This is a genomic window from uncultured Sphingomonas sp., from assembly GCF_964250165.1.
Classification (GTDB): domain Bacteria; phylum Pseudomonadota; class Alphaproteobacteria; order Sphingomonadales; family Sphingomonadaceae; genus Sphingomonas.
In genome coordinates, this window is sequence record NZ_CAXUEK010000016.1 from 1 (window position 1) to 51,794 (window position 51,794).

At 71.9% G+C, this 51,794-nt stretch carries 58 protein-coding genes; 35 read left to right on the forward strand and 23 right to left on the reverse strand.

Going from position 1 to position 51,794, the window contains the following annotated elements; genetic code table 11:
* Together ACFE64_RS05230 and ACFE64_RS05235 are read left to right on the forward strand one after the other, a co-directional pair.
* On the forward strand, positions 1–257 hold a 257-nt coding region (locus ACFE64_RS05230), incomplete at its 5' end, for an OmpA family protein (protein ID WP_375391402.1).
* Positions 258–1,079: 822 nt separating this feature from the next.
* Positions 1,080–2,111: an alpha/beta hydrolase gene (locus tag ACFE64_RS05235; RefSeq protein ID WP_375391403.1), complete on the forward strand. Its 1,032-nt coding sequence runs from the start codon at positions 1,080–1,082 to the stop codon at positions 2,109–2,111.
* Positions 2,112–2,127: 16 nt separating this feature from the next.
* Here ACFE64_RS05235 and ACFE64_RS05240 read toward each other — a convergent pair whose 3' ends face one another.
* Complete coding sequence (locus ACFE64_RS05240) at positions 2,128–2,694, reverse strand: HNH endonuclease (RefSeq protein WP_375391404.1); 567 nt, start codon at positions 2,692–2,694, stop codon at positions 2,128–2,130.
* A gap of 55 nt (positions 2,695–2,749) precedes the next feature.
* Between ACFE64_RS05240 and ACFE64_RS05245 the strand changes: the two genes are divergently transcribed.
* The 6 genes from ACFE64_RS05245 to ACFE64_RS05270 all read left to right on the forward strand — a co-directional run bounded on the left by ACFE64_RS05245 (position 2,750) and on the right by ACFE64_RS05270 (position 8,867).
* Positions 2,750–3,760 carry a glutamate--tRNA ligase family protein gene (locus tag ACFE64_RS05245; RefSeq protein WP_375391405.1) on the forward strand — a complete coding sequence of 337 codons (1,011 nt, stop codon included), beginning with the start codon at positions 2,750–2,752 and terminating at the stop codon, positions 3,758–3,760.
* A gap of 9 nt (positions 3,761–3,769) precedes the next feature.
* Positions 3,770–4,000 carry a twin transmembrane helix small protein gene (locus ACFE64_RS05250; RefSeq protein WP_375391406.1) on the forward strand — a complete coding sequence of 77 codons (231 nt, stop codon included), beginning with the start codon at positions 3,770–3,772 and terminating at the stop codon, positions 3,998–4,000.
* 4 nt (positions 4,001–4,004) lie between these two features.
* Positions 4,005–4,559: a cob(I)yrinic acid a,c-diamide adenosyltransferase gene (locus ACFE64_RS05255; RefSeq protein ID WP_375391455.1), complete on the forward strand. Its 555-nt coding sequence runs from the start codon at positions 4,005–4,007 to the stop codon at positions 4,557–4,559.
* Positions 4,560–4,596: 37 nt separating this feature from the next.
* Positions 4,597–5,850: an ergothioneine biosynthesis protein EgtB gene (egtB, locus tag ACFE64_RS05260; RefSeq protein ID WP_375391407.1), complete on the forward strand. Its 1,254-nt coding sequence runs from the start codon at positions 4,597–4,599 to the stop codon at positions 5,848–5,850.
* A 97-nt stretch (positions 5,851–5,947) separates the two neighbouring features.
* Positions 5,948–6,925 carry an L-histidine N(alpha)-methyltransferase gene (egtD, locus tag ACFE64_RS05265; RefSeq protein WP_375391408.1) on the forward strand — a complete coding sequence of 326 codons (978 nt, stop codon included), beginning with the start codon at positions 5,948–5,950 and terminating at the stop codon, positions 6,923–6,925.
* Positions 6,926–7,031: 106 nt separating this feature from the next.
* The gene (locus ACFE64_RS05270; protein ID WP_375391409.1) at positions 7,032–8,867 is read left to right on the forward strand and encodes a DUF885 family protein; all 1,836 of its coding nucleotides are present in this window, start codon (positions 7,032–7,034) and stop codon (positions 8,865–8,867) included.
* Positions 8,868–8,887: 20 nt separating this feature from the next.
* On the opposite strand, the gene ACFE64_RS05275 is transcribed toward ACFE64_RS05270, so the two are convergent.
* The 4 genes from ACFE64_RS05275 to gpmA form a co-directional block, all read right to left on the reverse strand.
* Positions 8,888–9,952, reverse strand: coding sequence for a 5-(carboxyamino)imidazole ribonucleotide synthase (locus ACFE64_RS05275; protein ID WP_375391410.1), 1,065 nt, complete (start codon positions 9,950–9,952; stop codon positions 8,888–8,890).
* 57 nt (positions 9,953–10,009) lie between these two features.
* On the reverse strand, positions 10,010–10,507 hold the full coding sequence (purE, locus tag ACFE64_RS05280; RefSeq protein ID WP_375391411.1) for a 5-(carboxyamino)imidazole ribonucleotide mutase: 498 nt from the start codon (positions 10,505–10,507) through the stop codon (positions 10,010–10,012).
* A gap of 145 nt (positions 10,508–10,652) precedes the next feature.
* Positions 10,653–10,940 (reverse strand): hypothetical protein, encoded by a 288-nt coding sequence (locus tag ACFE64_RS05285; RefSeq protein ID WP_375391412.1) that lies wholly within the window; start codon positions 10,938–10,940, stop codon positions 10,653–10,655.
* 90 nt (positions 10,941–11,030) lie between these two features.
* Positions 11,031–11,717, reverse strand: coding sequence for a 2,3-diphosphoglycerate-dependent phosphoglycerate mutase (gene gpmA, locus ACFE64_RS05290; protein ID WP_375391413.1), 687 nt, complete (start codon positions 11,715–11,717; stop codon positions 11,031–11,033).
* A 68-nt stretch (positions 11,718–11,785) separates the two neighbouring features.
* On the opposite strand from gpmA, the gene ACFE64_RS05295 reads away from it, so the two are divergent.
* The gene (locus tag ACFE64_RS05295) at positions 11,786–12,508 is read left to right on the forward strand and encodes a dienelactone hydrolase family protein (protein WP_375391414.1); all 723 of its coding nucleotides are present in this window, start codon (positions 11,786–11,788) and stop codon (positions 12,506–12,508) included.
* Between the two features lie 16 nt (positions 12,509–12,524).
* On the opposite strand, the gene ACFE64_RS05300 is transcribed toward ACFE64_RS05295, so the two are convergent.
* Positions 12,525–12,989 (reverse strand): hypothetical protein, encoded by a 465-nt coding sequence (locus ACFE64_RS05300; RefSeq protein ID WP_375391415.1) that lies wholly within the window; start codon positions 12,987–12,989, stop codon positions 12,525–12,527.
* 207 nt (positions 12,990–13,196) lie between these two features.
* The gene (locus ACFE64_RS05305) at positions 13,197–13,745 is read right to left on the reverse strand and encodes a DNA-3-methyladenine glycosylase (protein ID WP_375391416.1); all 549 of its coding nucleotides are present in this window, start codon (positions 13,743–13,745) and stop codon (positions 13,197–13,199) included.
* 110 nt (positions 13,746–13,855) lie between these two features.
* Here ACFE64_RS05305 and ACFE64_RS05310 point away from each other — a divergent pair, with 110 nt between their 5' ends.
* From ACFE64_RS05310 to ACFE64_RS05320, 3 genes are all read left to right on the forward strand, one after another.
* Positions 13,856–14,146, forward strand: a complete 291-nt coding sequence (locus tag ACFE64_RS05310) for a hypothetical protein (RefSeq protein ID WP_375391417.1) — start codon at positions 13,856–13,858, stop codon at positions 14,144–14,146.
* A gap of 120 nt (positions 14,147–14,266) precedes the next feature.
* On the forward strand, positions 14,267–15,679 hold the full coding sequence (gene dacB / locus ACFE64_RS05315) for a D-alanyl-D-alanine carboxypeptidase/D-alanyl-D-alanine-endopeptidase (protein ID WP_375391418.1): 1,413 nt from the start codon (positions 14,267–14,269) through the stop codon (positions 15,677–15,679).
* A gap of 203 nt (positions 15,680–15,882) precedes the next feature.
* Positions 15,883–16,518, forward strand: a complete 636-nt coding sequence (locus tag ACFE64_RS05320; RefSeq protein WP_375391419.1) for a DedA family protein — start codon at positions 15,883–15,885, stop codon at positions 16,516–16,518.
* Between the two features lie 122 nt (positions 16,519–16,640).
* Here ACFE64_RS05320 and ACFE64_RS05325 read toward each other — a convergent pair whose 3' ends face one another.
* Both ACFE64_RS05325 and ACFE64_RS05330 read right to left on the reverse strand, forming a co-directional pair.
* A complete protein-coding gene (locus ACFE64_RS05325) occupies positions 16,641–18,074 on the reverse strand; it encodes a glycosyltransferase family 39 protein (protein WP_375391420.1) in 1,434 nt (477 codons plus the stop codon).
* A gap of 10 nt (positions 18,075–18,084) precedes the next feature.
* Positions 18,085–19,362 (reverse strand): aspartate kinase, encoded by a 1,278-nt coding sequence (locus ACFE64_RS05330; protein WP_375391421.1) that lies wholly within the window; start codon positions 19,360–19,362, stop codon positions 18,085–18,087.
* Between the two features lie 52 nt (positions 19,363–19,414).
* Here ACFE64_RS05330 and ubiG point away from each other — a divergent pair, with 52 nt between their 5' ends.
* Both ubiG and ACFE64_RS05340 read left to right on the forward strand, forming a co-directional pair.
* Positions 19,415–20,140, forward strand: coding sequence for a bifunctional 2-polyprenyl-6-hydroxyphenol methylase/3-demethylubiquinol 3-O-methyltransferase UbiG (ubiG, locus tag ACFE64_RS05335; protein WP_375391422.1), 726 nt, complete (start codon positions 19,415–19,417; stop codon positions 20,138–20,140).
* A complete protein-coding gene (locus ACFE64_RS05340; protein ID WP_375391423.1) occupies positions 20,133–21,653 on the forward strand; it encodes an ArnT family glycosyltransferase in 1,521 nt (506 codons plus the stop codon). Before ubiG ends, ACFE64_RS05340 begins: the two co-directional genes overlap by 8 nt.
* Here the strand turns inward: ACFE64_RS05340 and ACFE64_RS05345 are convergent.
* The 3 genes from ACFE64_RS05345 to ACFE64_RS05355 are packed head-to-tail and all read right to left on the reverse strand — an operon-like array spanning position 21,650 to position 24,310.
* Positions 21,650–22,834, reverse strand: a complete 1,185-nt coding sequence (locus ACFE64_RS05345) for a glycosyltransferase (protein WP_375391424.1) — start codon at positions 22,832–22,834, stop codon at positions 21,650–21,652. The genes ACFE64_RS05340 and ACFE64_RS05345 overlap by 4 nt on opposite strands.
* A gap of 13 nt (positions 22,835–22,847) precedes the next feature.
* Positions 22,848–23,372, reverse strand: coding sequence for a DUF2141 domain-containing protein (locus ACFE64_RS05350; RefSeq protein ID WP_375391425.1), 525 nt, complete (start codon positions 23,370–23,372; stop codon positions 22,848–22,850).
* Positions 23,363–24,310: a hypothetical protein gene (locus tag ACFE64_RS05355; protein WP_375391426.1), complete on the reverse strand. Its 948-nt coding sequence runs from the start codon at positions 24,308–24,310 to the stop codon at positions 23,363–23,365. The genes ACFE64_RS05350 and ACFE64_RS05355 overlap by 10 nt, the downstream gene beginning before the upstream one ends.
* A 212-nt stretch (positions 24,311–24,522) precedes the next feature.
* Between ACFE64_RS05355 and ACFE64_RS05360 the strand changes: the two genes are divergently transcribed.
* Positions 24,523–25,581: a glycosyltransferase gene (locus ACFE64_RS05360; protein WP_375391427.1), complete on the forward strand. Its 1,059-nt coding sequence runs from the start codon at positions 24,523–24,525 to the stop codon at positions 25,579–25,581.
* Here ACFE64_RS05360 and ACFE64_RS05365 read toward each other — a convergent pair.
* The 6 genes from ACFE64_RS05365 to pyrE all read right to left on the reverse strand — a co-directional run bounded on the left by ACFE64_RS05365 (position 25,548) and on the right by pyrE (position 30,708).
* Positions 25,548–26,645 (reverse strand): AI-2E family transporter, encoded by a 1,098-nt coding sequence (locus ACFE64_RS05365; RefSeq protein ID WP_375391428.1) that lies wholly within the window; start codon positions 26,643–26,645, stop codon positions 25,548–25,550. The two genes, ACFE64_RS05360 and ACFE64_RS05365, sit on opposite strands and share 34 nt — an antisense overlap.
* Positions 26,642–27,604: a signal peptidase I gene (gene lepB / locus ACFE64_RS05370; protein ID WP_375391429.1), complete on the reverse strand. Its 963-nt coding sequence runs from the start codon at positions 27,602–27,604 to the stop codon at positions 26,642–26,644. The genes ACFE64_RS05365 and lepB overlap by 4 nt, the downstream gene beginning before the upstream one ends.
* A complete protein-coding gene (gene acpS / locus ACFE64_RS05375) occupies positions 27,604–28,014 on the reverse strand; it encodes a holo-ACP synthase (protein WP_375391456.1) in 411 nt (136 codons plus the stop codon). Before acpS ends, lepB begins: the two co-directional genes overlap by 1 nt.
* A 153-nt stretch (positions 28,015–28,167) precedes the next feature.
* Positions 28,168–28,905, reverse strand: coding sequence for a pyridoxine 5'-phosphate synthase (locus ACFE64_RS05380; protein ID WP_375391430.1), 738 nt, complete (start codon positions 28,903–28,905; stop codon positions 28,168–28,170).
* Between the two features lie 151 nt (positions 28,906–29,056).
* Complete coding sequence (locus tag ACFE64_RS05385; RefSeq protein WP_375391431.1) at positions 29,057–30,052, reverse strand: serine hydrolase domain-containing protein; 996 nt, start codon at positions 30,050–30,052, stop codon at positions 29,057–29,059.
* A 77-nt stretch (positions 30,053–30,129) separates the two neighbouring features.
* Positions 30,130–30,708: an orotate phosphoribosyltransferase gene (gene pyrE, locus ACFE64_RS05390; protein WP_375391432.1), complete on the reverse strand. Its 579-nt coding sequence runs from the start codon at positions 30,706–30,708 to the stop codon at positions 30,130–30,132.
* 171 nt (positions 30,709–30,879) lie between these two features.
* Between pyrE and coxB the strand changes: the two genes are divergently transcribed.
* From coxB to ACFE64_RS05440, 10 genes are all read left to right on the forward strand, one after another.
* Positions 30,880–32,016, forward strand: coding sequence for a cytochrome c oxidase subunit II (gene coxB, locus ACFE64_RS05395; RefSeq protein WP_375391457.1), 1,137 nt, complete (start codon positions 30,880–30,882; stop codon positions 32,014–32,016).
* Between the two features lie 4 nt (positions 32,017–32,020).
* On the forward strand, positions 32,021–33,718 hold the full coding sequence (ctaD, locus tag ACFE64_RS05400) for a cytochrome c oxidase subunit I (protein ID WP_375391433.1): 1,698 nt from the start codon (positions 32,021–32,023) through the stop codon (positions 33,716–33,718).
* A gap of 217 nt (positions 33,719–33,935) precedes the next feature.
* Positions 33,936–35,291, forward strand: coding sequence for a S41 family peptidase (locus ACFE64_RS05405; protein WP_375391434.1), 1,356 nt, complete (start codon positions 33,936–33,938; stop codon positions 35,289–35,291).
* A 92-nt stretch (positions 35,292–35,383) separates the two neighbouring features.
* Positions 35,384–35,851 carry a disulfide bond formation protein B gene (locus tag ACFE64_RS05410; protein WP_375391458.1) on the forward strand — a complete coding sequence of 156 codons (468 nt, stop codon included), beginning with the start codon at positions 35,384–35,386 and terminating at the stop codon, positions 35,849–35,851.
* Positions 35,848–36,375, forward strand: a complete 528-nt coding sequence (locus ACFE64_RS05415; protein WP_375391435.1) for a demethoxyubiquinone hydroxylase family protein — start codon at positions 35,848–35,850, stop codon at positions 36,373–36,375. Before ACFE64_RS05410 ends, ACFE64_RS05415 begins: the two co-directional genes overlap by 4 nt.
* A gap of 3 nt (positions 36,376–36,378) precedes the next feature.
* Entirely contained in the window at positions 36,379–36,849 is a 471-nt protein-coding gene (locus ACFE64_RS05420; RefSeq protein ID WP_375391436.1) for a hypothetical protein, read from the forward strand.
* A 107-nt stretch (positions 36,850–36,956) separates the two neighbouring features.
* Positions 36,957–37,937 (forward strand): aldo/keto reductase, encoded by a 981-nt coding sequence (locus ACFE64_RS05425; RefSeq protein ID WP_375391437.1) that lies wholly within the window; start codon positions 36,957–36,959, stop codon positions 37,935–37,937.
* A 106-nt stretch (positions 37,938–38,043) separates the two neighbouring features.
* Positions 38,044–39,030: an NAD(P)H-dependent flavin oxidoreductase gene (locus tag ACFE64_RS05430; RefSeq protein WP_375391459.1), complete on the forward strand. Its 987-nt coding sequence runs from the start codon at positions 38,044–38,046 to the stop codon at positions 39,028–39,030.
* Positions 39,031–39,116: 86 nt separating this feature from the next.
* On the forward strand, positions 39,117–39,794 hold the full coding sequence (locus ACFE64_RS05435) for a hypothetical protein (protein WP_375391438.1): 678 nt from the start codon (positions 39,117–39,119) through the stop codon (positions 39,792–39,794).
* Positions 39,795–39,850: 56 nt separating this feature from the next.
* Complete coding sequence (locus tag ACFE64_RS05440) at positions 39,851–40,417, forward strand: hypothetical protein (protein WP_375391439.1); 567 nt, start codon at positions 39,851–39,853, stop codon at positions 40,415–40,417.
* On the opposite strand, the gene ACFE64_RS05445 is transcribed toward ACFE64_RS05440, so the two are convergent.
* Positions 40,414–40,623: a helix-turn-helix transcriptional regulator gene (locus ACFE64_RS05445; protein WP_375391440.1), complete on the reverse strand. Its 210-nt coding sequence runs from the start codon at positions 40,621–40,623 to the stop codon at positions 40,414–40,416. The genes ACFE64_RS05440 and ACFE64_RS05445 overlap by 4 nt on opposite strands.
* Positions 40,620–41,042: a hypothetical protein gene (locus tag ACFE64_RS05450; protein ID WP_375391441.1), complete on the reverse strand. Its 423-nt coding sequence runs from the start codon at positions 41,040–41,042 to the stop codon at positions 40,620–40,622. The genes ACFE64_RS05445 and ACFE64_RS05450 overlap by 4 nt, the downstream gene beginning before the upstream one ends.
* A 93-nt stretch (positions 41,043–41,135) precedes the next feature.
* Here ACFE64_RS05450 and ACFE64_RS05455 point away from each other — a divergent pair, with 93 nt between their 5' ends.
* The 7 genes from ACFE64_RS05455 to ACFE64_RS05485 all read left to right on the forward strand — a co-directional run bounded on the left by ACFE64_RS05455 (position 41,136) and on the right by ACFE64_RS05485 (position 46,901).
* Positions 41,136–41,597, forward strand: a complete 462-nt coding sequence (locus ACFE64_RS05455) for a YbgC/FadM family acyl-CoA thioesterase (protein ID WP_375391442.1) — start codon at positions 41,136–41,138, stop codon at positions 41,595–41,597.
* Positions 41,594–42,286, forward strand: coding sequence for a protein TolQ (tolQ, locus tag ACFE64_RS05460; RefSeq protein WP_375391443.1), 693 nt, complete (start codon positions 41,594–41,596; stop codon positions 42,284–42,286). The genes ACFE64_RS05455 and tolQ overlap by 4 nt, the downstream gene beginning before the upstream one ends.
* A gap of 157 nt (positions 42,287–42,443) precedes the next feature.
* Positions 42,444–42,872 carry a protein TolR gene (tolR, locus tag ACFE64_RS05465; protein WP_375391444.1) on the forward strand — a complete coding sequence of 143 codons (429 nt, stop codon included), beginning with the start codon at positions 42,444–42,446 and terminating at the stop codon, positions 42,870–42,872.
* Positions 42,869–43,750, forward strand: a complete 882-nt coding sequence (locus ACFE64_RS05470) for a cell envelope biogenesis protein TolA (RefSeq protein ID WP_375391445.1) — start codon at positions 42,869–42,871, stop codon at positions 43,748–43,750. The genes tolR and ACFE64_RS05470 overlap by 4 nt, the downstream gene beginning before the upstream one ends.
* Before the next feature lie 136 nt (positions 43,751–43,886).
* The gene (gene tolB / locus ACFE64_RS05475) at positions 43,887–45,239 is read left to right on the forward strand and encodes a Tol-Pal system beta propeller repeat protein TolB (RefSeq protein WP_375391446.1); all 1,353 of its coding nucleotides are present in this window, start codon (positions 43,887–43,889) and stop codon (positions 45,237–45,239) included.
* Positions 45,240–45,260: 21 nt separating this feature from the next.
* Positions 45,261–45,776, forward strand: coding sequence for a peptidoglycan-associated lipoprotein Pal (pal, locus tag ACFE64_RS05480; RefSeq protein WP_375391447.1), 516 nt, complete (start codon positions 45,261–45,263; stop codon positions 45,774–45,776).
* A gap of 138 nt (positions 45,777–45,914) precedes the next feature.
* The gene (locus ACFE64_RS05485) at positions 45,915–46,901 is read left to right on the forward strand and encodes an NADP-dependent oxidoreductase (protein ID WP_375391448.1); all 987 of its coding nucleotides are present in this window, start codon (positions 45,915–45,917) and stop codon (positions 46,899–46,901) included.
* Between the two features lie 15 nt (positions 46,902–46,916).
* On the opposite strand, the gene ACFE64_RS05490 is transcribed toward ACFE64_RS05485, so the two are convergent.
* Entirely contained in the window at positions 46,917–47,579 is a 663-nt protein-coding gene (locus tag ACFE64_RS05490) for a TIGR02117 family protein (protein WP_375391449.1), read from the reverse strand.
* Between the two features lie 30 nt (positions 47,580–47,609).
* Between ACFE64_RS05490 and phhA the strand changes: the two genes are divergently transcribed.
* From phhA to ACFE64_RS05505, 3 genes are all read left to right on the forward strand, one after another.
* Positions 47,610–48,482, forward strand: a complete 873-nt coding sequence (gene phhA / locus ACFE64_RS05495) for a phenylalanine 4-monooxygenase (protein ID WP_375391450.1) — start codon at positions 47,610–47,612, stop codon at positions 48,480–48,482.
* A complete protein-coding gene (locus tag ACFE64_RS05500) occupies positions 48,479–49,321 on the forward strand; it encodes a hypothetical protein (protein WP_375391451.1) in 843 nt (280 codons plus the stop codon). Before phhA ends, ACFE64_RS05500 begins: the two co-directional genes overlap by 4 nt.
* Before the next feature lie 346 nt (positions 49,322–49,667).
* Positions 49,668–49,859 carry a hypothetical protein gene (locus ACFE64_RS05505; protein WP_375391452.1) on the forward strand — a complete coding sequence of 64 codons (192 nt, stop codon included), beginning with the start codon at positions 49,668–49,670 and terminating at the stop codon, positions 49,857–49,859.
* Positions 49,860–49,863: 4 nt separating this feature from the next.
* Here the strand turns inward: ACFE64_RS05505 and ACFE64_RS05510 are convergent, their stop codons facing one another.
* The gene (locus ACFE64_RS05510; RefSeq protein ID WP_375391453.1) at positions 49,864–50,799 is read right to left on the reverse strand and encodes a 50S ribosomal protein L11 methyltransferase; all 936 of its coding nucleotides are present in this window, start codon (positions 50,797–50,799) and stop codon (positions 49,864–49,866) included.
* Positions 50,800–50,815: 16 nt separating this feature from the next.
* On the reverse strand, positions 50,816–51,514 hold the full coding sequence (locus ACFE64_RS05515) for an SDR family NAD(P)-dependent oxidoreductase (RefSeq protein WP_375391454.1): 699 nt from the start codon (positions 51,512–51,514) through the stop codon (positions 50,816–50,818).
* Between the last annotated feature and the right edge of the window lie 280 nt (positions 51,515–51,794).

The window sequence follows — 51,794 nt, forward strand, 5'->3', positions numbered from 1 at the left end:
ATCAGAGCTGCGGCAACGCGCAGGTCATGCTGGCGGGTCACGCCGACAAGTCGGGTTCGGCGAGCTACAATGTCGGCCTGTCGCAGCGTCGCGCGGACTCGGTGAAGGCGTATCTGACCGCCCACGCCATCCCCGACGGCGTGATCACGACGCAGGCGTTCGGCGAGAGCCGCCCGCGCGTCGATACCGCCGACGGCGTCCGCGAGGTGCAGAACCGCCGCGTGGAGGTGACCTACGGTCCGGGTTCGGGCCAGTAAGGCGCACGCCTGCGGGTGAAACGAAGGGAGATCGGCGCGAGCCGGTCTCCCTTTTCGTTGGCGGACTGTGGACGGTGATGCCGCACCTTCGCCGGCAACGGGCGCCAGCGATCGGGGAGCCTGCGACGAACGACGTTCGGCCTGGCATTCGCGCCGGCCGGATCTGGATGCGGCCGGTTTAAGCACTGGCTTGCCGGTCGCCCGGCGGCCGACCCGATAGCGGACCACATCAGGGCCGTGGCTGCCGCCGGGTAGGCAATGGCGGGAACGCGCGATCGGCGTAGAGCCGCGCGGTGGCCTGATCGGCTCGCGAACGGGTGCCGAGATGATTGCCGCGGGAGAGACCGAGCGAAGCTGTCCGAGCATGTCCCCGATTCTTGTCGTGGACCGCCGGCGGCGAAGGATTTGGGGACTATCTCCGTGTCTCGCTTTCGGTCGCCGGTTCCACCAAGGCCCCGCCGCGTCGCCGGCATAGCGGAGGAGATGGAGCTGACGCCGCTCCCGCCCAAGCGCCGGACGGATGCGCCCGTGGCCACCCCGGGCGCGCGAACCCTGGATCATCGACAGACCCGGCCCGGCGCCGCGCCGATCGGCCTGTGGTGAAGAAGAGCGGCTCGATCGCGGCCGCGATCACGTCTCCGCCATGCCTTCCCGGTATCCGCCACCGCGATCGCCAGTCATCGCCCGGATGCAGGTCATGGCATGGGTGGCTCAGTTCATGTGCGCGGCGTGTTGGCGGACTTCATGTCAGCCGGTCGGACCCCTCCGTCTCGCAAGATTGAGCGCGCGCCGTCGGCGGGTTGCCGTCGGGCAGTGTCGGCCATGCGCCTGTGCCCAGCCCACCTCCACCCCGATCTGCTCGCCGAGGGTCCGGCACCGCAGGTCCGCCGTGGCGGTGCCTGGCGCGTCGAGGCCGATCGGCTTCACGGCGCGCCCCCGGATCATCCACCTGGCGACGCGATCTGGCTGCCCGCAACCCCGCTATTTACGGCGGGCGGAACGCAGGACTATTCTGCGGCAATGCGGACCGACATCTGGGATTTCGGTGCGCCGGTCGCTGGCCATGGATGGCGGCCGGACGGCGCGGTGCGCGCGACGGTGCTGCTGGCGCACGGCTTCGCCGAATATGCCGAGCGTTACGTCACGCGCTACCACCGGATGGTGCCACGGCTGGTCGAGCGCGGGTTCGCCGTGCATGCCTTCGATTATCGGGGCCATGGCGGCTCGGCGGGCGCGCGCGGGGCCGTGGACGTGGCGGCGGCGGTCGCGCAGCACCGGCAGGCGCGCGCTGCGCTGGCCGGGACGGGGCCGCTGCTCCTCTTCGGCCATTCGCTCGGTGGGCTGGTGACGGCGGCGAGCGTCGGCGCGGACGACGCGGACGTGGCGGGCGTGGTGCTGAGCGCGCCGGCGCTGCTGCTGGAGGCGTCGCCCGGGCTGAAGCTGGTCGGCCGCGTGCTGGCGCGGCTGGCGCCGGGCGTCGGGGTACGGCCCGCGCTCGACCCGGCGGGCATCTCGCGCGATCCGGCCGAAGTGGCGGCCTATCGCACCGACCCGCGCGGCTATCACGGCCGGCTGCCGGCGATCACCGGCGCGAGCGCGCTGGCCGTGGCGGACGCGCTGTGGCCACGCCTGCCCGCCTGGCGCGCGCCGGTGCTGGTGCTGCACGGGACCGCCGACAGCTTCTGCCCGATCGCCGGCAGCGAGCGGTTCGTGGCGGCGGTCGCGGCGTCGGCCAAGCGGCTGGCGCGCTTCGAGGGCGGCGCGCACGAACTGCTCAACGACTTGGAGCGGGACCGTGCGCTGACGATGATCCTGGACTGGCTGGAGGCGCGGCTGCCGTCGTCCCGGGCTTGACCGGATGCCTGCCGCGCTACGCCTCCAGCTCCACATCCCAGTACAGCCAGTCGCGCCACGTATCGTGGAGATAGTTGGGCGGAAACGATCGCCCATGCTCCTGCAGGTGCCACGAGGTCGGGCGGATCGGGTCCAGGTGGAGCGGCATCCGGGCCTGGCGGGGGGTGCGGCCGCCCTTCTTCAGGTTGCACGGCGCGCAGGCGGTGACGACGTTCTCCCAGGTCGTCCGCCCGCCCTGCGCGCGCGGGACGACATGGTCGAACGTCAGCTCGCGCCCGTGGCCGCAATATTGGCAGGCGAACCGATCGCGCAGGAACAGGTTGAAGCGCGTGAAGGCAGGGAATTGCGACGGCTTCACGAACTGCTTGAGCGCGATCACCGACGGCAGCCTCAGCGCGACGGTGGCGCTGCGCACCTCGCGCTCGTAACAGGCGACCACGTCCACCCGCTCCAGGAACATCGCCTTGACCGCGGTCTGCCAAGGCCAGAGGCTGAGCGGGTAATAGGAGAGCGGCGTATAGTCGGCGTTGAGGACGAGCGCGGGGCAGCCATCGGGATGGCGGATGAGATCGGGATGAAACACGCACGCCTCCCCACGTTGCTCGGCAGCGCCTTAGCCCAAGACGCGTGACGTCGCCATGACAGCACAGCGAGCGAATCGGGGTCAAGGGGAGGACGGGACGGTCGTCACCCGCTTCGCGCCGTCGCCGACGGGGCGGCTGCATCTGGGCCATGCCGCGTCGGCGATCGCGGCCTATGATCTTGCGCGGGCGCGCGGCGGCCGGTTCCTGCTCAGGATCGAGGACCTCGACGGCACGCGGCGCCGACCGGAGCATGTGGCCGCGATCCTGGCGGACCTCGCCTGGCTCGGGCTGGAATGGGAAGGGCCGGTGTTCCAGTCCGAGCGGCTGCCGCTCTACGCCGCGGCGCTGGCGCGGCTGCAGGCGGCGGCGCTGGTCTATCCCTGTTTCTGCACGCGTGCCGAGATCGCGGCGGCGAGCCTGCAGGCGCCGCACGGGCCGGAGCCGGCCTATCCGGGCACCTGTCGCCGGCTGGTCGCGCCCGATCTGGCGCGCGCGCATAGCTGGCGGTTGGACGTGGCGAAGGCGCTTGCGATCCTCCCCGGGACGGGGAGGGGGACCGACGCGCCTCGGCGTGGTGGGGGAGGGGGCTCCGATCCGGGCGGTCCGCCTGGCGCGGAGCGCCCTCCACCATGCCCGCTGCACGGCCGTGGTCCCCCTCCCCGTTCCGGGGAGGAGTTGTGGTGGCACGACGCGACCGTCGGCTGGATCGAGGCCGATCCCGCCGCGCACGGCGACGTGATCCTCGCGCGCAAGGATGCCCCGGCCTCCTACCATCTCGCCGTCACCGTCGACGATGCGGCGCAGGGCGTGACGGATGTGGTGCGTGGGGTCGACCTGTTCGCCGCGACCCACGTTCATCGCCTGCTCCAGGCGCTGCTCGGGCTGCCGACGCCGCGCTATCATCATCATCCGCTGCTGACCGGCCCCGACGGCGCGCGGCTCGCCAAGCGGCATGGCAGCCCGACATTGGCCGCCCGGCGCGACGCGGGCGAGGACGGAACGCAGGTTGCCGCGGCGTTGCGCGCCGGCCGGCTGCCCGTTGGTTTCGCCGCCGCGAGCGCCTAGATAGTCGCCATGAACACCTTCCTCGCCATCCTGCTCATCGCCGCGATGCTCGCGACCGTGGTCGCGCTGGTGCGCGGCGTCGTCACCTTCCTGCAGGAATCGAGCGAGCGGGTGAAATCGGGCGATGGGCCGACCACGCTGCAGATCAAGAGCAACCGCATGATGCAGCAGCGCATCTTCTTCCAGGCGGTGGCGATCCTGATCGTGGTGCTCATCCTGCTGCTCGGCCACCGGGCCTGAGCCGCTGGTCAGGCTGACCCGGATCTACACGCGCACCGGCGACGACGGCACGACCGGGCTGGTCGACGCCTCGCGGGTGAGCAAGGCGGACGCGCGGCTCCATGCGATCGGCGAGGTGGACGAGGCGAACTGCGCGATCGGGCTTGCCGTCCTGCCGGCCGACGACGTCATCGCCGAGGCGCTGCGGCGCATCCAGCACGACCTGTTCGATCTCGGCGCGGACCTGGCGACGCCGGGCCGGCAGGACGGCGCGCTGCGCATCGTGCCCGCGCAGGTCGCGCGGCTGGAGGCGGAGATCGACGCGATGAACGCGCGGCTCGACCCGCTCACCAGCTTCGTGCTGCCCGGCGGGTCGCCCGCGGCGGCGGCGCTGCACCTGGCGCGGGCGGTGACGCGCCGGGCGGAGCGCGCGGCGGTGGCGGCGGGCGGGCTCAACCCGGCGGCGCTCGCCTATCTGAACCGACTGTCCGACTGGCTGTTCGTCGCCGCGCGGCTGGCGAACGACGCCGGCGCGCTCGACGTGCTGTGGCGGCCGGGCGCGACGCGCTCGAGCGATTGACGTTGGTCGCCGGCGCGCGGGGTGGTAGGCCCACATGATGGTGCAGCCCGCGCCCGCCCGCGATCCGCTTGCGGCTCGCTTTGCCGCCGTGCGCGCACTCTCGCTGGCGCTGGCGACACCGCTATCGGACGCCGACGCGACCGCGCAGTCGATGCCGGACGCGTCGCCCGCGAAATGGCACCTGGCGCACACCAGCTGGTTCTTCGAGACCTTCGTGCTGCGCGATCACGTGCCCGGCTATCGGCTGCACGACGTGCGTTGGCCGTTCCTGTTCAACAGCTATTACGAGGCGGAAGGCGGACGGCACGCGCGCGACCGGCGCGGCATGGTGACGCGCCCGACCCTGGACGAGGTGCGCGCCTATCGCGCCCATGTCGACGCTGCGCTCGCCGCCGCGCTGCCCGGGCTCGGGCCCGACGCGCAGGCGCTGGTGGAGCTCGGCTGCCAGCACGAGCAGCAGCACCAGGAGCTGCTCGTCACCGACATCCTGCACCTGTTCGGCGAGAACCCGCTGGAGCCGGCGCTGTGGCCGCCCGCGCCCAAGGTGCCGGTGGCGATGCCGGGGCCGATCGGCTGGATCGAGCATGGCGGCGGGGTGGTCGAGATCGGTCATACCGGCCCGGGCTTCTCCTTCGATTGCGAGGGGCCGCGCCATCGCGCGCTGCTCGTCCCCCATGCGCTGGCCGACCGCACCGTCACCAACGCCGAATGGACGGCGTTCATCGCCGATGGCGGCTACCGGAACCCGGGCTGGTGGCTGGCGGACGGCTGGGCCTGGGTGAAGGCGCAGGCGATCGCCGCGCCGTCATACTGGGCGCAACGCGATGGCGGCTGGACGCGCTTCGGCCTCGATGGCCGACGGCCGATCGATCCCGCCGCGCCGGTCACGCATGTCAGCTTCTACGAGGCGGACGCCTATGCCGCCTGGGCGGGCGCGCGGCTGCCGACCGAGGCGGAGTGGGAAGCGGCGGCGGCCGGCGCGGACCCGGCGGGCGGCAACCAGCTCGACGCCGCGGGGCCGGTCGAGCCCCGGCCGATGGGGTTTCCGGGCGGCGGCTTCTATGGCGACGTGTGGGAATGGACCGGCAGCGCCTACCGACCCTATCCCGGCTTCCGCACTGCCGAAGGGGCGGTCGGCGAGTATAACGGCAAGTTCATGAGCGGCCAGTTCGTGCTTCGCGGCGGTTCCTGCGCGACGCCGCGCGGCCATCTGCGCGCGAGCTACCGCAACTTCTTCTACCCCCATCAGCGCTGGCAGTTCACGGGCGTGCGGCTGGCGCGGGATTTGTGAGCGATCACCCTCACCCTTGCGCCGCCTGCGGCGGCCGTTCCCTCTCCCAAGGGGAGAGGGAGGGAGGCGCGCGGCGCCGGAAGGGTGAGGGTGAGCGATGCTGAAGCAGGAGGCCGAGGACGGCCTGCGGTCCTTCGCCGACCCGCAGTTCCGCGCCGACGTGCTCGCCGGGCTGACGGCGCGGCCGCGCGCGATCCCCGCGCGCTGGTTCTACGACCGGCGCGGCTCGGCGCTGTTCGAGCGGATCACCGCGCTGCCCGAATACTACCCCACCCGGACCGAGATCGGCGTGCTGACCGCCTGCGCGCCCGCCGTGGCGCGGCTGACCGGCGCGGCCCGCGCGGTGGTGGAGTTCGGCTCGGGCTCGTCCGCCAAGACGCCGATCCTGCTCGCGGCGGTCGCGCCGTCGGCCTATGTGCCCATCGACATCTCGGGCGACTTCCTGCGCGACTCCGCCAGGGCGCTGGCGGCGGCCCATCCCGGGCTGCCGGTGCTGCCGGTCGAGGCCGATTTCCTGCGCCCGATCGCGCTGCCGGGCGAGGTGGCGGGCGCGCCCAAGCTCGGCTTCTTTCCCGGCTCGACGATCGGCAACATGGGCCCGCGCCAGGCGGTGGACCTGCTGCGCGCGATGCGGGCGTCGCTGGGAGAGGGCGCGCAGCTCCTGATCGGGATGGACCGGGTGAAGGACGCGAGCACGCTGATCGCCGCCTATGACGACGCCGCGGGCGTGACGGCGGCGTTCAACCTCAACCTGCTCGCCCGCATCAACCGCGAGCTGGACGGCACGATCCCGCTTGACGCCTTCCGTCATGAGGCGCGGTGGAACGATGCGGCGGCGCGGGTCGAGATGCATCTCGCCGCCACGCGCGATGCGGCGTTCACCGTCGACGGCCGCCCCTTCGCGATCGCGGCGGGCGAGACGATCCACACCGAGAACAGCCACAAATACGGGCCGCGCGACGCCCGCCTGCTACTGCGCGCCGGCGGCTGGACGCCGCTGACCGAGTGGACGGACCCGGATGGGCTGTTCGCGGTGATCCTGGCGGAGGCGCAGGGGGAGGAGACGGCGCCGTGAACATCGTCACCCCGGGCTTGTCCCGGGGCCCACCGTCGGGCAAGCCGTGGCCTCAGCAACAATGGGACGCGCCTGGATCAGGCGTGGATGCCGGCACAAGGCCGGCATGACGAAGGGGCTCACCATGCACACCGATCGCCGCCAGTTCCTCGCCGGGACCGCCGCCACCGCCGCGCTCGCGGCCGCGCCGTTGCGCGCCCAGATCGGCGCGACGCCGGCGAGCCCGCTCAAGCCGCTGTTCGACGGTCTGGTCCAGGCGCAGCTGCGCCGTTCGCCCGAAGGCGCGACGCAGCTGGGGCTCGACACCGGTGCCAACGCCGATCTGCGCGCGAAGCTTTCCGACCAGTCCGCCACCGCGCGCGCGGCGGCGAAGGCGCAGACGCTCGCGCAGCTCGGGCAGCTGGAGGCGATCGACCGTCGCGCGCTGTCGGCGGACGAACAGGTCGATCTCGACTCTGTGCTCTACACCCTGCGGTCGGCGGCGGCCGTGCAGCGTTTCGACTTCGGCGGCTCGTCCTATGGCCCCAGCCCCTATGTCGTCTCGCAGCAATCGGGCGCGTATCAGTCGATCCCCGACTTCCTCGACACCAAGCACCCGCTGAACACCAAGGCCGACGCCGACGCCTATCTCGCCCGGCTGCGGGCGTTCGCCACGCAGCTCGACGACAATAGCGAGCGGATGCGCCACGATGTCGGCGTCGGCGTCGTGCCGCCCGACTTCATCCTCGACCTGACGATCGCGCAGATGGAGAAGACCGCGCTGCCGGCCGAACAGGCGCTGGTGGTGCAGTCGCTCGCGCGTCGTGCCGCCGCCAAGGGGCTGGGCGACGATTACGGCCGACAGGCGGCGGCGATCTACACCGCCGCCGTGCTGCCCGCGCTGCAACGCCAGTTCGCCTATGTCCGCGCGGTGCGCCGCACGGCGAAGCATGATGCGGGCGTGTGGGCGCTGCCCCAGGGCGCGGCCTTCTATCCCGTCGCGCTGCGGGCGACGACGACCAGCGCGCTGTCGCCCGAGGAGGTGCACCGGTTCGGGCTCGATCAGGCCGCGAGCATCGGCGCGCGGCTCGACGCGGAGATGAAGCGGCAGGGCTACACCAAGGGCACGATCGGCGAACGGCTGGTGGCGCTCGCCGCGACGCCGGGACAGCTCTACCCGAACACCGACGCCGGCAAGGCGGAGGCGATCGCCTATTGCAACAGCCGGCTCGACGCGATCCGCGGCCGGTTGCCGACCGTGTTCGAGCGGCTGCCGTCCTACAAGTTCGAGGTCCGCCGCGTGCCGCCGCAGACCGAGGCGGGCGCGGCCGCGGCCTTCAGCCAGTCGCCCGCGATCGACGGCTCGCGGCCGGGCATCGTCTATTTCAACCTGCGCGACGCGCGCGACTGGCCGCGCTACGACCTGTCGACCACCGTCTTTCACGAGGGCCTGCCGGGTCACCAGCTGGAGGGCGGCCTGGCGCTGTCCAACACGCGGCTGCCGCTGATCCGCAAGATCGGCAGCAACTTTTCCGGCTATGCCGAAGGCTGGGCGCTCTATGCCGAGCAGCTCGCCGACGAGCTGGGGATGTACGCCGACGATCCCGCCGGCCGCATCGGCTATCTGGCCGCGCAGCTGTTCCGCGCCAATCGCTGTATCGTCGACACCGGGCTGCATCATTATCGCTGGACGCGCGAGCGGGCGGTGCAGCAGTTCCGCGACGCGGTCGGCTATACCGAGAGCCGCGCGGGTGGCGAGGTGGACCGCTATTGCGTCAATCCTGGCCAGGCCTGCTCCTACAAGCTCGGTCACTCCACTTTCGTGGCGGTGCGCGATCACGCCAAGGCGAAGCTCGGCCCGCGCTTCGACCTCAAGGCATACCACACCGCGGTGCTGCGCTACGGCCGCCTGCCGCTGGAGGTGCTCCAGCGCGTCGGCGACGCCTGGGTGGCTTCAGCCTGATCCTCCCCGTGAAGGGGGAGCTAGGTAAGCCGCACCCGGGTCACATGGCCCATCTTGCGCCCCGGCCGCGCCGCGCCCTTGCCGTAGAGGTGGACGTGCGCGCCCGGCTCGGCGAGGGCGGCGGCGAAGGGATCGTCGCCGATCAGGTTGGCCATCGTGACGCCCGCCCCCGTCAGCGCGGTCGCGCCCAGCGGCAGGCCGCAGATCGCGCGGACATGGTTCTCGAACTGCGAGCACGCCGCGCCCTCGATCGTCCAGTGGCCGGAATTGTGGACCCGAGGCGCCATCTCGTTGAACACCGGGCCTTGCGCGGTCGCGAAGAACTCGCACGCCAGCACGCCGACATAGTCGAGCCGCGCGGCGATACGCCCTGCGAGCGCCGTCGCCTCGTCGGCCTGGGCGAGCACGGCGGCGGGCGCGGGCAGCGTCGAGGTGCGCAGGATGCCGTCGCGATGCGCGTTGAGCGGCACGGGGTAGCGCGCGGTCGCGCCGTCCTGCCCGCGCGCGAGCAGGATCGAGAACTCGTGCTCGAAGGCGACGAACGCCTCCAGCACCGCCGGGCCGCCGACTGCTTCCCACGCCGCGTCGGCGTCCGCGGGCGAGGCGATCCGCGCCTGGCCCTTGCCGTCATAGCCCCAGCGCGCGGTCTTGAGCACCGCGGGGACGCCGACCGCCGCCAGCGCCGCGTCGAGCTCGGCGCGGTTCGCCACCGCCGCCCAGCGCGCGGGGCGGCCCCCTGCCGCCGCCACGAACCGCTTCTCCGCCGCCCGATCCTGCGCGACGGCGAGCGCGGCGGGCGCGGGATGGACGGGGACGCGCGCCGCCAGCCACTCGACGGGGGCGAGCGCGACATTCTCGAACTCGTAGGTCACGACGTCGCAGGCGCGCGCGAAATCGGCGAGCACCACCCGGTTGTGATAATCGGCGCGCGTCAGGCTGGATGCGGTCTGCGCCGCCACGCTCTCCCGCTCCGGCGCGAGGACGTGGGTGTGGTAGCCGAGCTGCGCGGCGGCCACCGCCAGCATCCGCCCGAGCTGGCCGCCGCCGAGGATGCCGATCGTCGAACCAGGCGGCAGCGGCTTCATCATCCCCCCGTCATCCCGCTGAGCTTCAGACCCGCAAAGAAGAAGCAGGACGCCGGGTCAAGCCCGGGGTGACGACAAAGGCGCCTCCGCGACGTCCTCCGTCTGCCGCGCCCGCCAGTCCCGTAGCCGCTCGGCCAGGGCCGCGTCGCCGGTCGCCAGGATCGCCGCCGCCAGCAGCCCGGCGTTGATCGCGCCCGCGCGGCCGATCGCCAGCGTCCCCACCGGCACGCCGCCCGGCATCTGCACGATCGAGAGCAGGCTATCCATGCCCGCCAGCGCCTTCGATTCGACGGGCACGCCCAGCACCGGCAGCCAGGTCATCGCCGCCGCCATGCCGGGCAGGTGCGCCGCGCCGCCCGCGCCGGCGACGATCACCTTCAGCCCGCGCGCCGCTGCGCCCTTCGCATAGTCGTACAGCCGCTCCGGCGTCCGGTGCGCGGAGACCACCCGCGTCTCGTGCGCCACGTCGAGCGCCGCCAGCACGTCGGCGGCATGGCGCATCGTCTCCCAGTCGGAGGTCGAGCCCATGATGATGCCGACGAGCGGGTCCGCCATGCACGGCGGAGTAGCGAGGCGCGCGCACGCGCACAACCATCGCCGCCGGCCGTCCATGCCGGGCTGGTCGATCCGCCGGTGACGTCACGGCGAAACGGCGGCCGCCCTGGATGAGACGACCGCCGTTCCGCGCGACGATCGCGCGTCAGTAGCGATAGCCGTCATTGTAGTATTGTTCGCGCCCGTGATGGCGGTGCTGCCATTCCCGGCGGCGCTGGCGCTCGATCTCCTTCCAGCGCCGGTGCTCGTCGCGGCGGGCGCGGGCGTCATAACGGCGATCGTCGCCGCGGTCGCGGTAATAGCCTTGATCGCGATCGGATGCGTAATAGCCGTTGCCGCCGCCATAGTAACCATAGCTCTGCGCCGATGCGACACCGGGCAACGCTACGCTCGCCAGCGTCGCCGCGCCGAGGATGAAAGACCTGATCGACATGAGGCATCTCCCGCGTGGGCTTTCCACGCCGGCAGGATTATGCGAGTCGCGCTGAGATCATGCTGAACGTCGTTGGCAGCGCGCGTTCATTTAACGCTCGTTCAGATAATAGCGGTCGATGGCGTTCAGCGCGCGGTCGAGCTCGTAGACGATCGGCTGCCCGGTCGGGATCTCCAGCCCGGTGATGTCCGCGTCGGCAATGTGCGACAGGTGCTTGACCAGCGCGCGCAGCGAATTGCCGTGAGCAGAGATCAGCACCCGCGCGCCGCCGGTCAGCGCCGGCGCGATCCGCTCCTCCCAATAGGGCAGCACGCGCGCGATCGTGTCCTTCAGGCTCTCGGTCGCGGGCACGGGCACGCCCGCATAGCGGCGATCGTCGGTCAGGTCGTAGGCGCCGCCGGCGTTGGCGGGAGGCGGCGGCACGTCGAAGCTGCGCCGCCAGATCTTCACCTGCGCCTCGCCGTGCCTGGCCGCGGTCTCCGCCTTGTCGAGCCCGGTCAGCCCGCCATAGTGCCGCTCGTTCAGCCGCCAGTGCTTCTCGGTCGGCAGCCATAGCCGCCCCATCGCCTCCAGCGCCAGATTGAGCGTCTTGATCGCGCGGGTCTGGAAGCTGGTGAAGGTCAGGTCGACATCGAGGCCCTTCGCCGCCAGCAGCGCGCCCGCTGCCCGTGCCTCGGCCGCACCCTGCTCGGTCAGATCGACGTCCCACCAGCCGGTGAAGCGGTTCTCCAGGTTCCAGGCGGACTGGCCGTGGCGGATCAGGACGAGGGTGGGCATCAGCGCTCCTTGCGGGGGACGGGGCCGGTGTTTAGCGCCGCGTCCCATCGGCACAAGGAGAGGCGACGATGGCGATCGTGCGGCAGACATTGGTGTATGACGGCCCGGGCGGCCCGTTCGAGGGCGTGATCGCGTATGAGGACGAGGTGGAGACGCCGCGGCCAGGCGTGCTGGTCGTCGCCAACGTGCTCGGCCAGAAGGAATCGGACAACGCCAAGGCGGAGGAGCTGGCCAAGCTCGGCTATGTCGGCTTCGCGTGCGACGTGTTCGGCCAGGGCAAGCGGGCCGAGCGCGGCCCCGACATGCGCCGCTACATGGACGAGTGTCTCGCCGACCGCGCCCTGCTGCGCGATCGGCTGGCCGCGAGCCTCGCGGTGCTCCAGGGGTTCGGCCATGTCGATGCCGCCAGATGCGCGGCGATCGGGTTCTGCTTCGGCGGACTGTGCGTGCTCGACATGGCGCGCAGCGGGCTGGACGTGCTGGGCAGCGTCTCGTTCCATGGCGTCTACGACCGCCCGGATTACGCCAACACGACGCCGATCCGCGCCAAGGTGCTGGTCTGCCACGGCTGGGACGATCCACTCGGTCCGCCCGACGCCGTCACCGCGCTCGCGGCGGAACTGACCGGGGGCGAGGCCGACTGGCAGATCCACGCTTATGGCGCGGCGGGGCACGCCTTCACCGATGCCGGCACCAAGGGCAGCGTCCAGCCCGGCTTCGGCTATGAGGAAAAGGCGGACCGGCGCAGCTGGCAGGCGTGCAAGGACTTCCTGACCGAGCTGTTCGTGTGAGCGCGCGCGCGGCCGTTCAGCCGCCGATCGCCATCGCGGCGCTGGCCTGGCGCAGCGGTGCGGCCAGCATCACGAAAGCCTCATAGGCCACGGCGACGCCGGCGGCGATCGCGGCCGACCCGAGCACCACGAACTGGAACAGGCGCGAGAGCTCGCGGTTGCGCTCCAGCCGGCGCGCGGTGGCGACGTCGCGACCGAGACGCTCCATGCCACGACGCTCCGGCCCGCGGGCTGGGGCCGACGCCGCACGCGGGTCGCGGCGTTGCGGCGCGGCCGAGAGCGCGGCGAGATCGATCGCATCCTGGGTGCGGACGCCGAAGAACCGATCCTTGCGCCACATCACCCGCCCGACGATGATGTTGGTGCCACGGCGGATCTCCAGATATGTGCCGGGTGCGGGGGCATCCTCGGCGGCGGCGAGCAGGCCGCGGGACGACACGTTGTGGATCACGGCGTCCGACCAGGCGGAGGCGACCTTCATCCGCGCCGGAAGCACGACCTTGATGCGCGGTTCGCGTTGTCGGAGCCCGTGCTGAAGAACCTTGAGCAAGCGACGCGTCCCCTACCGGAATATCGAATGCGATCCGCCTTTTAGGGATCAGTAACAGCTAAGTCGAAAGAAGGCCAAGGCTGCTGACACTTTCGCCTCAATGGGGCCGCTTCCGCCGCTTTCGCGCAGGTCCGGGAGCTACATGCGGCGGCTCAGGAACGCCGATCCGGCGAGGCCGAAGCGCCAGGGTTCGTCGGCGGCCTTGGTGATCCCGATCCGCTGGCCGGTGGCGATCGCCGGCTCCGTCCGGCGCGGCAGCAGGCAGAACGGTGGTTCGTCCAGCGGCCGTCCGTCCAGCGCGCCGGTGATCGCGAGCGCCTGCGCAAGCCGGCCCGGGCCGGCGCACAACAGGCGATCGGCGACGCCGCCCCGGCGCGCGCGCATCGGCGCCAGCCCGTGGACCGGCTCGATCGCGCGCAGCAGCACCGCGGCCCCCGGCGCCGCGCCGCCGACGACGTTCAGGCACCAGTGCAGCCCGTAGATGCGATACACATAGGCGTGGCCTGGCGGCCCCCACATCGCGCGGTTGCGCAGGCTCGGGCCGACGAAGCTGTGCGAGGCGGGGTCGCCGGCATGATAGGCTTCGGTTTCGACGATCACGCCGCCGACGCCGTCGATCAGCAGCGTGCAGCCGATCAGCGCCCGCGCGAGCTCCAGCACGGGTCGGGTGTAGAAGGCGGCGTCCATTCGGCCGCCCTGCCAGCGCCGCCGCTTGACCGCCAGCGGTCGACGGGGCGATGAACCGTTCCGGGTAGACAATGGTTAAGACCGTCTCGCCCCGACAAAGGAGTCCTACGATGAAGCTTCGTCATGCCGCCGTCCCGCTGCTCGCCCTCGCCATCGCCGCGCCGCTACCCGCGATCGCGCAGACCACGACCAAGACCGAGGTCAAGCACGACACCGACGTGAACAACGGCGTCGTCACTCACACCCGCACCGCCGTGCACGTCACCAAGCACAAGACGCACCGGCCCAAGAAGATCCTGGGCGTGAAGGTCGGCCACAAGACCAAGACCACGAAGGTCGTCCACAAGACCTCGACCAGCTCGAACGGCGAGACGACCAACAGCGTCAAGACCACGCACTGAGATCGCGGCCCGCGCCCGCCGCCTGAGCCCAGGCGCGCGGGCGCGGCGTCGATCCGCGACGCGGTCGGGCGGCGGCGGGCGGCGTTGTTCCTGCTTCCCGCTTGCGCCACATTGGCGGCCATGAAGCGCGTCGCCGTTCTCCTGCTGCTTGCCGCCGCACCCGCACCTTCGCTGCAGGAGCGGGTGGGCACGGACCTCGCCGCCGCCAGTCCGGGGACGCGGTTCGGGCTCGTGGTCACCGATCCGGACGGGCGGGAGATCGCGGCGCTGCTGCCGGACCAGCGGTTCGTGCCGGCCTCCAACACCAAGATGTTCACCACCGCCGCAGCGTTCGCCACCCTGCCGGACCTCGACCGGCCCGATGCGGACGGCGGCGCCGCGGTCCGGCTCGACGGGCCGGACGTGGTGCTGGAGGGGCATGGCGACGCCCGGCTCTCGGCGGCGCCGGATTGCGCGGCGGACTGCCTCGCCACGCTCGCCGATGCGGTGGCGGCGCGGACCGGACGGGTGCGCGACGTGGTGGGCGACGACAGCGCCTGGCCCGACGAGCGCTGGAGCCCCGGCATGAGCTGGAACAATGTCGCGACGCGCTCGGGCACGGCGGCGTCGGCGCTGACGCTGGACGACAATGAGGTGACGCTGACCGTCACGCCGGGCGCGGTCGGGGCCGCGCCGGGGCTGGACGCGCCGCCTTATTACACGGTCGACAACCGCGCGGTGACGGTGGCCGGCGGCAAGACCGAGCTGGCGTTCGACCGCGCGCCGATGGGCCTGACGGTGCGGCTGTCCGGCACGATCGCGGCGGGCGCGACGCCCGAGCGGCTGCAGCTCGGTATCGACGATCCGGCGCGCTACGCCGCCTGGACGCTGCGGCGGATGCTGGTCGCGCGCGGCGTGCGGGTCACGGGCGGGGTGGCCGTCCGCCATCGCCCGCTGGTCGCCGCCGACGATCCGGCGGTGCGCGGTGCCGCGCCGCCGAGCCGGCCGCCCGCCGCGCCGGTGCTCGCCCGGCTGACCCCGCCGCCGCTGATCGAGGACCTCACGCTGACCAACAAGGTCAGCCAGAACCTCCACGCGCAACTGCTGCTGCGCCGCGTCGGGGCGATGTCGGGAACGGGCAGCCTCGCCGACGGGCTGGCGGCGGAGCACGCGATGCTCGACCGCGCCGGCGTGCCGCGTGTCGCCTACGACTTCGCGGACGGCTCGGGCATGTCGAGCTATAACCGCATTTCGCCGCGCGGCGCGGTGGCGTTCCTGCGCTGGACGGCGCGCCAGCCCTGGGGCGCCGCGTGGCGCGCGACGCTGCCGGTCGGCGGGGCCGTGGGGCTGAAGCGGTTCGCGGGCACGCCGCTCGATCACCGCCTGTTCGCCAAGACGGGCACGCTGAACGGCACCAACGCGCTGGCCGGCTGGCTGATCGCGGCGAGCGGGCGCGAGCTGACCTTCGCCTTCTACGCCAATGACGTGCCGGGCGACGCCGGCGCGACCGCGGCGATGGACCGGGCGCTGCTCGCCATCGCGGCGGCGAGCTGACCTCGCTTGCCGCCGCCGGCCCGCCGACAGAGCTGGATGAGGCTCGCTCAAGGCAGTTCCCGTCATTCCCGCGGAGGCGGGAATCCATCGTCGCCGCCCTTCGGCAAAATGCGCGAAAGCTTGCCAGTATGGATCCCCGCCCGCGCGGGATGAGGGCAATATATCGATTCCACGCGAGGTCATCCAACTCTACGAGCGCCGGCATGATCGATCATATCCTCTCGGCACTCGCCGCCCTCGTCATCGCCGTCGTCTCGGCGGGCGGCTATGCCGGCGTCGTGCTGCTGATGGCGATCGCCGCCGCCTGCGTGCCGCTTCCGTCCGAGCTGATCATGCCCTTCGCGGGCTATCTGGTCGCGCAGGGCAAGTTCACGCTGGTCGGCGCGGCGACGGCGGCGGCGCTGGGCGAGAATATCGGCGCCGCGATCGCCTACGAGGCGGGCAAGCGCGGCGGCCGGCCGCTGGCGGAGCGTTATGGCCACCTGCTGCTGGTCGACGCGCATCATCTCGATCAGGCGGATCGCTTCTTCGCGCGGTTCGGGCCGGTGGCGGCGCTGGTCGGCCGGCTGCTGCCGGTGATCCGCGCCTTCATCGCCTTTCCGGCGGGCATGGCGCGGATGAACCGGCTGACCTTCCACATCTTCACCACGCTCGGCTCGTGGCCGTGGTGCTTCGCGCTCGCCTGGGTGGGCATGACGCTGGGCGCGCGGTGGGACAGCGATCCGCGCGTCAAGCTGTGGTTCCACCGCTTCGACGCGGTGGTGCTGGCGGTGCTGGTGGCGGGCGCGGCGCTGTTCGTGTGGCACCGCCTGCGCGGCGTCAGGCGAAGCCGCGCCTGACCGCGAGCGCGCGCAACTGGGCGTCGCGATCCGGCGCGACCCGGGCGATCCGCGCGCGATAGGCGGCGACGCGCGCCTCGCCCGCCCGCGCCGGCGAGCCCGCATCGAACGGCGGCTGCGGATCACGCGGCCATAAATGTCCTAACCCGCGGGCCGCCGTCGCGCAATCGCGCTGCCCGCGTCAGCCAGAGCAGGGCAGGGAGGGCGACCGCCGCCCAGATCGCAGGCCCGGTCCAGCCCGGCCAGCCCCACAGGTCGCGGCCGAGCGAGGTGATGTCGCCCGTCACCAGCCGCTCGCGCCAGATCCACGCGAACGGGCTCGTCGCCCAGGGCGGCGTGAAGATATCGCCCGCGGCGATCGTCGCGTTGACGAGCACGGACACCGCGAGCATGCCCGCCGCCAGCCGTCGCTCCTGCCGGGTCCTCAGCGACGCCCAGAACGGGGCGAGGCCGAGCGCAAGCAGCCCGACCGCGGGAATTGTCAGCCGCGGCCCGGTCGCGTTGCCGCCGTCCCAATAGACATAGGCGGCGTTGACCAGCAGCACGATCGCCACGGTTGCCGCCGCGGCGATCCCCAGCGCCCTGGAACGGCGCGCGGCGGCGAGACCGAACAGCCCCGGCACGGCCAGGACGAGCACCGGCGCGACCCACAGCAGCCCGCGCCTGAGACCGAAGGTGATCTCCCACAGCACGCGGGGGTTGGGCGCGGTGAGGCCGAACAGGCCCTGATGCATCCCCTCGAACCCGACCACGCCCTGATAGCCGAGGCGGAACGGGGTGCCGAACGCGAACAGGTTGTAGCCGACGAGCGGCGCCAGCCCCGCCAGCCCGCCCAGCGCCGCCGCGCCGGCGAGGAGCCAGCGCGCCGGGGCGTGCCGGAACCGCCACAGCGCGAAGAGCGCCAGCGCGGTGCCGGCGATTGCCGCCTGATATTCCACCGTCACCGCCCAGCCGAGCGCCACGCCACCGAGCGCCGCCGCGCCCGCACGCCCGCGCACCGCCGCGCGCTCGAACGCCCAGAGCGCGATGACGTAGAGCGCCGCCACCGGCGCATGGCCGAGCAGCGTCGTCGACCAGCCCCAGGCCGGCGTGCCCAGCGCGTAGCCGAGCGCCGCGAACAGCGCCGCCGTCGCACTGCCGGTCAGCGCCAGCGCCAGCCCGTACAGCGCCGCAGCGGCGAGCGCGGTCAGCACCGCCGGCCCGATCGCGACCGCGAGCCGCAGCCGCACCCGCAGGTAGCGGGCGAAGCCGGGGTCGCTCGCCAGCGGTGCAAACCGGTCGGCGCGCTCGCCCGTCCACCGGTCCGCCAGCGCCACCGCCGGCAGCGCCGTCAGTGTCATGCCCGGCGCCTTGTCGAGATAGGCGTGGTCGCCGAACACGGCCTTGTCGATCGTCAGCGGCGCGAACGGATCGATCGTCGCGGTCCCGTCCTCCACGATGCGGATCGCGGCGAACAGGCGCACGGCGGTGTTGGGGTTCAGCTCCCAGGACCCGAACCAGACGCAGGAGAACCAGGCGAGCGCGGCGAGGACGAGCGGGATGCCGCGGCGCGTCATGCCCTGCCGCCTACTCCGCCGTGTCCAGGCCATAGGCGGTGTGCAGCACGCGCACCGCCAGTTCGGTCTCGTCCTCGTCGATCAGGACGGAGACCTTGATCTCGCTGGTCGAGATCGCCTGGACGTTGATGCCGCGCTGGCCGAGCGTGGTGAACATCCGGCTCGCGACGCCCGCATGGCTGCGCATGCCGACGCCGACGACCGAGATCTTGGCGACGCGGGTGTCGTGGATGACGTCGGCAAAGCCGATCGCCGCCTGCCCGCGCCCCAGCACGTCGAGCGAGCGCGGCAGGTCCGCCTGCGGCACGGTGAAGGTGACGTCGGTCGAGCCGGTTCCGTCGCCGCGCGCGCCGTGCGCCACGTTCTGGATGATCATGTCGACGTTGATCCCCGCGTCGGCGAGCGGCGCGAAGATGCTGGCGACCGCGCCCGGCCGATCGGGCACGGCGGTGAGCGTGATCTTGGCCTCGTTCTTGTCGTGCGCGATGCCGGTGATCAACTGGCGTTCCACGGCGTCCATCTCCTCCCCAAGCTCTTCCTCGCCGACGATCATCGTGCCGGGCAGCGTCGCCGCCATCGGCGCCTCCGGGCCGGTCAGCGACGACAGCACCTGAACGCGCACCCCTTCCTTCATCGCCAGCCCGACCGAACGGGTCTGCAGCACCTTGGCGCCGACGCTGGCGAGTTCCAGCATCTCCTCATACGTCACCTTGGCCAGCTTGCGGGCGCGCGGCACGATGCGCGGATCGGTGGTGTAGACTCCGTCGACGTCGGTGTAGATGTCGCAGCGCTCCGCGCCCATCGCCGCCGCGACCGCGACCGCCGAGGTGTCGGAGCCGCCACGGCCGAGCGTCGCGACGCGGCCGTCATGCACGCCCTGAAAGCCGGGGATCACCGCCACCTCGCCCGTCGCCAGCGCCCGATCGAGTGCGGCGGTGTCGATCTCCTCGATCCGCGCCTTGGCGAACGCGGCGTCGGTGCGGACCGGCAGCTGCCAGCCGAGCCAGCTGCGCGCCGGCACGCCCAGCGCCTGCAGCGCGAGCGCGAGCAGCCCGCTCGTCACCTGCTCGCCCGAGGCGACCACGACGTCATATTCGCGCGGATCGTAGAGCGCCGATGCCTCCCGGCAGAAGCCGACGAGCCGGTCGGTCTCGCCCGCCATCGCCGACACCACGACCGCGACCTGGCTGCCGGCGTCGACCTCGCGCTTCACCCGCGCGGCGACCGAACGGATGCGCTCGATCCCGGCCATGGAGGTGCCGCCGAACTTCATCACGATACGGGGCATGAGCGGGCGTCGGGTCCTTGGGAGCACGGGCGCGTCCTGTTAGGAGCCGGTCATGGCTGAAGCAACCACGGTAGACGCGCACGAGGCGGCGCATTTCGGGCGGCTGGCGGGCGACTGGTGGGACCCGGCGGGCGCGTCCGCCATGCTCCACCGGCTGAACCCGCCGCGGCTCGCCTATCTGCGCGCACGGATCGATGCGCATTGGGGCGGCGACTCCACCGGCTTCCGGCCGCTCGCGGGCAGGCGCGCGCTGGACGTCGGCTGCGGCGCGGGGCTGCTCGCCGAACCGCTCGCGCGGCTGGGCGCGGCGGTGACCGGAATCGACGCCGCGCCGGCGGTGATCGCGGCGGCGCGCGCGCATGCCGAGGCGGGCGGGCTGACGATCGACTATCGCGCCGGCGGGATCGAGGTGGTGACGGGCGAGGCGTTCGATCTCGTCACCTCGCTGGAGGTGGTGGAGCATGTCGCCGACCGCACCGCCTTCGCGGCCGGGCTGGCGGGGGCGCTCGCGCCGGGCGGGCTGCTGGTCATGTCCACGCCCAACCGCACGCCGCTGTCGCGCCTGGCGCTGATCGGGCTGGCGGAAGGAACCGGCCGCATCCCGCGCGGCACGCACGACTGGAACAAGTTCCTGACGCCGGACGAGCTGACCGCGCTCCTGGCCGGCGCGGGCCTGCGCGTGATCGATACGCAGGGCCTCGCCCTTTCGGTGGGCCGGGGCTTCGCGCTCTCCGAATCGACCGCGCTCGATTATTTCCTGACGGCGGTTCGTGGCTGAGGTTCCTCTCCCCTTCAGGGGAGAGGTTGGCCGAGCCGCAGGCGAGGTCGGGAGAGGGGCCGACCGGCCCGCACAGTTCCAACCGGCGTCCCCCTCTCCCCGACCCTCTCCCCTGAAGGGGAGAGGGAGCTCGGTCTGGCCCGCCCTCGCCGTCCTCCTCTGCCTCCTCGCGCTGGCGCGGCCGATCGACCATGACGAGAGCCAGTATGTCGCCGCCGTCGCGCTTACCGCGCACGGGCTGCTGCCCTATCGCGACTTCGCCTACCTGCAGACGCCGCTGCAACCGTTCCTGTTCGCGCCGCTCGCCTGGATCGCCGGCGCCGCGCTGTGGCCCGCGCTCCGGCTCGCCAACGCGCTGTGCGGCGCGGCGGCGCTGGTCTGCACGTGGCGGGCGGCGCGGCTGGTCGCGCCGGCGCGGACCGCCGGCGCGGCGGTCGGGCTGCTCGCCTGCTGCGACGCCTTCCTGTTCTCGATCGGCACCGCGCGCAACGATGCGCTGCCCGCGGCCTGCTATGCCGGCGCGCTGTGGCTGGCGATCCGGGCCGAGCGGGGCTGGGGCACGCGGTGGAGCGCGCTCGGCGCGGGCGCGCTGCTCGCGGCGGCGGCGGCGGCCAAGATCAGCTACGCGCTGCCGGCGGCGGCCTATGCCGCCTGGGCGCTGGCCCGCGCGCGCGGTCATCGCCCCGGCTTCGTCGCGCTCGGCGCGGCGCCGGTCGTGCTCCTCGTCGCCGCCGTCGCCGCGCGGGCGCCGGCCGGCTTCGTGTTCGGCGTCCTCACCTTTCCCGGCATCGCGCCCGCCGACTATTATGCCGACCAAGCCTGGAAGCTGACCGGCTGGGCCAAGCTCGGCGACCTCGTCAAGTTCCTGGCGCTCGGGCCGGCGCTACTCGCCTTCGCGCTGGTGCTCCGCCGCCGGATGCCGGCGATGCTGGCGCTGCTCGTGCTGGCGGGGCTGGCCGCCGCGCTCGGGCCGACGCCGACCTGGCGGCAATATCTGCTGCCGCTGCTGCCGCCGCTGTTCGTCATGCTGGCGGCGCGCCGGGCCGCGATCCCGCCTTCAAGGGCGATGCGAATATCGGCCGTCGTCTTCGCCGCCGCCGGACTGAGCCCGACGATCGCGGCACTGGCGAGTGGCCGTCCCGCCATGCCCGCCGCCTGGCGCGACGGCCGCGCGATCGGCGCGGCGCTGGACCGCGCGGGCGCGACCGGTCCGGTCGCGACGCTCTCGCCCGAGTTCCTGCCCGCCACCGGCCGCCTGCCCGATCCGCGCTTCGCCGCGGGCCCGTTCTTCTTCCGCAGCCGCCGGCTGGTCGTGGACGAGCGGGCGCTCCATCTGCTCGGCCGGCACGCGCTCGGCGCCGCGCCGTTGTCCGCGGCGATCCTGGTCGGCGGCGAGGGGGCGTGGACCAGTGGCGACGACCGGCTCGATGCGCGGCTGGCGGCGGAGGCGGCGCGGCGCGGCTATCGGGCGACGGCGGTGCCCGGCACGCGCTTCCGCCTCTGGCTGCGCTAAGCGGCGAGCTGCGCGCGGCGGTCGATCACGTCCTGATAGTGCGCCATCAGCGCCGCCGCGTGCTCCTCGTCCGAGCGGACCGGCGCTGCCGCCGCGGCGCGCCGCAGCGCGTCCTGATCGCGGGCGAACAGGCGGCCGATCGCCGCGGCGCAGGCGTGCGCGTCCTTGGCGCGATAGCTCTCGGCATAGCCCGGCCGTGCCGCCTCGAACGCGCCGCCCTCGTCGGGAACGATCATCGGCAGGCCGGACGCCAGCGCCTCATAGGCGACGAGGCCGAACGGCTCGGCGGACGAGCCGTGGATGAAGGCGTCGGCCGAGGCCATGATCTGGGCCAGCCGATGCCGGTCGTAGACCGGGCGGAACAGTCGGATGTGGGGGCTGTCGCCGACATGCCGTTCCAGCGCCTTGGTCGCCATGCCCTGGCCGAGCAGTACCAGCCCGACGGGCAGCGTCGCGCCCGCGCGGCTGACCGCGTCGATCACCATCGGCCAGCGCTTCTCGCGATGATGGCGGCCGATGCCGACCAGCAGGCGCGCTTCGGGCGGCAACCCGCATTGCGCCAGCAGCGCCGCGCGCAGCCCTTCGTCGCGGAGCGCCGGGGAGAAATGACGCCGCTCGATCCCCAGCGTCATCGACGCATCGACCCGCACGCCGCGCGCGCGCAGCCGCTTGGTCAGCGCCGGGCCGTTGGTCACCACCGTGTCGAAGCGGGCGAGGAAACGCTGCAGGTAGCGCGAGTACCAGGCGAACGCCCGCTCCAGCCGCTCGGGCGACGCCACGTTCTCCAGCCATGTCTTGGCATAGGCCTCGACATTGTCGTTGTGCATGAAGAACGACTTGGCGACGGGCTTGCCGCTCCGGGCCTGCCAGTCCGCGACGATCCAGGCGGGACGCCACGGCGAGCAGCACTCCACCACATCGGGGTCGAACCGGTCGAGCAGCGCGTGGATCGGTTCGGCCTGCCAAAACAGCCCGTAATTGTTGTCGAACGGCATGCCCGGCGAGCGCCGGTAGATGATGCGGCCGCCGCCCGGCCGTTCCTCCTCGCGGTCCTCACGCCCCGGCGCGACGACGATCAGCTCGTGGCCCATGTCGGCCAGGATCGCCATCTTGCGATCGACATAGGTCCGCACGCCGCCGCCGGTGGGCGAGTAGAGCTCGTTGACGTCGACGATGCGCATCGCGACCGCGTGCCTAGCTCAGCGGGGCGAAGCCGGAAAGGCCGCGCAGATATTGCGCATGGATCGTGACCTGCGTCACCCCCGCGGGAACGTCGACCAGCGCCTGATCCACCTGGGGTCGCGCCCGCCCCAGCTTCTGGTTGGACGCGAAGCCGGCGCCGTCGGCCCAGATCGAGAATTTGTTCTTGCCGTCGCGGTTGTGGGTGAACAGCAGCGCGTAGCGGCCCGGCCGGGGCACGCGCATGCACATCGCCACCGGACCGACCTGGGGCGTCGCGACCCGGATGCGGCGGAACAGCTTGCCTTCCTTCAGCAGGTCGCGGTCGTCCTTCAGGAAATCCTGGTTATTGGCGGGGTAGAGCTCCAGCTTCAGTTCGCCCTTGCGGTCCTTCAGGCCGACGATGGTCGCCAGCACCGCCGGGCCTTCGCCGTTCGCGCAGGCGGGCGCGTCGCCGCCGAGGATACCCGCGCCGGCCGCGGCCGGTGCGGCGAGCGCGAGCAGCGCCAGCGGGACAAGGTTACGCAGGGTCACCACCATTTCCTCCGTGTCGCGAGCCCGTGGCCGACGAAGACCAGGATCAGGGCCGCGTTGATCGCGAGCGTCAGCCCCGCGAAGAATGCCAGCAATTGGATCAGCCGATCGTGCTGGCCGATCAGCAGCGTCGCGAAGGTGAAGAACAACAGCTCCTTGTTCGGCGCCAGCGGCAACCGCGACACGAGCAATCGTCCCGCCGCCAGGAACAGCCACATGCCCACCGACACCGCCGGCAACGCGAAATGCCAGGCCAGCGCGGTGAAGGTGGAGCTGGCGACGACGCGCGCGCATTGCAAGGCGAACACCGCCCACAAGGTGCGCGGCGGCAGGGAGAACACCCGGCGCGAGAAGAGCAGGAACGGCAAGGAGATCGCGACCAGCAGCACCGTCGACCACAGGCCTTCGCGGAACTGCGCCGGGGTGAGCAGCCCGCGCCCGAGCGGCAGCGCGATCACCAGCATCGCCAGCGTCAGCGCGTTGCCGGCGATCGCCGACAGGATCGAGACGTCCTTGATAGCGCCGAACGGGGCTGCGACCAGCGTCGCGCGCGCGCGCGCCCAGGCATAGAAATAGGCTTCGCCCGTGTAGTTGACGAGCACGTCGTTGGCGATGCGCTTCTTGAGCAACGCCGCCAGCCCGCTCGCCGGGATGCCCCACAATTTGCGGAAGATCAGCCAGTCGCCCACGGGCAGCGACATGTAGAAGGCGGCAAAGCACAGCCAGAAACGCGGGTCGGTCGGAGTCGAACGCGTCAGCCCCGCCAGGCCGCGGTGGAACAGCTGGTGCGCGAGCCCCGCCGCCATCGCGATCGTCAGCAGCGCCGCCAGCAGCGTCGGCCAGCGCGGCCGCACCGAGCGCAGCGGCTCCAGCCCCGGCAGCGGCATCGCCGCGGGCAGGACATCGGACGCGAGGGGGGCCAATGGCGCGGTGATGAGGGTCACTTGCGTTGGGGTCGAACGGGCGTTGGTAGGCGAGAATAACCGCGGGCTAAAGGCTTTCGGGAGATTGCGGGAAGCTGAACGGGGCGGCGGGCGGTCGCGATGGACCGGGCGTAGCGCCGCGATATTTCCAGCCCGCAACGATGGGTGACGTGACGGCACACATCGGCGAACGGCCGATTTCAGACGGGCCGGCCTTGCTCTAAGCACCGGCGGTGCCCGCCCACCACATCCTGTCCTATGCCCGCGACCTGGCGGGCGGCGGCGTGGAACGCGCGCTGCTGCGGCTCGCCGGCGGCTGGGCGGCGGCGGGGCGGCGCGTGACGCTCGTGCTGGGCACGGCTGCCGGGCCGCTGGCGGCGGAGCTGCCGGCCGGCGTCGAGGTGGTGGCGCTCGGCGCCGCGTCGATGCGGCGGCTCGCGGCGGCGTTGCCCGGGCAGGTGCGCGCGCACGCGCCGGACATCCTGTTCTGTCCGGGCAATTATTACACGGCCATCGCCGCCTGGACCCGGCTGCGGCTCGGCCGCGCCTGCCCGCCGGTGGTCGCCAAGATGTCGAACGCGGTCCGGCGCGGCGACCATGGCCGGATCGTCGATCTCGGCCACCAGGCCTGGCTCGGGCTGCACGCGCGCTTCCTCGACCATCTCGTCGCGATGACGCCGGCCAGCGCGGCGGCGGCCGCGGCGGCGACCGGCATGGCGGCGCGGGTGAGCGTCATCGCCAATCCGCCCGCGGTTCCCCGGCCCGGGGCGGCGCTGCCGCCGCTGCCGACCGCGCCCTTCATCCTGGGTGTCGGCCGGCTGGCGCGGCAGAAACGCTGGGACCGGCTGGTCGCGGCGCTGCCGGCGCTCCCCGGCGTGCCGCTGGTGATCGCCGGCGAGGGGCCCGAGCGCGCGGCGCTGCGCGCGCAGGCGGCGGCGCTGGGGGTGGACGCGCGCCTCCACCTCGTCGGGCATGTCGCGGACCCGCTGCCGCTGATGGCGCGCGCGACGGTGCTGGCGCTGCCCTCCGATTTCGAGGGCGTGCCCGGCGTGCTGCGCGAAGCGCTGACCGTGGCGACGCCGGTGGTGGCGACCGACGCCAGCCCGGCCGTCGCGGAGATCGTCTGGTCGCCGGCGCTGGGCGACGTCGTGCCGCGGGGCGATGCGGCGGCGCTGGCGGCCGCGCTCGGCCGATGGCTCGCGCCCGACGCGGTGCGCCCGCCGCCGCAGCCGCAGCCGGGCGCCGACGCCGCCGGACGCTATCTCGCGCTGTTCGACCGCCTGGTCGGCTGATCGCGGGTCTGCTGCTCGGCGCTGCGTTCCAGCGCCACCTTCAGCATTGCGGTGAGCGGGTCGGCGAACATCAGCCCCAGCACCCCGAACAGCGCGCTCAGCAGGATCTGCATCGAAAGCGTCAGCGCCGGCGGCAGATCGACGGTGCGCCGGGCGACGATCGGCACGACGACGTAGCCGTCGAACGATTGCACCACCGCCCAGGTGGCGAGCGCCCACACCCCGGTGTGGACGCCGGCGCTGAAGCCGACCGCGATCATCAGCGTGCCGGTGATGAACGCGCCGATATTGGGGATGAACGCCATGATCCCGGCGATGATGCCCAGCACCAGCGCCATCGGCACGCCGCCGATCATCAGCGCCAGCCAGGTCAGCACGCCCTCCGCCGCCATGCCGATCAAACGGCCGGCGAGCAGCCGGCGCAGCGTGCGTCCCATCCGCTCGGTGGTGACGGCGAACTCCGGCCGGCGGTCGGTCGGCACCATCCATTGCAGCCCGCGCTCGTAGAGGCGCGGCTCCATCGCGAAGAACACGCCGAGCACGACGATGAACACCAGCGTCGTCAGCGCGCCCACGGCAGTCCCGACCCAGCTCGTGACCCGGCCGAGCTGCCCCGCCGCCTGCCGCACGAGCCCGCCGACGTCGCTGCCCGACGGCATCACCCCCAGCTGCGTCAGCCACGCGGTCGCGCGCGAATATTGCGCTTCGACCGTGTCGCGCAGCTGCGCGATCTGCTGCGTCACCTGGACCCCGAGCAGGGTGAAGGTGCCCACCACGAACAGCAGCGTCAGCAGGACGACGATCAGCAGCCGCCAGCCGCGGCCGATCGGCAGGATGCGGCCGAGCAGGCGCACGCCGCCGTCGAGCATCGCCGCGACGACGACGCCGCCGAAGATCATCAGCAGCGGCGCCGCCAGGATCACCGCCAGCGCCACCGCGCCGACGATCCCCACCCAAACCGTCGCGCGCGTCAGCTCCTGGCGGACGAACGGATCGCGCATCTCGTTGGGGCCGGGGCCGCGGACCAGATCGGACGGCCGCTCGATCGGGGCGGGCTCGCTCATCGGGCCCGCGGCGCATGGAGGCTGGCGCCGGCGCGGCCGCCGCGCAGCGAGGTGAACCAGGTGACGGGGTTGAGCGACGTCGTCCCGTCCAGCGAGAAGGTGATGAACTCCGCCCGGCCGCCGATATTCTCATACGGTACCGGCCCGCCCAGCCCCTGCGCCTCCAGCGGGAAGCGGCTGTCGGCCGAACGGTCGCGGTTGTCGCCCATCAGGAAGACGTGGTCGGCGGGGATCGTCACCGGGCCATAATCGTCGCCCATGCTCTGCCCCAGCTCCACCGTGTCGTAACGGCGGCCGTTGGGCAGCGTCTCGGTCACCACCGGCAGGTGGCAGGTCAGCTGCCCGCCGGGGCCGGGACGGCGCACGTCCGGGCCGTAATCGGCCTCGTCGCAGGTCTCCTTGCCGTCGGGCGCGATCACGCCGCCATAATCGGGCACGTCGACATAGTGGAGCGGCCCGCGCCGCACCGGCTTGCCGTTCAGGATGACGGTGCCGCCGCGCACCTCCAGCGTGTCGCCGGGCAGGCCGATCACGCGCTTGATATAGTCGTTGTTGGTGCCCGGCGGGGTGACGATCACCACGTCGCCGCGCTCGGGCAGCCGGCCCAGCACGCGCCCCTTGATCGGCGGCAGCCCCACCGCCCAGCCCGCGCCGGGCTCGCGCAGCACCAGGCTGTCGAAGATGCCGACGGGATTGGGGATGGTGGGCGACACGAACGACCAGCCATAGGCGAACTTGGAGACGACCAGCCGATCCCCGACCAAGAGCCCCGGCAGCATCGATTCGGACGGGATGTAGAAGGGCTTGGCGACGAAGGAGTGGAAGCCGAGCACCACCAGCAGCAGCCAGAAGATGCCCTTGATCTCGCCCCACCAGTCCGTCTTGCGCCGCGCCGGCGCGGCGTGGGCCGGCGCGGCGGGGGCCGGCTCGGCGGCGGCGTCGGGGGCGAGGTCGGACATCAGGGAGCGCTTTCGGGAACCGCCTCGATCACCACGAACGCCTGCGCCCAAGGGTGATCGTCGGTCATGGACAGGTGAACCCGCGCGACGTGGCCGGGCGGCGTCAACGCGTCAAGCCTCGCCTTGGCGCCGCCGGTGAGCTGCAGCGTCGGCTGACCGGACGGCGCGTTGACGACGCCGATGTCCCGCAGGAACACGCCGTGCCTGAAGCCGGTGCCGAGCGCCTTCGCGAACGCCTCCTTGGCGGCGAAGCGCTTGGCGAGCGTGCCGGCGCGGGTGAACGGGCGCCTGGCGGCGCGGGCGAGCTCGACGGGCGTGAAGCAGCGCTGCTCGAATCGTTCTCCGAACCGCGCCAGGCTGGCGGCGATCCGCTCGATCGAGCAGAGGTCCGATCCCAGCCCGAGGATCACCGCCAAGCTCCTCTCCGGAACGGGGAGGGGGACCGCCGTCGCGCAGCGGCGGTGGTGGAGGGGGCTCCGTCACCAGCGGGTCGCTCAGATCGGGGCGCTCTCCACCACGCCCTGCGAGCGCGGTTCCCCTCCCCGCGCCGGGGAGGAGCGGCCTCACCCACGCGCCGCGTCCATCGCGGTCCGCATCGCGCGCACCGCCTCGCCCAGCCCGACGAACAGCGCGTCGGCGATCAACGCATGGCCGATGTTCAGCTCGCGCACCTGCGGGATCGCCGCCACAGGCGCGACATTGCCCACCGTCAGCCCGTGCCCGGCATGGACCTCGATCCCGTTCTTCGCTGCCAGCGCCGCCGCGTCGGAGAGCCGCCGCAGCTCCGCCGCCCGCGCGCCCGCGTCCTCCGGGCCGTTCAGCTCGGCGTAGCGGCCGGTGTGCAGCTCCACCACCGGTGCGCCGAGCCGCACCGCCGCCTCGATCTGGCGCGGATCGGGCTCGATGAAGAGGGAGACGCGCACTCCCGCTGCGCCCAGCGCTGCCACGATCCGTGCGAGCCGGTCGTGCTGCCCGGCGGCGTCGATGCCGCCTTCGGTCGTGCGCTCCTCGCGCTTCTCGGGCACGATGCAGGCCGCGTGCGGGCGGTGGCGGAGCGCGATGGCGAGCATCTCGTCGGTCGCCGCCATCTCCAGGTTGAGCGGGATCGCCAGCTCCGCCGCGAGCCGCGCGATATCGGCGTCGGTGATGTGCCGCCGGTCCTCCCGCAGGTGCGCGGTGATCCCGTCCGCCCCGGCCTGCGCCGCGATCAGTGCCGCGGCGACCGGGTCGGGATAGTTGGTGCCGCGTGCGTTCCGGACGGTCGCGACATGGTCGATGTTGACGCCGAGGCGCAGGGTCATACCGCCAATCCTCCCCGGAACGGGGAGGGGGACCGCCGGCGAAGCCGGTGGTGGAGGGGGCCCTTGGCTGGGCGACACGTCCGACTCGGGCCCCCTCCGTCACGCCCTACGGGCGCGCCACCTCCCCGTGCCGGGGAGGATCGGAGAGCCCTCAACACCCCACCGCCGCGCTCAGCAGGTCGTAGGCGAACCCCTTCCCCTCCCACACCTCGCCGATCGAAAAATCGCCGGACGAGCGATTGGTGAAGACGATCACGACCAGCCCATCGTCGGGCAGGATGTAGTTGCGCGCCTGCACGCCATAGATCTCGCCGTCGCGCTGGACGATCCGCTTCGGCGCGGCGCAGCCCTTCAGCTGGCCGGGGAACACCCATTGGCCGAGCGCCTGATAGGAACCGTGTCCCTCGGGCTTCCACAATTCGGCGAGCGCCGCGGGCGGGAGCAGCTTGCCCGTCATCAGCGAACGGTCGAAGGCGAACACTGCCTTGGCCGTCCCCATCAGCCCGCCGGCTGCGCCCCAGCTGGCGAGCTGGAAGGCGGGTTCTGGCTTGCCGTCGACGTAGCCGGGCACGCCCCGCTCATCCGGTTCGGCCCAATGCACGCCCTTCCAGGTCGCGGGGTCGTCGGCATCGTGAAGAGCGAGCTGGAATGACGCGATGATATAGTCGCAATTGTTATAGGCGAACGCCGCGCCGGGACGTCCCGGCGCGGAAAAGCAATATCCGATATCGGGCTCGTTCGCCGCATAGAATGACGGGACGCCGCTTGCCAGCTTGGGCGTATCGTCGGGATTGGCGAGCCCTGTATGGTGGGTAAGCAATTGCCGCAGAGTCAGCTGGCCGATGCTGGCGCGCTCCTCCGGCGCGCTGATCGGTCGGTCGAGAGCAGCCAGATCGATACTCTTGACGATCATCGTCGCCACGACCTGCTTGGTGATCGACGCCAGCCGCCAGCGCTCGCCCGCCTTGTGCTGAGGCCCGCCGCTGGGCGCGATCGGGCCGTAGGCACGCTCGAGCAGGATGCGGTCGCCCTGTGCCACCAGCACCTCGCCGGCGAGGTGGTAGCGGCGGGCGACCTGATCGGGCGTTTCGTGCTCACCCTCACCCTTCCCGCCACCTGCGGCGGCGGGCCCTTTCCCTCTCCCCATGGGGGAGGGAGGGAGCGCCGAAGGCGCGGAAGGGTGAGGGTGAGCAACGGCCAGCACCGCCGCAAGGATCGCCGAGATCACGCCCGGCTCCCCGGCTTCACCGCCGGCACCGCCGCCAGCTCCGGCGGCAGCGCGTCCGCCGCATAGCTCGGCACGTCCAGCCGGATCAGCGGATAGAATGGCACCCCCAACGCCGCGGTCCCGCCCGATCGGTCGACCAGCGCCGCCGCCGCGACCGTTTCGCCGCCTGCCGCCGCGATCGCGGCGATCGCCTCGCGCGACGACAGGCCGGTGGTGACGACGTCTTCCATCATCAGCACCGGCTGACCGGGCTGGAGGCGGAAGCCGCGGCGCAGCTCGAACGTGCCCGTCGGCCGCTCCAGGAACATCGACTCGACGCCGAGCGCGCGCGCCACCTCGTGCCCCGCGATCAGCCCGCCCATCGCCGGGGCGACCACCGCCGTCACCCGCTGCTTGACCTCGGCAGGCAGGCGGGCGACCAGCGCGTCGGCCAGGCGGGCGCCGCGTCGCGGATCCATGAGCACGCGTGCGCACTGGAGGTAACGCGGGCTGCGCAGGCCGGAGGAGAGGATGAAATGCCCCTCCAGCAGCGCATCCGCCGCACGGAACTCGGCCAGCACCTCGTCGTCGGTCACGTGCGCCTCCCTGCGCCGGCCTTCTAGGGGCGGCCTCATGCAACGTAAAGCAAGGGCGCGGGATTGGCGGCTTGAGGCGGCGGGCGCGCTTGCCTATAGGCCACGGGAAACCGGAACTTTCCATTGCGCGGGGCCTCCCTTCCGCCGCGCGGACCCGAGGTGACGATACTGATGCGCAAGCTGGGGCTTTCCACCCTCCTCCCCGCCCTTGTCGTGGCCGCCGGCCTCGCGCTGGCCGGTCCGGCCGCCGCGCAGCAACCGGCGCACGCGCCCGCCGGCGCGGCCAGCACCGCGCCCACCACCGTCGCCGCCAAGGCTCCCGCCGCCCCCGCCTCGCCGCTGCTCGCGCAGGACGGTGCGCCGGCGATGGCGGTCGATCCCGTCATCGGCCATCCCAATGACGGCGTGTTCGGCATCCAGACGCAGGTGACGCGCAATGGCGAGTTCGCGCGCTGGTTCCACAACTCGATCCTGTTCCCCGTCATCACGGTGATCTCGCTGTTCGTGCTGGCGCTGCTGGTGTTCGCGGTGGTGAGGTTCCGCAAGGCGGCGAACCCGATCCCGTCGCGCACCAGCCACAACACCGCGATCGAGGTCGCCTGGACGCTGATCCCCGTAATCATGCTGGTGATGATCGCGGTGCCCTCGATCGGCCTGCTCCAGGCGCAGTTCAAGCCGGCGCCGGCCGGTGCGATCACCCTCAAGGCGACGGGCAACCAGTGGTACTGGACCTACAACTACCCCGACCTCGGCGATTTCGAGGTCACGGCCAACCTCCTGAAGGAGAAGGACCAGGTCCAGCCGGGCGACCGCGCACGCACCGACGCCGACGGGCCGCGGCTGCTGGCGGTCGACAACCGCGTCGTGCTGCCGGTCGGCGTGCCGATCCGCCTTATCACCACGTCGGCCGACGTGATCCACAGCTGGGCGATCCCGGCCTTCTGGATCAAGCTGGATGCGGTGCCGGGCCGGCTGAACGAGACCAGCTTCACCATCGAGCGGCCGGGCCTCTATTTCGGGCAATGTTCCGAGCTGTGCGGGGCGCGGCACGCCTTCATGCCGATCGCGGTGGAAGCGGTGGACCGCGCCACCTTCGCGCGCTGGGTGGTCGCCAAGGGCGGGCACCTGCCGGGCGCGATCGTTCCCTCCGACAAGGTGATTCCGCAGCCGGGCGCGAACGGCGCGGTGCAGCCGCCCGCCGGTGCGTTCAAGACGCCGCCCGCGGGCATGAATCCGCCGAGCCAGGCGGCCCCCCTCACGCAGGGCGCGACGGGCAATCCGTCCGGCGCCGGCAATCCCGGACAGTAAGCGCATGACCGATACCGCCCTCTCGCCTTCGGGCTATGCCTTCGCGCCCCACGATGCGCACGAGCATCATGGTCACCAGGATGCGGACCACAAGCCGGCGTTCTTCGCCCGCTGGTTCATGTCGACCAACCACAAGGACATCGGCACGCTCTACCTGATCTTCGCGATCTTCGCGGGGATCATCGGGGGCGCGATCTCCGGCCTGATGCGCGCCGAGCTGGCGCATCCGGGCATCCAGTATCTGACGACCTGGGCGGCGTATCTGCCCGGCGGCGAACAGGGCCTCGACCACTCGCTCCACCTGTGGAACGTGATGATCACCGCCCACGGCCTCATCATGGTGTTCTTCATGGTGATGCCGGCGATGATCGGCGGCTTCGGCAACTGGTTCGTGCCGATCATGATCGGGGCGCCGGACATGGCGTTCCCGCGCATGAACAACATCTCGTTCTGGCTGCTGGTGCCGTCCTTCTCGCTCCTGCTCGCCTCGCCCTTCTTCGGCGGCGCGGGCAATGGCTGGACGCTGTATGCGCCGCTATCCACCTATGGCGAGCCGGGGCCGTCGACCGACATGGCGATCCTGTCGCTCCACCTGGCGGGTGCGAGCTCGATCCTGGGCGCGATCAACTTCATCACCACCATCTTCAACATGCGCGCGCCGGGCATGACGCTGCACAAGATGCCGCTGTTCGTGTGGTCGGTGCTGGTCACCGCCTTCCTGCTGCTGCTCGCGCTGCCGGTGCTGGCGGCCGCCATTACCATGCTGCTGACCGACCGCAATTTCGGCACCACCTTCTTCGATCCGGCGGGCGGCGGCGACCCGATCCTCTACCAGCACCTGTTCTGGTTCTTCGGCCATCCCGAAGTCTACATCATGATCCTGCCGGGCTTCGGCATCGTCAGCCAGGTGATCGCGACGTTCAGCCGCAAGCCGGTGTTCGGCTATCTCGGCATGGCCTATGCCATGGTCGCGATCGGCGTGGTCGGGTTCGTCGTGTGGGCGCACCACATGTTCACCACCGGCCTCAGCGTGAACACCAAGATGTATTTCACCGCCGCGACGATGGTGATCGCGGTGCCCACCGGCATCAAGATCTTCTCCTGGATCGCGACGATGTGGGGTGGCTCGCTGTCGTTCAAGACGCCGATGATCTGGGCGATCGGCTTCATCTTCATGTTCACGGTCGGCGGCGTCACCGGTGTCGTGCTCGCCAATGGCGGCGTCGACGATTACATGCAGGACACCTATTACGTGGTGGCGCACTTCCACTACGTGCTGAGCCTCGGCGCGGTGTTCTCGCTGTTCGCCGGCTTCTATTACTGGTTCCCGAAGATGTCGGGGCGCATGTACAACGAGCTGCTCGGCCAGGCGCACTTCTGGGTGTTCTTCGTCGGCGTGAACGTGCTGTTCTTCCCGATGCACTTCCTGGGGCTGCAGGGCATGCCGCGGCGTTATCCGGATTATCCGGATGCTTTCGCCCACTTCAACTGGGTGGCGACGGTCGGCTACATGATCATGGCCGTCGGCATGGTGATCTTCTTCGTCAACGTCCTTTACTCGCTGTTCGCCGGACCCAAGGCGCCCGACAATCCCTGGGGCGAGGGCGCGACGACGCTGGAATGGACGCTCTCCAGCCCGCCGCCCTACCACCAGTTCGAGACGCTGCCGGTGATCGACGGGGGCGACGCCCACCACAGCTGAGCGAGGCGCGGAGCGAAGCTGCGCGCCGGTCCGCCCGGCGGACGCGACAGCCGGGCGGCGCCGGCTTCAGCCGACGACCGACGGGGCGGGATTCACTCCCGCCCCGGCTTGCTCGAATTTGCGCCCGCATCCGGTCAGCCCTTGTTCACCGCGCCGGCGCTTTGGTCCGGCACCTCCCTGCAGTAGACGGGCGGTCGACCCGCCCAGGAACCCGCCGATGCCCCGCCTGTCCTTCGCTCCCGTCGCCCTGGTCGCCGCGCTGGCGCTGGTGCCGCTCGCCACCGCGGCGATGGCGGCGGTCGACACCGAGACCTATCACGAGTTCGACCAGTTCCTGGAGGTCTTCAACCGCATCAAGGCGGACTATGTCGACAAGGTCGACGACAAGGCCCTGATCAAGGGCGCGATCCAGGGGATGCTGACCTCGCTCGACCCGCACTCCAGCTATGTCGACGCGCTCGATTACGACAACCTGCGCATCATGACGGAGGGCAATTACGGCGGGCTGGGGCTTACCGTCTCGATGGAGGACGGTGCGGTCAAGATCGTCGCCCCGCAGGAGGACACGCCCGCCTATCGCGCCGGCATCAAGTCAGGCGACTACATCACCCATATCGACGGCAAGCTGCTGTTCGGCGGCACGCTGGACGAGGCGGTCGCGTCGATGCGCGGCAAGCCCGGCACCAAGATCGCGCTGACGCTGGTCCGCCCCGGCCACGACAAGCCGATCGACGTCACGCTGGTGCGCGAGGTCATCATCCAGAAGCCGGTCAAGTGGGAGGTCCGCGGCGACGTCGGCTATATCAACATCAATTCCTTCTCCGAGGCGACCGGCGCCGACACGCGCGGCGCGATCATGGCGATCGACAAGTCGCTCGGCCACCACCCGCTCGGCTATGTCGTCGACCTGCGCGACAATGGCGGCGGGCTGCTGACCCAGGCGATCGAGGTCTCCGACGCCTTCCTGACCGGGGGCGAGATCGTCTCGCAGCGCGGGCGCGAGAAGACGGACATCGAACGCTATTACGCCAAGCCGGGCGACGACGCGCATGGCCTGCCCGTGGTCGTCCTCACCAACGCCGGCACCGCGTCGGCCAGCGAGATCGTCGCCGGCGCGCTGCAGGACCATCACCGCGCGCTGATCATGGGCACGCGCTCGTTCGGCAAGGGCTCGGTGCAGACGCTGATCCCGCTCGGCCCGCAGACGCAGCTGCGCCTCACCACCGCGCGCTATTACACGCCATCGGGTCGCTCGGTGCAGGAGGGCGGGATCGAGCCCGACATCCGGGTGCCCGAGCTGACCGACCCCGATTACAAGAGCCGCCCCGTGTTCCGCGAGGCGGATCTGCGCCGCCACCTCATCAACGAGATCAAGGCCGACAATGCGGTGCTCGAGGAGGACACCAAGGACGATCCCCGGTTCGCCCAGACGCCCGATCAGCTGAAGAAGCAGGGCGTGGACGATTTCCAGCTATATTATGCGCTGAAGACGGTCGCGCGGCTGGGCGGCGCGACGCAGGTGGCCGCCGCGACCAAGCCACGGCCGATCCCGGCGGCGGCGACCGCCAAGTGAGCTCAGCGCCCCTTTCGGTTCGCCCCAAATCCGGCGAGGGGCGGTCCCCGCTCGGCGGGCGGGGCGGTTTCGGACCCGCTCGGGCCGATCGCCTGGCCACCGCCAACCTCCTCGCGCTCCTGCTTCCCGCCGCGCTGCTCGCGGGCGCCTGGGGATTCCAGCTGATCGGCGGGCTGGTCCCGTGCGAGATGTGCCATTGGCAGCGCTGGCCGCATTACGCTGCGCTCGCCGTCGCCGCGCTCGCCTTCGGCACGCGCGGCAACACGCGCGTCGCGCTGGTCGCACTGGCGGCGCTGCTGATCGCCGCCTCGGGCGTGATCGGCGTCCTGCATTTGGGCGTCGAGCAGCATTGGTGGCGCGGCTTCACCGCCTGCACGGCGCCCACCGCGCTGACCGGCGCGACCGCGGCGGAGCGGCTCGATGCGCTGCTGCGCCAGCCGGTGGTGCGCTGCGACGTGCCGCAATGGGCGCTGTTCGGCGTCTCCCTGGCCGGGTTCAACGCCGTCCTCTCGCTCGGCGGCGCGGCGGCGATCCTCGCGCTGGTGCGGAGGGCGCGATGAGACCCGGCGACCGTACCGAGAGCACCGACGCGATGATCCGCGTCGACCAGGCGGGCGAATATGGCGCGACGCGCATCTATGCCGGCCAGCTCGCGATCCTGGGCGACCGCCATCCGGCCGCGCGCGCCATCCACCACATGGCCGAGCAGGAGGAGAAGCACCGCGCCTTCTTCGACCGGCTGATCGCCGCGCGGGGTGTGCGGCCGACGCTGCTCCAGCCCTTCTGGAACGTCGCGGGGTTCGCGCTGGGGGCGGTGACGGCCGCGATCGGGCCGAACGCCGCGATGGCCTGCACCGCCGCGGTCGAGACCGAGATCGACAAACATTATCAGCAGCAGCTCGAGCAGCTGGGGGAGCGCGACCCCGAGCTGTCGGACGCCATCGCCGAGTTCCAGGCCGAGGAGCTGGAGCATCGCGATCACGCGCTCGCGCACGGCGCGGAGAGCGCCTTCGGCTATCCGGTGCTGAGCGGGCTGATCCGGCTCGGCTGCAAGGTCGCGATCGCGGCCGCGACGAGGATCTGACGCATGACCAGGTTCGCCCTTCTCGCGCTCGCGCTCGCCACGCCCGTCGTCGCGCAACAGACGGCCGCGCCCGCGCCCCACACGGCGGCGCTACCCGGCGCCGCCAAGCCGGCGACGCCGGGCGGGCCGGCCGAGGTCGCGCGCGGCGCGCCGATCAACGGCGTGCTGGTGCTCTACGGCAACCAGCGCTGCCCCACCGATACCGAGGGCAACGAGATCGTGGTCTGCGAGCGCCGCAGCGCCGCCGAGCAGTTCCGCGTGCCCAAGGAGCTGCGCGAGTTCCAGGTGACGCCGGAGAACCGGGCCTGGGCGGCGAAGGCGCAGGCCACGCTGGCGGCGGGCACGGGCGTGAACTCGATCGGCAGCTGCTCGACAGTCGGCCCGGGCGGCCAGTCCGGCTGCTTCCTCCAGGCCGCGCGCGCGGATCGGGCGGAGAACCAGCAGCGCCAGGTGGAGGCGAGCCGGGCGCCCTGACGCGCCGCCCATCCGGCTGCACCCGGGGCTCCCGGTCCGGCGAGACTGGTCGGTGTGGGGGATCGAGTCGTGTCCCGGCGGGTTGGCGCAGGGATCGGAGAAGCGCCATGGACTACATCAAACTCGGCACGACGGGCCTCGACGTGTCGCGCCTCTGCCTCGGCTGCATGACCTTCGGCGAGCCGGACCGCGGACGGCATCCCTGGTCGCTCGGCGAGGAGCAGAGCCGGGCCATCATCCGGCAGGCGGTGGACGCCGGGATCAACTTCTTCGACACCGCCAACGTCTATTCGGACGGCTCGTCGGAGGAGATCGTCGGCCGCGCGCTCAAGGACTTCCTGCCGCGCGAGGAGGCGGTGATCGCCACCAAGGTCCACGGCCGGATGCGCCCCGGCCCCAACGGCGCCGGGCTCAGCCGCAAGGCCATCCTGCAGGAGATCGACGCCAGCCTGACCCGGCTCGGCACCGACTATGTCGACCTCTACCAGATCCATCGCTTCGATCCCGAGACGCCGATCGAGGAGACGCTGGAGGCGCTCCACGACGTCGTGAAGGCGGGCAAGGCGCTGCACATCGGCGCGTCCTCGATGTGGGCGTGGCAGTTCGCGACCATGCTCCACACCAGCGACGCCAATGGCTGGACGCGGTTTGCCACGATGCAGGATTACCTCAACCTGCTCTACCGCGAGGAAGAGCGCGAGATGCTGCCGCTGTGCGAGGCGGAGGGGATCGGCGTCATCCCGTGGAGCCCGCTGGCGCGCGGCCGTCTGACGCGCGACTGGGACGAGGAGACCGAGCGCAGCCGCACCGACGAGTTCGCGCAGATCCTCTACAAGCGCACCGCCGAGGCGGACCGCACGGTGGTGGAGGCGGTGGCCGAGGTGGCGGCCGGCCGCGGCGTGCCGCGCGCGCAGATCGCGCTCGCCTGGGTGCTGCAGAAGCCGGCGGTGACCGCCCCGATCGTCGGCGCGTCGAAGCCGGGCCATCTGGCGGACGCGATCGCGGCGCTGGCGATCGTGCTCAGCGACGACGAGCTCAAGCGGCTGGAGAAGCCCTATGTGCCGCACCGCGTGACGGGGTTCGCGTGAGGCCGCGGCGCTTGCCGGGCGCGGGCGGCGGGCGCTAGGCCGAGCCATGACCGACACGCTCGCCTCGCCCGCTATCGCCACCGGCGCCGACCGCCTTCACCGCCGCATGGCGCGCGGTGCTGCCTTCCTGGGGTCGGACGTCGCGGTGCTGGGCGGCGCGATGTCGTGGGTCAGTGAGCGCAACCTGGTTGCCGCCATCTCGAATGCGGGCGGCTTCGGCGTGATCGCGTGCGGGGCGATGACGACCGAGCTGCTCGACCGCGAGATCGCCGCGACGGCGGCGCTCACCGACAGGCCGTTCGGCGTCAACCTCATCACCATGCACCCCGACCTGTCGGCCCTGATCGAGGTCTGCGGCCGGCACGGCGTCGGCCATGTCGTGCTGGCGGGCGGGCTGCCGCCCAAGGGATCGCTGGAGGCGATCAAGGCGACCGGCGCCAAGGTGATCTGCTTCGCGCCCGCGCTCAGCCTGGCCAAGAAGCTGATCCGCTCGGGCGTCGACGCGCTGGTGATCGAGGGGATGGAGGCGGGCGGGCATATCGGGCCGGTTTCCACCAGCGTGCTGGCGCAGGAGATGCTGCCCGAGATCGCCGAGCAGGTGCCCGTGTTCGTCGCCGGCGGGATCGGCCGCGGCGAGGCGATCGCGGGCTATCTCGATATGGGCGCGGCGGGCGTGCAGCTCGGCACCCGCTTCGTCTGCGCGACCGAATCGATCGCGCACGCCAATTTCAAGCGCGCCTTCATCCGCGCCTCCGCGCGCGACGCGGTGGCGAGCGTGCAGCTCGACCCGCGCCTGCCCGTCATCCCGGTGCGCGCGCTCCGCAACGCCGGTGCCGACCTGTTCACCGCCAAGCAGCGCGAGGTCGCGCAGCGCCTGGACGAGGAGGGGGTGGCGATGGCCGAGGCGCAGCTGGAGATCGAGCATTACTGGGCCGGCGCGCTCCGCCGGGCGGTGATCGACGGCGACGTCGAGCACGGCTCGGTGATGGCGGGCCAGTCGGTGGGCATGGTCACGCGCGAGGAGCCGGCCGCCGCGATCCTGGCGCAGCTGATGGCGCAGGCGGCGGTCGCGCTGGCGCGGCGCGCGGCGTAAGGTCGCGCCGACGTTAACCATGTCGGCTGACGCTGCCGTAACCCTGTTCGTGCCCAAGATGCGGCAGCGGACAGAGGGCACGCGGCATGGGCAGACGATGGATCGGAGCGACGATCGCGGCAATGGCGGCGGCCAGCGGTGCGCCGGCGGCGGCCCGGTCGTCGTCCGGCGTGATCGTGACCGGCGGCGAGACGGCGGCGCCGCCGCCGGCGCCCACGGGGTTCACGGCGTCGTTCGTGCCGCCGGCGCGCGATGCGGCGGGATATCTTACCCCCGGTCGCGGGCTTGGCTCGGCGGCGACGGCGTGGCAGCTCAGCGTGGCGCTTGCCGTTGCCGCGCGCGAGTGTCGTGGCGACGGCGCGGCGGCCATCGTCGCGGCCTATGACGCGCTTCTCACCACCGAACGCGCGGCGGTGGCGGCGGCCTCGGCCGGGACGGTCGCGGGCTACAAGGCGCAGTACGGCGTCGCCTGGCGCGCGCGCCTCGATGAGGACACCGCCCGGCTGCGGGCCTTCTGGGGAGAGCCGGCGGTGCACGACGCCTTCTGCGCGGCGGCGGACACGGTGTTGCGCGACGCGGCCGTGACCGAGCCGTCCGCGTTCGGCCCGTTCGCGGCGGCGGCGCTGCCGCGGCTGGAGCAGCCGTTCCTCGCCTTCTTCGCCGCGGTCGATCGGTATCGCGCGGACCTGGCCGCCTGGCGCGCCGCGCATGCCCCGCAGGTGGCGTTCGCCGCGGTGCCGACGCCGGGCACGCCCGCGCGCTGATCTTTACCGCCCGCTAACCACAAGCGGCGCAGGACCGGCCCGTTCGGAGGTCCGCGATGGCGATGCGCCGTTTGCTCTGTCTCACCACGCTGGCGCTGGCCGGCTGCGCCGGGCGGCCCGCCTTTCCCGTCGCTCCGGCCCCGCCAGTGGCCGTCGAACCGTCGCCCGCCCCGACGCCGATCAATGCCGGGCTGAGCCCGGCGGCCGCGCTGTGGCACCTGCGCGCCGGGCTGAATGTCGCCGCGATCGCGTGTCGCGGGCCGGGCGAGGCGGCGCTGGTCGCCCGCTACAACGCCCTGCTCGCCGGCCACGCGGCGGGGCTGCGCGCAGCCGAGGCGGCGTATCTCAGCGAGTTCCGCACCGCGGGCGGCGACTGGCGCGACCGCTATGACGATGCGCAGACGCGGCTGTACAACTTCTTCGGCCAGGCGCGGGGCCGGGCGGGGCTGTGCGCCGCCGCCGAGGCGGCTTTCGCCGCGATCGAAGGCGCCGACGATCCGGCGCTCGCCGCCGCCGCGCCCGAGCACCTGACTGCGCTCGACCGCCCGTTCGCGCCGCCGCGGCTGGAGGTGAGCGCGCGTGCGCTGGCGGAGTCGCCCGCGATCCTGGTGGCGAGCCGCTAGCCGCCCTCGACCCGGAACAGCGCCTCCACCGGCCGGCCCAGCGCCGCCGCCAGTTTGAGCGCCAGCAGCGTCGACGGCACGAACACGCCGTTCTCCACGGTATTCACCGTCTTCCGGCTGACCCCCACCTGCTCGGCGAGCGCCGCCTGGGTCAGGCCCAGCGCCTCGCGCGCGGCGCGCAGGTCGTTGGCGAGCCGCTCGCTCACGCGCCCGCACGCAGCTCCAGTGTCGCGAAGCTGACCAGCGCGGCCACCACCGCGGCCGTCGCCACCACCCGCGCCGCGTCGAATGCGGAGACGGGCGGCGCGTCATGCGCGATCAGCGCCACCGCGAACGCGGCCGTGGTCGCCGCCCAGAACCCGGCGGTGCAGCTCATGCGCCGGTGCTCGCGCACCGCCTCGTCGTCCATCAGTCGCGCGACGAGGCTGCCCGGCCGCAGCCAGCGCTTGATCGGCAGCAGGTTGAGCACGGACGCGAGCGTGATCCCGAACCACAGGCCCTGGAAGAAATCGGTCCCGCTCGGGCCGAAGCTGAACCACAGGGCGAGCAGGATCACGGCCGCGAAGAACAGGAACACCGTCGCGCGCGCGCGGCTCATGCGGTCGGCCAGTTCGATCGTGGACACGCGAATCTCCGTAACCTATAGGTGACATGTAACCTACGAGTTACATGTCGCAAGAGGGTTTCATGCCGACTCCCGCAGGGTTAATGGCGAGCCATGGATGCGGGTGAGGACCAGCCGATCGCCGGGCGGTTCGACGGGATCGAGCATCGCTTTCCCGTGCGCGTCTATTTCGAGGATACGGACCTGTCGGGTGTGGCCTATCACGCCAATTATCTGCGCTGGCTGGAACGGGCGCGCTCGGACATGCTGCGGCTCGCCGGCGTCGACCAGCGCGCGGCGTTCGAGCGCGGCGAGGGGGCCTATGCCGTCGCCGAGCTCCGCATCCGCTATGTCGCCCCGGCGCGGCTGGAAGACGCGCTGGTCGTCGCCTCGCGGCTGACGCGGCTGCGCAGCGCCAGCCTGGTCGTTCATCAACGGGTCAGCCGCGGGACGGTCATGCTCGCCGACGCCTGCGTGACCGCGGCCCTGGTCGCGCCATCGGGGCGGCCGCGCCGTCAGCCGCCCGGGTGGCTCGCCGCCTATCGCCGCCTCGTCGCGCCACAGGAGCTGCAGTGAACCCCGTCCTCGTCACCGATCCCGCCTCGCTCTCGCCGATCGCGCTGTTCATCCATGCCGACTGGGTGGTGCGGATCGTGATGGGCGGGCTGCTGCTCGCCAGCGTGTGGACGTGGGGCATCATCTGGAGCTTCTGGCGACGGCTGGGCCGGACGCGGCGCGCCATGGCGACGTTCGAGCGCGATTTCTGGAAGGCGGACGACATCGACGCCTTCTACAAGGCGCATCACGAGGCCGAGCTGCCGTCCGCCCGCGTGCTGGCAGCGGGCGTCGCGGAGTGGCGGCGGTCCACCGCCGGCGCGGTGGTGGACAAGGGGGCGACGCGCGAGCGGCTGGCGACGGCGATGGGCGCGGCGGCGTCGGGCGAGGTCGACCGGCTGGCGGATCGGCTCAACATCCTCGCGACGGTCGGCGCGGTGGCGCCGTTCGTGGGGCTGTTCGGCACCGTGTGGGGCATCATGCGCGCGTTCACCGGCATCGCGCAGGCGCAGAACTCGTCACTCGCGGTGGTCGCGCCTGGCATCGCGGAGGCCCTGTTCGCGACCGCGATCGGCCTGTTCGCCGCGATCCCGGCGGTGATCGCGTTCAACCGCTTCAGCCACGCCGTGAACCGGGTGGAGGCGAGCCTCGGCCGCTTCGCGGACGGCTTCCACACCACGCTGTCGCGCCAGCTGGACGCGGCGCGGTGAGGGGGGTGCGGCCAATCCTCCACGGGACGGGGAGGGGGACCGCGCGCGTCAGCGCGTGGTGGAGGGGGCCCGGCTCGAAGCGGGTCGCCCAGATCGGGGCCTCCTCCACCAAGCCGCTTCGCGTCTTGGTCCCCCTCCTCGTCCCGGGGAGGAATTGATGGCGATGCTCCCCTCGCGCGCCTCCGGGCGGCGGCGCGCGCCGATGGCGGAGATCAACGTGACGCCGCTGGTCGACGTCATGCTCGTGCTGCTCATCATCTTCATGGTGACGGCGCCGCTGCTCACCGCCGGTGTGCCGGTGAACCTGCCCGACAGCCGCGCCAAGGCGCTGCCGCAGGAGCAGAAGCCGGTGGAGGTATCGCTCGACCGCCGGGGCCGGATCTTCGTCGACCGCGACGTGGTGACCGAGGACGCGCTGGCGGCGCGGTTCGACCGCATGGCGGCGCTGCCCAAGCCGCCGCAGGTGTTCCTGCGCGCCGACCGCGGGCTCGATTACGGCCGGGTGATGCGGGTGATGGGCGAGCTCAACCGCGCGGGCCTGAACCGCGTGTCGATGATCACTACGCCGGAGGACGGCGGCCGGTGAGCGACCGCTCGGTCCGCTCCGGGCTGCTGGTCGCGCTGGCGGGGCACCTGCTGCTGCTCGCGCTGCTGTCGCTCGCCTGGGGGCAGCGCCGGCCGCCGGCCGCCGCCTGGCCGCAGCCCCAGCCGCTGGAGGTGAGCCTGGTCAAGGAGGTCGCGCCCGAGGCGACCGCGCCGCCGTCACCGACCCCGCCCGCGCCGTCGGTGGCGCCGGAACAGGGCACGCCTGAGGAAGCGCCGCCGCCCGCCCCTGCGCAGCCGCAGCCGCAGCCCAAGCCCGCGGCGGTTCAGCCGGCGCCCGCACCGAAGCCGGCCACGATCGCCAAACCCGCGCCGGCCGCTCCGGCGAAGGCGACGCCGGCCAAGCCCGTCACCGCCGCGGCGCCTCGCCGCTCCCGGCTGGCGGGCCTGGCGCAGGAGCTCGCGGCCGGGGCGAAGGCCGACGCCACCGCGTCGCACGCGCGCGGCCATCGGCTGGGCGACAATCTCCTCGCCGGCCTGTCCGCCGACGCGCCGGATCGCAAGGCGTCCGCCACGGCGCCCGCAGCCAAGGCGGGGCCGTATCCTACCGCCTCGATCCGCCAGGCGATCGCGCGGCAGATCCAGCCCTGCGCCGATCGGCAGGTCAATCCGGGGCCGGGCGCGAACCAGATCGTCACCACGCTCAACCTGCGCCTCAATCCGGACGGCACGCTCGCCGCGACGCCGCACATGGTGCGCCAGGGCGGCGTCGACGAAACCAACGAACGCTATGCGCAGCGGGTGATCGATCTCGGCATCGCCGCGTTCAAGGGCTGCACGCCGCTCAAGCTGCCGGCGGAATATTACCAGACGGCGAGCGGCGGCTGGAGCAACATCAACTATCAGTGGACGCTGCGGTGATGTCGCATCCCGTCGTCAACCCGGCCTTGCGCCGGGATCCACTGGTGGACAGAGCTGGCGGCGCGGCGCTGCTCGTGACCGCTGGATGCGGGCGCGAGTGGATGCCGGCACGAGGCCGGCATGACGGAAAGACGCTATGAAACGCCTCCTCCCCCTTTGCCTGCTTCTCTCCGCCTCGATCGCGGCGCAGCAGCCTGGCCCCCCGGCGCAGACGCCGGGCCAGTCGCAGCCGCTGGAGGTCTCCGTCACCGGCGGCATCTCCGCGCCAATGCCGATCGCCATCCCCGTCATGCCGGCCGCGGCCTCGGCCGATACGGCCGCCGGGTCGACCGACACGCTCGGCCGCCAGCTCGCCGGCATCGTCACCAACGATCTGAAAGGCTCCGGCCTGTTCTCGCCGTTGCCCGCCGATCGGCTCAAGTCCGTTACCTTCGCCGAGGTCAACGCGCCGCAATTCGACTATTGGGGCGGCACCGGCGCGCAGGCGCTGGTGCAGGGCTATGTCCGCGCCAATGGCGACGGCACGCTGACGGTCGGCTGCTATCTCTACGACGTCTCCGCGCGCACCGAGCTGGCGCGGCAGGGCTTCGTCGTGCCCCCGGCGGACTGGCGCCGCGCCGGCCACAAATGCGCCGACGCGATCTACAGCCGGCTGACCGGCGAAGGCGCGTATTTCGACAGCCGCGTCGTCTATGTGTCCGAGACCGGCCCCAAGGCGCACCGCATCAAGCGGCTGGCGATCATGGACCAGGACGGCGCCAACCACCGCTTCCTCACCAACGGCCAGTCGATCGTGCTGACGCCGCGCTTCGCGCCGAACCAGCAGTCGATCGTCTACATGAGCTATCTCGGGCGCATCCCGTCGATCTACGTCTACGACATCGGCTCGGGACGGCAGCGGCTGGTCGTGTCGAACGCGACGACCACCTTTGCGCCCAGGTTTTCGCCGGACGGGCGCTGGATCCTGTTCTCGATGGCGCAGGCCGGCAACACCGACATCTACCGCGTGTCGAGCCAGGGCGGGGCGCCGCAGCGGCTCACCACCTCGCCGGGAATCGATACCGGTGGCAGCTATTCGCCCGACGGCAGCCGGATCGTGTTCGAGAGCGACCGTTCGGGCGGGCAGCAGATCTACGTGATGAACGCGGACGGCTCCGACCAGCACCGCATCAGCTTCGGCGGCGGGCGCTATGCCACCCCGGTGTGGAGCCCGCGCGGCGACCTGATCGCCTTTACCCGCATCGCCGGCAGCTTCCGCATCGGCACCATGTCGCCGACGGGCGGGGGGGAAAAGCTGCTGACCGACGACTGGCAGGACGAAGGGCCGAGCTGGTCCCCGAACGGTCGCGTCATCACCTTCTTCCGCTCGGGGCGGGGCAATAGCGGCAAGGCGGACGTTTGGTCGGTGGACCTGACCGGCGTCAACGAGCGCCGCATCCCCACGCCGCTCGATGGATCGGACCCCGCCTGGGGGCCGTTACGACCGTAAGTTTGACGGGAGAGTGAAACCATGAAGACCCATCACGTCCTGCTCGCCGCGACCGCGCTGGTCGCGATCGCCGGCTGCGCCAAGAAGCGTCCACCGGTGCTGCCGCCGCCCCCCGAGCAGACCGGCCAGGCGACCGAGGCGCCCCCACCGGGGCCGGTCGGCGGCGCGTTCCGGCCCGGCTCGGCCGAGGATTTCAAGCGCTCGGTCCAGTCGGACACCGTCCATTTCTCGGTCGATCAGTATGACATCGATCCCGAGGCGCGCGCGATCCTGGACGGGCAGGCGACGTGGCTCGCGCGCTACCCGCAGGCGCGCGTCACGATCGAGGGCCATTGCGATGAGCGCGGCACGCGCGAGTACAATCTGGCGCTGGGCGACCGGCGCGCCAATGCCGCTAAGAACTATCTCGCGGCCAAGGGCATCGATCCGGCGCGGATGACCACGATCAGCTACGGCAAGGAACGCCCGTCGGCGCTCGGCTCCGACGAGGAGAGCTGGGCGCAGAACCGTCGCGCGGTGACGGTGGTGCTGAATTAGGGCGCACGCAGCGAGAGCGCGGTCATACCGCGCCACGCTGACCAGCACGGCCGGCGGGCCGCAAGCCCGTCCGACGACGCGGCTTTGCCGCGGCGCTTCAACGTGGCGCCACGTCGGGTAAAATCGCAGGAGAGAAGAATGACGCAGCAGGCGCACGAAATCCACCTGATCCGCCGGCCGGACGGCATGCCCAAGCCCGAAGACTTCGCGGTCGTCCCCGTCGATGTCGCCGAGCCTGGCGAGGGCGAGATCGAGCTGCAGACGCTGCTGCTGTCGGTCGACCCCTATATGCGCCCGCGGCTCGATCGCGACCAGCCGCTCGATGCCGCGATGCTCGGCGGCGGCATCGCGCGGGTGGTCCGTTCGCGTCATCCGGAGTTCGCCGAGGGCGCGCTGGTGCGCCACATGAGCGGCATGCGCGACCGCTTCGTCAGCGACGGGCGCGGGGTGGCGGCGCTGGTCGTCGATCCCGACCTGCCGCTGTCGGTCTACATGCACGCGCTCGGCGGCACCGGGCTGACCGCCTATGGCGGGCTGCTGGAGGTGGGCGCGCTCAAGGACGGCGAGCAGGTGTTCGTCTCGACCGCGGCGGGCGCGGTCGGCTCGGTCGCGGCGCAGATCGCGAAGCTGAAGGGCTGTTACGTCATCGGTTCGACCGGCTCGGCGGAGAAGGCCGCGTGGCTGCGCGACGTCGCGGGGCTGGACGCCGTCATCGACTATCGCGCCGAGCCGCTCGCGCCGGCGCTGCGGGCCGCCGCGCCCAACGGCATCGACGTGTATTTCGAGAATGTCGGCGGCGCGCACCTCGACGCCGCGCTGCCGCTGATGAACGTGCGCGGGCGCATCCCGGTCTGCGGCATGATCTCGACGTATAACGGCGATCGCGAGGGCGTGCGCAACCTGTCGGTGATGATCTACAGCCGCCTGCGGATGGAGGGCTTCGTCGCGAGCGACTTCGGCGCTCTGCGCGAGCGGTTCGCCGCCGACATGACCGGCTGGTTGAAGGACGGGAAGGTCCGGTATCAGGAAACGGTGCTCGACGGCTTCGATCAGGCGCCCGCCGCGCTGATCGGCCTGTTCGAGGGCCGCAACGCCGGCAAGATGCTGGTGCGGATGGCGCAGTAGCCGCAGGCCGGGTCCTCAGAACCAGCCCGCGACGGTGGCCGGCAGCGGCGTCCAGCGCCCCACGCGCACGCCGGCGTGCCGGAGCGCGTCACCCGTCCAGCTGTTGCACGTCCGGAACGCGTCATAATGCCCGCGCGCGTCGTAGAAGGCGTCGCCGGCGCCATAGCCCGGGTAGCGCCGCCCGCCCGGCCTGAAGCTGGCCATGACGAAGGCGGCGAGGCGGCGATACTGCGCGGGCGTCAGCGTCACCGGCCGCTCGTCCGGGCCTGGCGCCGGGCGCGGCAGGTGCTCGACATGCATCAGCGTCGCGTCGCTGCCGATCAGCGCGGCCAGGATGACGCGCGGCTTCACCTCGCGCCAGGTCGGCGTGCCGAGATAGAAGTCCTTCTGCCCCCAGCCGATCGCGACATGATCGAAGCGGGCGTAGCGCGGATCGGCCAGGTCTTCGGGCCGGGCCCAGCCGCGCCAGTCCACGCCCGCGGCGACCTTGGGCATCACCAGCCCGGTATGGATCGGATTCGATTCGACATAGATCGTCACCCCCTGCGCCGGCGCTCGCCAGCCCGCGTTGGCAGGCAACGCGCCGCCGGTGAACGCCGCCGCCAGCCACGCCAGGCACAGCAGCGCCGCCGCCCCGATCGGGCGGGCAACCAGGGTGGAGAGACGGGCGTTGCGCATGGGAAACGAACCTCATGCTAGGGGAACAGCATGGCCGAGGAAACGCATGGGCTGGACGCCCCCCCGCCGGGCGTTGCCGCGGACTGGACCATCCCGCAGGGCTGGGATCGCTATACCGCGCAGGAGCATGCGACCTGGGACACGCTGTTCGCGCGCCAGTCCCGCCTGCTGCCCGGCCGCGCGTCCGACGCCTATCTGCGCGGGCTGGACGCGCTGAAGCTGTCGGACGGCGGCATCCCCCATTTCGAGGAGCTGTCGGACCGGCTGGAGCAGCTCACCGGCTGGCGCGTGGTCGCGGTGCCGGGGCTGGTGCCGGACGAGGTGTTCTTCGACCATATGGCGAACCGCCGGTTCGTCGCCGGCAACTTCATCCGTCGCCCGGATCAGCTCGACTATCTGCAGGAGCCGGACGTCTTCCACGACGTGTTCGGCCACGTGCCGATGCTCGCCGATCCGGTGTTCGCCGATTATCTGGAGGCCTATGGCAAGGGCGGCCAGCGGGCGATGGCGCACGACGCGCTGAAATGGCTCGGCCGGCTTTACTGGTACACCGTCGAGTTCGGCCTGATCGCGGAGCCGGAGGGCTTGCGCATCTACGGTTCGGGCATCGTGTCCAGCTTCGCCGAGAGCCGCTTCGCGCTTGACGATCCCTCGCCGAACCGCGTCGTCTTCGATCTCGCGCGGGTGATGCGGACCGCATATCGGATCGACGACTTCCAGCAGAACTATTTCGTCATCCCCAGCTTCGACGAACTGCTGCGGGTGACGGTGGAGACCGACTTCGCGCCGCTCTACGACCGGCTGAAGGCGTTGCCCGACATCCCCGTCGCGGCGATCGTGCCTGAGGACGAGGTCCTCACCCTCGGGACGCAGGATCATGCGCGGTCGAAGGCGACGGTGTGAAGCGGTTCACGGCCATCGTCGCGCTGTGCCTGGTCGCGCCGGCGCTGGCCAGGACGGTGCTCGTGCCCGGCGCCAAGCCGACGACGATGGTCGCCGGCCGCGAGCCCTTCACCTTCGCCGAGCCGCCGACCGTCCGCACCGCCTTCGCGCGTGACGAGCCGTTCCTGGAGGGCACGCTGCGGTACGCCTATACCGGCCGGGTGGTCACCCCGATCCAGCGCGGCGGCGACACCGTCGCGCCGGCGGGCAGCCCCGCCTTCGGCGTGCCGATGCGGGTGCGCGATCGCGACAACACCGCGCAGACGCCCGACCAGCCCATCTTCCGCGACAGGCATTGGGCGAGCGAAGCGGGGCCGCCCGAGCTCGTCTGGTGCGCTGCCACGCGTAAGTCCGGCGCGGCCAAGATCGGAACGGTATGTCTTTTCAACGAGGGTCTGACGTTCGGCGGGAACGATGCCTTGATGGGCACTGCGCTCTACATCCTCGATCGCGACCCCTATGGCGGCGGCGAGATCGAGCCCGGCCCGTTCGATCTCGGTGCGCCGATCCGGGTGCGCTATTATGTCCAGAATCTCGGCAAGATCGCGCGGATCAAGGGCCAGATCTGGGTCGGCGGTGCCATCGCCAACCAATGGGGCTACGTCTTCGGTGACATCGGTCGCGGCGCCCAGCCCGGCGAGCGGCTGTTCTCGGTCGGTGGTGGCGTGATCGGCATCAGCGTCGATCCGGCGAGGAAGGACGGTTATGTCCTGCGGATCGTGACGCCGCTGAAGCCCGATGGCGGCGCGCCGCTCACGGAGGTGCGCAACGATGCGCGCGCCGAGCGGCAGCGCCCCTGACCGCGCTCGCACGAAGCCTCGTTTACCCGCCGCGGCGGAAATGATACGGCTCTGGACGTCGTTCACGGGGGGTAGACGATGGAACTGGCCGATCTCGATCCGGCCGAGCCGGCGCTCGGCGCCGCGATCCTGCTGAAGCAGGCGCACCCGAACATCAGTTTCACCAGCGGCCGCCGCGCGGTGAAGGATCAGGCGCGCGCGATGGCGAGCAACGTCGTCCACAACCGGGAGTGGATCCGGGAGACCTGCACGAACACCGCCGAGAGCGCGTCGCTGCAGGCCTGGGTCGACGCCCATCCGCAGGCGACGACGCGCGACGCGATCCAGGCCGGGCTGGCAGGCGGTGATGCGCGACTGGACCGACGCGCAGAAGGGCAAGCTGTCCAAGCATTTCAGCGGGCTGGCGTTCGACGTCGAGCCGGTGCCCGACGGCGAGGCGGCGACGGCGATCAAGCATTCCATCGCCCGGCTGCCCGGGCTGGTGAAGTTCCTGGAAAAGGAGGGCGGCCTCACCCACTGGCACGCCCAGTTCGCCTGATCGCCTAGCGATCCGCCGCCCAGCCGTCGCGGTCGCCCGCCGCCGCGGGTTCGCCCGCACGCGCCGCGCCGGCTTGCAGCCGCAGGATCGTCCAGTCGCCGCGCTCCAGCCGGTGCCGCTCCACGCACCCCGCCGCGCGGTACGCCGCCACGACTGCTTCGGCCTGGATCGAGAGCAGTCCCGCCAGGACGATCGTCGCACCCTCCGCCGCAATGGCGGCGATCTCGCCCGCCATCGCGATCAGCGGCCCCGCGAGGATGTTGGCGATCACGAGATCGTAGCCGCCCGGCGGCAGCCCGCGCGCACCGTCCCGCACCTCCAGCGCGACGCCGCTCACGCCGTTGGCGGCCGCGTTCTCCGCCGCGACCGCCACCGCGACCGGATCGATGTCGGTCGCCAGCACCCGCGCCGCGGGCCACAGCGCCCGGGCCGCGAAGGCGAGCAGCCCCGTCCCCGTGCCGACATCGACGATCCGCGCGAACCGCGCCCCGCTCAGTTCTTCGAGCATGGCGAGGCAGCCCGCGGTGGTCTCGTGATGGCCGGTCCCGAACGCCTGCCCCGCCTCGATCCGGAAGGCGACGGCGCCGGGCGGGACCTCATCGGCATGGGCGGCGATGTGGACGAAGAAGCGGCCCTCCCGGATCGGTGCCAGACCTGCCTGGCTCAGCGTCACCCAATCGGCATCGGGCAACGGCTCCGGCGCGCCGCCCGGGCCACCCGCGAGCGCGCGCACCGCGGCCAGCGTCGCCGCGTCCGGCTCGCCCTCGAAATAGGCGTCCAGCCGCCAACGCCCGGCGCCCTCGTCCTCTTCCGTCGTCACCAGCACCGCGCCGTCGATCTCGGCCAGCGCGATCGCCTCCGCCTGCGCCTTCGTGCAGGGCAGCGTCAGCTTCCAGCTTCCCTGGTCAATCGCGCCGCCGGACGCGGAGGCAGTTGCCACTGCCGCTTGCGGCCGCTCAGCGGACATAGCTCGCGCCGTTCACGTCGAGCACTGCCCCCGTCATCGACGCCGGCGCGTCGACCGCCAGGAAGCGCACCGCCGCCGCCACTTCGGCGGGCTCCGCGACGCGGCCGAGCGGGATGTCGGCGAGCAGCTTGTCGCCGCCGCGGCTGGCGAGATAGTCCTCGGCCATCCCCGTCATGGTGAAGCCCGGGCAGACCGCGAAGGCGAGGATGCCGTCGGCGGCATAGCCCCGCGCGATCGTCTTGGTCATCGCCACCATCCCCGCCTTGGCGGCGGCATAATGCCAGTGTGCCGGCGAGTCGCCCCGGTACGCGGCCCGGCTGGCCACGTTCACCAGCCGCCCGCCGCGGCCCGCATCCCGCCAGTGATTGACTGCCAGCCGGCTCAGCTCGGCGGCGGCGGTCAGGTTGATGCGCAGCGTGCGCTCCCAGCCCGCGACCCAGGCGTCGTGGTCCGCATCGAGCGGGTTCGGCTCGAACACCCCGGCGTTGTTGATGAGCACGTCGATGCGTCCGCTCGCCGCGTCGAGCGCGCGCGCCCAGAGATCGGCGGGTGCGGCCGGGTCGGCCAGGTCGGCGGCGAGGCCGCTCGCGGTGCCGTGCCCGATCACGTGTGCGCCCGCCGCGGTCAGCGCCGCCGCGCACGCCGCGCCGATGCCGCGCGAGGAGCCGGTGAGGAGAATGGTGGTCATGCCCGCGGCCTTAGCTTCCCTCTCCTCGTCAGGGGAGAGGGTGCCGAGCGCAGCGACGGCCGGAGAGGGGCAGTGGACAGCGCGCTGCCATGCCCCCTCCCGACCTCGCCTGCGGCTCGGCCACCCTTTCCCCTGAAGGGAGAGGGAAGTCCGTTACGCCGCCCGGTCGAGGAATCCGTCGGCGGCGGTCTTCAGCCCGCCGAACTGGTCGTCGACCTCGCCGAGTCCCTGTCCGAGGCGATCGATTTCGGCAGCGACGGTTTCGGTATCTTCGCGGATG

Coding starts and splice junctions, on each gene's coding strand:
- ACFE64_RS05235 (WP_375391403.1), top strand. CDS start 1,080: ATGCGCCTGTGCCCAGCCCACCTCCACCCCGATCTGCTCGCCGAGGGT.
- ACFE64_RS05245 (WP_375391405.1), top strand. CDS start 2,750: ATGACAGCACAGCGAGCGAATCGGGGTCAAGGGGAGGACGGGACGGTC.
- ACFE64_RS05250 (WP_375391406.1), top strand. CDS start 3,770: ATGAACACCTTCCTCGCCATCCTGCTCATCGCCGCGATGCTCGCGACC.
- egtB (WP_375391407.1), top strand. CDS start 4,597: ATGGTGCAGCCCGCGCCCGCCCGCGATCCGCTTGCGGCTCGCTTTGCC.
- egtD (WP_375391408.1), top strand. CDS start 5,948: ATGCTGAAGCAGGAGGCCGAGGACGGCCTGCGGTCCTTCGCCGACCCG.
- ACFE64_RS05270 (WP_375391409.1), top strand. CDS start 7,032: ATGACGAAGGGGCTCACCATGCACACCGATCGCCGCCAGTTCCTCGCC.
- ACFE64_RS05275 (WP_375391410.1), bottom strand. CDS start 9,952: ATGAAGCCGCTGCCGCCTGGTTCGACGATCGGCATCCTCGGCGGCGGC.
- purE (WP_375391411.1), bottom strand. CDS start 10,507: ATGGCGGACCCGCTCGTCGGCATCATCATGGGCTCGACCTCCGACTGG.
- ACFE64_RS05285 (WP_375391412.1), bottom strand. CDS start 10,940: ATGTCGATCAGGTCTTTCATCCTCGGCGCGGCGACGCTGGCGAGCGTA.
- gpmA (WP_375391413.1), bottom strand. CDS start 11,717: ATGCCCACCCTCGTCCTGATCCGCCACGGCCAGTCCGCCTGGAACCTG.
- ACFE64_RS05295 (WP_375391414.1), top strand. CDS start 11,786: ATGGCGATCGTGCGGCAGACATTGGTGTATGACGGCCCGGGCGGCCCG.
- ACFE64_RS05300 (WP_375391415.1), bottom strand. CDS start 12,989: ATGAAGGTCGCCTCCGCCTGGTCGGACGCCGTGATCCACAACGTGTCG.
- ACFE64_RS05305 (WP_375391416.1), bottom strand. CDS start 13,745: ATGGACGCCGCCTTCTACACCCGACCCGTGCTGGAGCTCGCGCGGGCG.
- ACFE64_RS05310 (WP_375391417.1), top strand. CDS start 13,856: ATGAAGCTTCGTCATGCCGCCGTCCCGCTGCTCGCCCTCGCCATCGCC.
- dacB (WP_375391418.1), top strand. CDS start 14,267: ATGAAGCGCGTCGCCGTTCTCCTGCTGCTTGCCGCCGCACCCGCACCT.
- ACFE64_RS05320 (WP_375391419.1), top strand. CDS start 15,883: ATGATCGATCATATCCTCTCGGCACTCGCCGCCCTCGTCATCGCCGTC.
- ACFE64_RS05325 (WP_375391420.1), bottom strand. CDS start 18,074: ATGACGCGCCGCGGCATCCCGCTCGTCCTCGCCGCGCTCGCCTGGTTC.
- ACFE64_RS05330 (WP_375391421.1), bottom strand. CDS start 19,362: ATGCCCCGTATCGTGATGAAGTTCGGCGGCACCTCCATGGCCGGGATC.
- ubiG (WP_375391422.1), top strand. CDS start 19,415: ATGGCTGAAGCAACCACGGTAGACGCGCACGAGGCGGCGCATTTCGGG.
- ACFE64_RS05345 (WP_375391424.1), bottom strand. CDS start 22,834: ATGCGCATCGTCGACGTCAACGAGCTCTACTCGCCCACCGGCGGCGGC.
- ACFE64_RS05350 (WP_375391425.1), bottom strand. CDS start 23,372: ATGGTGGTGACCCTGCGTAACCTTGTCCCGCTGGCGCTGCTCGCGCTC.
- ACFE64_RS05365 (WP_375391428.1), bottom strand. CDS start 26,645: ATGAGCGAGCCCGCCCCGATCGAGCGGCCGTCCGATCTGGTCCGCGGC.
- lepB (WP_375391429.1), bottom strand. CDS start 27,604: ATGTCCGACCTCGCCCCCGACGCCGCCGCCGAGCCGGCCCCCGCCGCG.
- ACFE64_RS05380 (WP_375391430.1), bottom strand. CDS start 28,905: ATGACCCTGCGCCTCGGCGTCAACATCGACCATGTCGCGACCGTCCGG.
- ACFE64_RS05385 (WP_375391431.1), bottom strand. CDS start 30,052: ATGGGGAGAGGGAAAGGGCCCGCCGCCGCAGGTGGCGGGAAGGGTGAG.
- coxB (WP_375391457.1), top strand. CDS start 30,880: ATGCGCAAGCTGGGGCTTTCCACCCTCCTCCCCGCCCTTGTCGTGGCC.
- ctaD (WP_375391433.1), top strand. CDS start 32,021: ATGACCGATACCGCCCTCTCGCCTTCGGGCTATGCCTTCGCGCCCCAC.
- ACFE64_RS05405 (WP_375391434.1), top strand. CDS start 33,936: ATGCCCCGCCTGTCCTTCGCTCCCGTCGCCCTGGTCGCCGCGCTGGCG.
- ACFE64_RS05415 (WP_375391435.1), top strand. CDS start 35,848: ATGAGACCCGGCGACCGTACCGAGAGCACCGACGCGATGATCCGCGTC.
- ACFE64_RS05420 (WP_375391436.1), top strand. CDS start 36,379: ATGACCAGGTTCGCCCTTCTCGCGCTCGCGCTCGCCACGCCCGTCGTC.
- ACFE64_RS05425 (WP_375391437.1), top strand. CDS start 36,957: ATGGACTACATCAAACTCGGCACGACGGGCCTCGACGTGTCGCGCCTC.
- ACFE64_RS05430 (WP_375391459.1), top strand. CDS start 38,044: ATGGCGCGCGGTGCTGCCTTCCTGGGGTCGGACGTCGCGGTGCTGGGC.
- ACFE64_RS05435 (WP_375391438.1), top strand. CDS start 39,117: ATGGGCAGACGATGGATCGGAGCGACGATCGCGGCAATGGCGGCGGCC.
- ACFE64_RS05440 (WP_375391439.1), top strand. CDS start 39,851: ATGGCGATGCGCCGTTTGCTCTGTCTCACCACGCTGGCGCTGGCCGGC.
- ACFE64_RS05455 (WP_375391442.1), top strand. CDS start 41,136: ATGGATGCGGGTGAGGACCAGCCGATCGCCGGGCGGTTCGACGGGATC.
- tolR (WP_375391444.1), top strand. CDS start 42,444: ATGGCGATGCTCCCCTCGCGCGCCTCCGGGCGGCGGCGCGCGCCGATG.
- tolB (WP_375391446.1), top strand. CDS start 43,887: ATGAAACGCCTCCTCCCCCTTTGCCTGCTTCTCTCCGCCTCGATCGCG.
- pal (WP_375391447.1), top strand. CDS start 45,261: ATGAAGACCCATCACGTCCTGCTCGCCGCGACCGCGCTGGTCGCGATC.
- ACFE64_RS05485 (WP_375391448.1), top strand. CDS start 45,915: ATGACGCAGCAGGCGCACGAAATCCACCTGATCCGCCGGCCGGACGGC.
- ACFE64_RS05490 (WP_375391449.1), bottom strand. CDS start 47,579: ATGCGCAACGCCCGTCTCTCCACCCTGGTTGCCCGCCCGATCGGGGCG.
- phhA (WP_375391450.1), top strand. CDS start 47,610: ATGGCCGAGGAAACGCATGGGCTGGACGCCCCCCCGCCGGGCGTTGCC.
- ACFE64_RS05505 (WP_375391452.1), top strand. CDS start 49,668: ATGCGCGACTGGACCGACGCGCAGAAGGGCAAGCTGTCCAAGCATTTC.
- ACFE64_RS05515 (WP_375391454.1), bottom strand. CDS start 51,514: ATGACCACCATTCTCCTCACCGGCTCCTCGCGCGGCATCGGCGCGGCG.